The sequence below is a fragment of the Streptomyces globisporus genome (assembly GCF_003501885.1).
In the GTDB taxonomy this organism is placed as follows: domain Bacteria; phylum Actinomycetota; class Actinomycetes; order Streptomycetales; family Streptomycetaceae; genus Streptomyces; species Streptomyces globisporus_D.
The window spans coordinates 1-44,288 of record NZ_QWFA01000102.1; the positions used below are offsets into that span (position 1 = coordinate 1).

Genomic DNA, 44,288 nt, shown 5'->3' on the forward strand with positions numbered 1-44,288 from the left:
GGGCATGGGGCGGGCCAGCTCCTGGGCGAAGGCGTCGGGGTCCTCGGCGAGGCGGAGCAGCTGGGTGGCGGAGAGGGCGGCGGGGATGACCACTTCGCGCACGGTGGCGCGGGCGCGGCGCAGCTCCCCGGCGAGGGAGTCCAGGTCCCGGTCCCAGGAGGCGAGGGTGCGGGCCTCCTCGGGGGTGAGCCGGTCGGCCGGGCCGGTGGTCTCCGGGGCGTGGCGGGCCGCCGGGATGTGCGGGGTGGCGTCCGCCCTGTCCGGCTCGGGCTCGGGCACACCCGGGGGGCGTTCGGTGGGGAGCGCGTCCCAGTCCCGGTCCTCGTCGGGCGGGGCGTCGCCGAAGGCTTCCTCGTCGGGCGGTACGTCGCCGAACGCGCCCTCGTGAAGCGGTACGTCGTCCTCGTACGCCGGTACGTCACGGGGGCCGGGCCCGTACGCCGGTACCCGCTCGTCCCCCTGGACGGCCATGCGCTCCAGGTGAGCCAGGACCGTGTCCCGGGCGGCGCGGCGGCGGGCCAGGGCGTCGGCGTCGAGCGGGAGCGGCCAGGCCAGGTCGGCGTCGCGCTCCGCGAGGGCCGGGTTCTCCTCGTCCTCGGCGGGCTCGTCCGCCCAGGCCTCGATCTCGCCGTGGCCCGCCGCGCAGTGCTCGTACAGCGCCTCCAGGAAGGCGGACGGGCCGCGCGTCCGCTTCTGGGACGGGCCCCACCAGTGGCCGGAGCCGAGGAGCAGGGAGCGGGGGCGGGTGAAGGTGACGTAGCCGAGGCGCAGTTCCTCCGTGTGCTGGTGCTCCTTCATCTCCTCCTTGAACGCCTTGATCCCCTTGGCGTCGTACGTTTCCAGTCCCGGGAGCGTCGCCGCGTCACCGCGCAGGGCGTGCGGGAGCACCTTGGCCTGGGCGGTCCAGGCGTCCCGGGACTGGCCGCTGGGGAACTGGCCGGTGACCAGTCCGGGGACGGCGACGACGTCCCACTCCAGGCCCTTGGACTTGTGGGCGGTCAGCACCTTGACGGTGTTCTCGCCGCCGGGCAGCGCGTTGTCGAGGCCCTTCTCGTACTGCGCGGCGGTCCGCAGGAAACCGAGGAAGGCAAGCAGCGACGCCTCGCCGTCCAGCGAGGCGAACCGGGCCGCTATGTCCAGGAAGTTGGCCAGGGTCTCGCGGCGGCGGGCGGCCAGCGCCTGCGGGGACGCGGACAGCTCGACCTCCAGACCGGTGGTGGCCAGGACCCGGTGCAGCACGTCCATCAGCGGGTCCGCGAGCGAGCGGCGCAGGTCGCGGAGCTCCCGGGCGAGGCGGGCGAAGCGGACGCGGGCCTCGGCGGAGAACGGCAGCCCGTCGTCGGCCGCGTCCGCCGCGACCAGGAAGGTGTCCAGCGCGTCCGCGAGCGATATCACCTCGGCCGGGTCCGTGCCTTCGACGGCCTCCGCGAGCCGCTGGTCCGCGTCGGCGTCGTCCGCGTGGCCGGCTCGGTGGACGAGGAGGCGGGCGCGGCGGCCGAGGAGCGCGAGGTCGCGGGGGCCGATGCGCCAGCGCGGTCCGGTGAGCAGGCGGACCAGCGAGGCGTTGGCCCCCGGGTCCTGGAGGACCTCGCAGACGGCGACCAGGTCGGCCACCTCGGGCAGATGCAGCAGTCCGGCGAGGCCGACGACCTCGACCGGGATGTCCCGGGCGACCAGGGCGGCCTGGATCTCGGGGAAGTCACCGGCAGTGCGGCACAGGACGGCGATCTCGCCGGGCGGAGTGCCGGTGCGGACGAGGTGGGCGAGGGAGTCGGCGAGCCAGTCGATCTCCTCGGTGTGGGTGCTCAGCAGGGCACAGCGGACCACGCCGTCGCGCTCGGCGCCCGGCGCGGGGCGCAGCGCCTCGACGCCCTCGTGCATCGCGCGCAGCGGTTCGGCGAGGCCGTTGGCGAGCTGCAGGAGGCGGCCGCCGCTGCGCCGGTTCTCGCTGAGGCTGTAGCGGGTGGCGGGGGTGCCGTCGGCGTGCGGGAAGTGCTCGGGGAAGTCGTCGAGGTTGGCGACGGAGGCGCCGCGCCAGCCGTAGATCGCCTGGCAGGGGTCGCCCACGGCGGTCACCGCGTGGCCGGTGGGAGGCGCGTGGCCGGCCGTTCCGGATTCCGTACCGCTGCCGAACAGCGCCGAGAGCAGCAGCCGCTGGGCCACCGACGTGTCCTGGTACTCGTCGAGGAGGACGACCCGGAACTCTTCGCGCAGGATCCTCCCGACCTCCGGCCGGGTCAGGGCCAGCTCGGCGGAGAGCGCGATCTGGTCGCCGAAGTCCAGCAGGTCCCGGCTCCGCTTGGCGGCCCGGTAGCGCTCGGTGAGGCCGAGGAGCGAGCGGCGGGCCTCGGCGGCCTCGGGGATCTTGCGCAGGTCGGCGTTGCTGAGCTTGGCGGTGGCCAGGTCCCGCAGCAGTTCGGTGTCGTACGTCTCCAGCGTCCCCGGCCGTACCAGGTGTTCGGACAGCTCCCCGTCGAGCGCGAGCAGATCGCTGACCAGGGTGGAGAAGGAGCGGGTGAGCGCCGGATACGGGCCCGGGGCCTCGCGCAGCACCTTCGCCGCCAGTTGGTAGCGGGTGGCGTCGGCGAGGAGGCGGGTGGAGGGCTCCAGACCGAGGCGGAGGCCGTGCTCGGTGAGGAGGCGGCCTGCGAACGCGTGGTAGGTGGAGATGGTGGGCTCGCCCGGGGGGTTGTCCGGGTCGATGACGTCGGGGTCGGTGACGCCAGCCGCGATCAGCGCCTTGCGGACGCGTTCGGCCAGCTCGCCCGCCGCCTTGTTGGTGAAGGTGAGGCCGAGGACCTGCTCGGGCGCGACCTGTCCGGTGCCCACCAGCCAGACCACGCGGGCGGCCATCACCGTGGTCTTGCCCGACCCGGCGCCGGCCACGATCACCTGCGGGGCGGGCGGCGCGACGATGCAGGCCGTCTGCTCCGGAGTGAACGGAATCCCGAGAAGCTCCTTGAGCTGCTCGGGATCGGTGATGCGTGGGGACACCCGGACAACGGTAACCGGGACCACCGACAACCCGGCACGAACCGGATGCGGCGACTGATCCACAACCCGGCACTGACCGAGGCGGCGGCTACTCCACCACCTGCCGCCCCTCCGGCTGTGCGCTGCACGAGGCCCGGAAGGTGCAGTGGGAGCAGTGGGTTCCGGTGGTGGGCGTGAACCGTTCGTCCAGGACCTTTCCGGCGGCCGTGGCGAGCAGGTCGGAGACCCACTCCCCCGCCAGCGGTTCCTGGGCCTGGACCTTGGGGAAGGCCTCGCCGCCCTCCTTCTTGGGGGCGGGCTGGCGGAGCTGGACCAGTTCGGCGCCGCCCGGTTCGGGGCGGTTGCCGTCGAAGACCTCGTCGACCGCGCCCTCGCGGACGGCGAGCTGGTAGACGGCGAGCTGGGGGTGGGCGGCGACCTCGTCCTTGGTGGGGGCACCCTTGCCGGTCTTGAAGTCGACGACGTACGCCCTGCCCTCGGCGTCCTGTTCGACCCGGTCCATGGAGCCCCGGATGCGGACGGCGTACTCCCCCGCCTCCAGCGTCACGTCGAAGTCGTGCTCGCTCGCGGTGGGGGTCCGGCCGCCCCGGTCCAGGACGTGCCACTGCAGGAAGCGTTCCAGGGCGGCGCGGGCCTGGTCCTTCTCCTGCTCGGACTTCCAGGGGGCGTCGAAGGCGAGACCGTTCCAGACGGAGTCCAGCCGCTCCATGAGGACGTCCAGGTCGGCGGGGGTCCGGCCGGAGGCGACCTCGTCGGCGAGGACGTGGACGACGTTGCCGAACCCCTGGGCGGCGGTGGCCGGGGCGTCGGCCTTCACCTCGCGGCCCAGGAACCACTGGAGGGCGCAGGTGTTGGCGAGCTGGTCCAGGGCGGAGCCGGAGAGGGTGACGGGCTGGTCGCGGTCGCGCAGCGGGACGGCGGACCGGGTCGGCTCCTCCAGCCCCCACCAGCGGTACGGGTGGGCCGCGGGCACCAGCGGCTGCCCCTCGTCGTCGGTGAGCGCGGCGAGCCGGGCGAGGCGGTGGGCGGCTGCCTCGCGCAGCGCGTCGGACGCGGCCGGGTCGACGGTGGTGGCGCGCAGTTCGGCGACGAGCGCGGCGACGGCGAGGGGGCGGCGCGGCCGGCCGGTGACGTCGCGGGGTTCGACGCCCAGCTCGGTGAGGAAGCGGGAGGGCTGGTCGCCGTCGTCGGCGGGGGCCTTCACGGCGGTGACGATCAGACGCTCGCGGGCGCGGGTGGCGGCGACGTAGAAGAGCCGGCGTTCCTCGGCGAGGAGGGCGCCCGGCGTGAGGGGTTCGGCGAGCCCGTCGCGGCCGATGCGGTCCGCCTCCAGCAGGGAGCCCCGGCGGCGGAGGTCGGGCCAGAGCCCTTCCTGGACCCCGGCGACGACGACGAGCCGCCACTCCAGGCCCTTGGAGCGGTGGGCGGTCATCAGGCGTACGGCGTCGGGGCGGGCGGTCCGCCGGGAGAGGGTGTCGGCGGCGATGTCCTGGGCCTCGACCTCTTCCAGGAAGTTGAGGGCCCCGCGCCCGCCGGTGCGCTCCTCGGCGCGGGCGGCCGTGTCGAACAGGGCGCACACCGCGTCGAGATCACGGTCGGCGTTGCGGCCGCCCGCCCCGCCGCGCAGCGCGGCCCGCTCCAGCCTGCCGGGCCAGGGCGTGCCGTTCCACAGGGTCCAGAGGGCCTCCTCGGCGGTGCCGCCGCCTTCGAGGAGTTCGCGGGCCTTGCGCAGGAGCGCGCCAAGGCGTTGCGCGCCGTGAGCGTACGCCGGGTCGTGGGTGACGAGGCGTTCGGGCTCGGCGAGGGCGCGGGCCAGCAGTTCGTCGGAGGGGGCGGGGACCCTGATCCCGGCTGCGCGCTCCTCGTCGCGCAGGGCGCGGCCGAGGCGGCGCAGGTCGGCGGCGTCCATGGAGCCGAGCGGGGAGGTGAGGAGGGTGAGGGCGGTCTCGGTGTCGAGCCAGGAGGGCGTTCGGGTCCCGGCACGGCCCGCCCCGCCGGTCTCGCCCGGGTCCGCTCCGTCCGCCTCGTCCTGTTCCGTTCTGTCCGCCTCGTCCCGGCCCCCCTCGGGGAGGCCTCGCAGCGCTGCCGTCGCCACCGCACGCAGGGCCGTCAGCAGCGGGGCGACGGCCGGTTCGTGGCGCAGCGGGAGGTCGTCGCCGTCGACCTCCAGGGGGACGCCGGCGGAGGTGAGGGCGCGGCGGACGGCGGGCAGCGAGCGGCCTCCGGCCCGTACCAGCACGGCCATCTCCTGCCACGGAACCCCGTCCTCCAGGTGGGCGCGGCGCAGCAGGTCCGCGATGTTCTCCAGCTCCGTGGACGCGGTCGGGTAGGTGTACGTCTCGACGCGGCCGCCGTCCCGGACGGCGTGCAGCTCACGGTGGGCGCGGACCGTGTCGGCGGGCAGCCGGGTCAGCGGCATCCGGCGGGTGAGCAGCCGGGTCGCCGCCAGCAGTCCGGCCCCGGAGCGGCGCGATGTGGTGAGCACGCCCACGGGCGCGGGGGTCCCGTCCGCCCGGCGGAAGGTGTCCGGGAAGTCGAGGATGCCGTTCACATCGGCGCCCCGGAACGTGTAGATCGACTGGTCGGGGTCGCCGAAAGCGATCAGCGTCCGCCCGGCGCGCGCATGCTCGCTTCGGACACCCCCGGCGCGCGCTCCCTCGCCGCGCGCGTCCTCGCCGTCCGCGTCTTGTCCGCTCCCCTGGGCGTACCCCGGCGCGCGCCCCCGGTTCCCGGCCAGCGCGTGCAGCAGGCGCACCTGGGCGGGGTCGGTGTCCTGGTACTCGTCGACGTACACCGCGTCGTACCGGCCGGCCAGCTCCGCCGCCACCTCGGGGCGCTCGGCGAGCAGGACCGCGCGGTGCACCAGCTCGGCGTAGTCCAGGACGCCCTGGGCATCGAGGATGTCGAGGTACTCGGCGAGGAACTGGGCCGCCGCGCTCCAGTCCGGGCGGCCGGTGCGGCGGGCGAAGTCGGCCAGCGCGTCCGGGCCGAGGCCCAGCTCACGGCTGCGGGCCAGCACGGCGCGCACCTCGTCGGCGAAGCCGCGGGTGGTCAGGCAGGCGCGCAGCTCGTCCGGCCAGCGGACCTGAGCCAGGCCCTCCTTCTCCAGGTCGAGCTGGCCCGCGAGCAGTTCGCGGACCGTGACGTCCTGCTCGGGTCCGGACAGCAGGCGCAGCGGATCGGCGAACAGGTCGGCGTCCTGGTGGGCCCGGACCAGGGCGTAGCAGTACGAGTGGAACGTGGTGGCCTGCGGACCCCTGGCCGCGCCGAGCCGGGCTGCCATCCGGTCGCGCAGTTCGACGGCGGCCTTGCGGCTGAAGGTGAGGACGAGGATGCGGGCGGGGTCGCCGCCCCGGTTCACCCGGGCGGCGACGGATTCGACGAGGGTGGTGGTCTTGCCGGTGCCCGGTCCGGCGAGGACAAGCAGCGGGCCGCCGGGGTGATCAACCACCGCGCGCTGCCCTGCGTCCAGGAGGGGGGGCTCCACGGATCCCGGCGGAGTACGCACCAGTCGGTACGCACCCGTGGTCCGCGGCCGTGACTCACGGCGCGGACTGTGCCGGGTGGAGGAGGAACTCACGTGGATCGCCGGTCCTGGTGGGTGTACAGGTGATGGGGAACAGGTTCGGGGCAGTCGGGACGGCCCGAGGAGAGGGGCGGAGCGTGCCGCGCGATGACGACGCTACGCCAGCGGTGGCGCGGGAGGCGGCGGCTCGGCTGCGTCCCTCGTCACGTACGCGGCCGCGTCGGGCCGCCCGTGCCGGGGGCGCATGGCGGAAGCTGTCAGGTGTGAGCTTCCTCGCCCGGGCCGCCGTCTCCCGGACCGCCGTCTCCCGGACCCCCTGGACCGCCCGCGCCGCCGCTGCCCGGGCCGTCGGAGCCTCCGGTGCTTCCGGCCCCGCCGTCCCACCGGGCGCGCCGCATGTCGATGCGCGGGATGTGCCCCTCCGCCTGGCGGGACGCCTCGCGCAGCGGGGTGGACTCCGCGCGGTAGTGCTCCAGCGCCCGCAGTTCGTGGGCGGGGAGCAGGGTCCCGTCGGCGCGGACGACGCGCCACCACGGCACGGCCGACCCGTACAACGCCATGACCCGGCCGACCTGGCGGGGACCGCCCTCGCCCAGCCACTCCGCGATGTCGCCGTACGTCATCACCCGGCCGGGCGGGATCAGCTCGGCCACGTCGAGGACGCGCTCCGCGTACTCCGGCAGCTCCGGGTACTCCGGCGGTCCGGTCCCCGGTGGGGCGGTGCCGGAGCCGCCCCCGTCCGTCTGGTCCTGGCTCATCCGCCCCATCCTGCCGTACGCCACCGACAGTCCGGCCGAGACGGTGTCCGTCCGGGTACGCAGCGTGCACGCGGGGGCAAAGGAGCGTATGTTGCGCTTCCCGCGCCCGTGCAATGCACCCTGATGCCCCCCTCTGTCTACGGGCCGTGCCACCATCATGCGGGCGGTGACCGGTGATACCAGAACACGAAGACGAACCAGAGGCGACGAAGGAGCAGGGCGTGCAGCCACCGAAGGCGGCGGACGCCTCCGATGCCGGGGAGCGCCCGCAGGGTGCTCCCGATGCCTCCGCGCGGCCCGGCGCCGCCGCCGGGCCGTCCCGTGCCGACGGCCCCACGGCGTCCACCACCGGACATCTGGCAGGCTCGACACTGGCCTCCGCCGAGGCCGCGCTGACCGACCGCGTCTCCGGGGACGAGCCGCTGCTCCCCGCCCGGGTGCACCGCCCCTCCGACCTGATGCGGCTGCTCGTCGGGGTGCTCGCGATCGCGGTGCTGTTCTCGATCGCCGCGTTCGCCCAGGGCACCACCACCGGCCTTGAGGACGACATCTCCAAGGGCACCGAGCAGGCGCCCGATCTGCTGATCAAGCTCGCCGGTCTGGTGTCCAGCATCGCCGTGCTGCTGGTGCCGGTCGCCTTCGCCATCGAACGCCTCATCAAACGCGACGGGCTGCGCATCGCGGACGGGGTGCTCGCCGCCGTGCTCGCCCACGGGGTGACGCTCGCGACCGACCTGTGGGTCTCTCGGACCGCGCCCGGCACCATCCAGGACGCGCTGACCCAGCCGCAGACGGCGGGCGGTCTGACCGACCCGGTGCACGGCTATCTCGCACCGGTCATCGCGTACATGACGGCCGTCGGGATGGCCCGGCGGCCGCGCTGGCGCGTGGTGCTGTGGGTGGTGCTGCTGCTCGACGCGTTCGCGATGCTGGTCGGCGGGTACACCACCCCGTTCTCGATCATCCTCACCGTGCTGATCGGCTGGACGGTGGCGTACGGGACGCTGTACGCGGTCGGCTCGCCGAACGTCCGCCCCACCGGCCAGCACCTGATGGCGGGTCTGCGGCACGTGGGCTTCCGCCCGGTCGCGGCGATGCGCACCGAGGACACCCCCGACAAGGACAACACCGACCAGGGCGACCGGGGACGGCGCTATCTGGTCACGCTGGAGGACGGGCCACCGCTGGACGTCACCGTCGTCGACCGGGAACAGCAGGCCCAGGGGTTCTTCTACCGGGCCTGGCGGCGGATCACGCTGCGTACGCTCACCCAGCGGCGCTCGATCCAGTCGTTGCGCCAGGCGCTGGAACAGGAGGCGCTGCTCGCGTACGCGGCCATCGCCGCCGGGGCGAACGCGCCCAAGCTGATCGCCACGTCGGAGCTGGGCCCCGACGCGGTGATGCTGGTCTACGAGCACATCGGCGGCCGGTCGCTGGACCAGATGGAGGACGAGGAGATCACCGACGATCTGGTGCGCAGCGCCTGGCGTCAGGTGAAGGCCCTCCAGTCGCGGCGGATCGCGCACCGCAGGCTGACCGGAGACGCGCTCCTGGTGGATCGTTCCGGCAGGGCGTTCGTGACGGATCTGCGCGGCGGCGAGATCGCCGCGGGCGATCTGGTGCTGCGGATGGACGTGGCCCAGCTGCTGACCACGCTGGGGCTGCGGGTGGGGGCCGAGCGGTCGGTCGCCGGGGCGCTGGCCGTGCTCGGCCCGGACGCGGTGGCGGACTGTCTGCCGCTGCTCCAGCCGATCGCGCTGAGCCGCTCCACGCGGGCGACGCTGCGCCGGATCGCCCGCGAGCGTTCGCAGCGCGAGCGGGAGGCGGTGGTGGAGGCCTCGCAGGCGGCCAAGCAGGCGCGGGCGGAGCAGACGAAGGCCGAGCAGACGGCGGACAGCCCCGCGGCCGGGTCCAAAGCCGGATCCAAGGCGGAGTCCAAGGCCGAGCGGAAGTCGCTGCGCACCGAGAAGCAGGCCGAGAAGCGCGCCATCGACGATGCGCTGGAGGAGGCCCGCGAGGAGGATCTGCTGGCCCAGATCCGCCGTCAGGTGCTGCTGATCCGCCCGCAGGCCCCGGTCGAACCGGTCCGCCTGGAGCGGATCAAGCCGCGCACCCTGTTCAGCTTCATCGCCGGGGCCATCGCCGCGTACTTCCTGATCTCGCAGGTCACCCAGGCCGACTTCGGGACGGTCGTGGAGCAGGCGGAGTGGGGCTGGGTGGCGGCCGCCCTCGGCTTCTCCGCGCTGAGCTATGTGGCGGCGGCGATGAGCCTGCTGGGCTTCGTGCCCGAGCGGGTGTCGTTCCTGAAGACCGTGCAGGCGCAGGTGGCCGGCTCGTTCGTGAAGATCGTGGCGCCTGCGGCGGTCGGGGGCGTGGCGCTGAACACCCGCTTCCTCCAGCGGGCCGGGGTGCGCCCCGGTCTCGCCGTGGCGAGCGTCGGGGCGTCGCAGCTCTTCGGGCTCGGCGCCCACATCATGCTGCTGGCGCTGTTCGGCTATCTCACGGGTACGGAGAAGACGCCGGACTCGCTGACCCCGTCCCGGACCGTGATCGCGGGTCTGCTGACGGTCGCGGTGCTGGTGCTGGTGGTGACGGCGATCCCGTTCCTGCGGAAGTTCGTGGTGACCCGGGTGCGCTCGCTGTTCGCCGGGGTCGTGCCGCGCATGCTGGACGTGGTGCAGCGGCCGCAGAAGCTGCTCACCGGCATCGGCGGCATGCTGCTGCTGACCGGCCTGTTCGTGCTCTGCCTGGACGCCTCGATCCGGGCGTTCAGCGGCCCTGACGTCCCCCAGCTGAGCTACGCGAGCATCGCGGTGGTCTTTCTCGCCGGGAACGCGCTCGGCTCGGCCGCCCCGACGCCGGGCGGTATGGGCGCCGTCGAGGGGGCCCTGACGCTGGGCCTGATCGCGGTCGGGCTGCCGAAGGAGGTCGCGGCGCCCGCGGTGCTGCTGTACCGCGTGATGACGCTGTGGCTGCCCGTGCTGCCGGGGTGGCTCGCCTTCAACCAGCTCACCCGCAAGGGCGAGCTGTGATCCGGCCGGGCGGGCGGGGGCGGTAGCGGCCCGGCCGCCGTCCACCGGTCGCGGCCCCGACGCCACCCGCATGGACCGCGCCCGGCCGCGCTCCCCTGCGGCCCGCAGCACGATGGGGGCATGAGGACTTCCCCCGCTCTGCGTGCCGCTGCCCTCGCCGCCACCGCCGCCGTGCTGCTGCCGCTGGCGGCCTGTTCGGACGACGGCGGCGGTGAGGGGTCCTCGACGCCCACCGGGGCCTCGACCGCCTCGCCGACCGCCACCGCCGACGACCTGTCCTCGCAGAAGCTGGAATGGTCCCCCTGCCCGCCCCCGAACACGGCCCAGGGCGGCGGCGAGTCACCGTCCCCGCTGCCCGGCGGTGTGGTGTGGGAGTGCTCGTTCATGGACGTACCCCTCGACTACGCGAAGCCGGACGGCCGCACGATCGAACTGGCGCTGGTCCGGGCCAAGGCGAAGGACCAGCAGCGGCGGATCGGCTCGCTGGTGTTCAACTTCGGGGGGCCGGGCGCGTCCGGCGTCGCGACGCTGCCCGCGTTCGGCACCGAGTACGACAGGCTCCGCACCCGCTACGACCTGGTGAGCTTCGACCCGCGCGGGGTCGGCCGCAGCGAGGGCGTCCAGTGCGCGGACGACGCCCAGCTGGACGCCTTCTACCAGGAGGACTCCACCCCGGACGACGCGGCCGAGGAGAAGCAGTTCGTCCAGGGGCAGAAGGACTTCATCGCGGACTGTGAGGAGAACTCCGGCCCCGAACTCCCCTTCGTGGGCACGACGAACGCCGCCCGCGACATGGACCTGCTGCGTACGGTGCTGGGCGACGACGAGCTGCACTACTTCGGCATCTCGTACGGCACCGAACTGGGCGGCGTGTACGCCCACCTCTTCCCGGACAAGGTCGGCCGGGCGGTCTTCGACGCGGTGGTCGACCCCACGAAGAACGCCGAGCAGTCCTCCCTCGGCCAGGCCGAGGGGTTCCAGCTCGCCCTGGACAACTTCACGAAGGACTGCGCGGAGCGCGACGACTGCGCCCTGCCCGGAGCCAGCCCGCAGGAGGTCGAGCAGGGCATCGCCGATCTCCTGGGCGAGCTGGAGGAGGAGCCCATCGACGGGCTCGGCGACCGGACGCTGACGCAGACGCTGGCCACCACCGGAATCGCGTCCGCGCTCTACTCCCAGGAGACCTGGCCGCTGCTGGAACAGGGTCTGGACGAGGCGGGCGGCGGGAACGGCGGGCTGCTGCTCGCCCTGGCCGACTCCCTCAACGGCCGCTCGGAGGACGGGCGGTACGACAACTCCAACGCCGCCAACATCGCCATCAACTGCGCCGACTCCAAGCAGCGGTTCACCCTGGAGCAGACGAAGGCGGCGCTGCCCGAGTTCCGCAAGGCGTCCCCGCTGTTCGGCGAGTACCTGGGCTGGGGGCTGATGAGCTGCACCGGCTGGCCGGTGGCGGGCGCCTGGGAGACCCCGGACGTCAGCGCCTCCGGGGCCGCGCCGATCCTGGTCATCGGCAACACCGGTGACCCGGCGACCCCGTACGCCGGCGCGAAAGCGATGGTGCAGCAGCTCGGCAAGGGCGTCGGCGTGGAGCTGACGTACAAGGGCGAGGGCCACGGGGCGTACAACAGCAAGGACACCTGCGTGCAACGGGCCGTGGACGGATACCTGTTGAACGGCCGGGTGCCGAAGTCCGGCACGGTCTGCGGTTGACCCTCCGCCCCGACTCCCATGCCCCACACGGTGGTTAGCATGACCGCACATCGCCCGAGGGAGGGAGGCCGGACCATGCGTGCGCACCGCCGTACGGGACGGGCCGCCATACGGACGGGAGCGGCCCTTCTCGCGGCCGCACTCCTCGCCGGTTGCGGCCTGTCGAGCAACGAGCCGGAGCCCTCCGGGACCACGGACGACCGCCCCGCCGACGCCTCCGCCGCGCCCGCGCCGACAGATCTCCAGGACTCCCCCAGGCCTCCGCGGCTCCCCTCCTCTCTCACCTCCCAGCGTCCCGACTGGAAGCGCTGCCCGGCCCCGCGCGGCGGCAACGCCCCCGCTTCGCACTGGCGTTGCGCGAACGTGGACGTACCGCTGGACTACGGGGAGCCGGCCGGAAAGACGCTCTCCATCGCGCTGATCCGCAAGCAGGCCCGCGACCGGGGGCGGCGGATCGGTTCGCTGCTGTTCAACTTCGGCGGCCCGGGCGGGTCCGGCGTCGACACGCTGCCGCGCGCCGCCGGGCAGTACGAGAAGCTCAACTCCCGCTATGACCTGGTCGGTTTCGATCCCCGCGGGGTCGCCGCCAGCTCCGGGGTGCGCTGCCGCTCCGACAAGGAGCAGGAGCAGGCCCACCGGACCGTCGACCTGACCCCCGACACGGCGGCGGAGGAGCGGGCGTTCATCGCGGACGCCGCGGACTTCGGCGCGGGCTGCGAACGCGGCTCGGGCGAGCTCCTGCCGCACGTCGGTACGTCGAGCGCCGCCCGCGACCTGGACCTGATCCGCCAGGTCCTGGGCGACGACAAGCTGTCCTACTTCGGCTTCTCCTACGGTACGGAGCTGGGCGGGACGTACGCGCACCTCTTCCCGCACCACGTCGGACGCACCGTGCTGGACGCGGTCGCCGACCCGACGGCCGACGCCATCGGGCACGCCCGCAACCAGACCACGGGCTTCCAACGCGCCCTGGAGAACTACCTCAAGGACCGCGGCCAGGACCCGCGCACGGGCTCCGAGCGCATCGGCCGGCTGCTGGCCCGGATCGACCGGAATCCCCTGCCGACCGGCTCGGGCCGGGAGCTGACCGAATCGCTCGCCATCACCGGCATCGTCACCCCGCTGTACTCCCGGTCGAGCTGGCCCGAGCTGACGGCCGCGCTCGACGAGGCCGAGAACAACGGCACGGGCGATGAACTGCTCCGGCTCGCCGACGCGTACAACGGCCGTGACGCGCAGGGCCGTTACGACACCCAGAGCCACTCCCAGCGGGCGATCTCCTGCGCCGACTCGGCCTCTCGGCCCACCCTGGACGAGGCACGTGCGCTGGTGCCGGAGTTCCGCGGGCTGTCACCGGTCTTCGGCCCGTTCCTGGCCTGGGACACCGCGGGCTGGTGTGCCGAGTGGCCGGTCGAGGGGGAGCACGAGACGCCGGAGACCAGTGCGCCGGGCGCGGGCCCGGTCCTGGTCGTCGGGACCACCGGCGACCCGGCGACCCCGTACGAGGGGGCGCGGCGGATGGCGGACGAGCTGGGCCGGGGCGTCGGCGTCCTGGTCACCAATAGGGGCGAGGGGCACGGGGCGTACGGCTCCAACGACTGCGTGACGTCGACGATCGACGACTACTTCCTGGCCGGGAAGGTCCCGGCGGACGGGAAGGCCTGCGGATAGCCTCCGGCACGGAGAAACGGAGAGGGGCCGGTCCGCACCGCGCGGACCGGCCCCCTCGACAGTCGTCCGTGTACTAGTACACCGGCTTCTCGGGCTCGATCTGGTTGACCCAGCCGATCACGCCGCCGCCGACGTGCACCGCGTCGGCGAAGCCCGCGGACTTGAGGACCGCGAGTACCTCGGCGCTGCGGACACCGGTCTTGCAGTGCAGGACGATGCGCTTGTCCTGCGGGAGGTCCTGAAGAGCGGTGCCCATGAGGAACTCGTTCTTCGGGATCAGCTTCGCGCCGGGGATCGAGACGATCTCGTACTCGTTCGGCTCGCGGACGTCGATGATCTCGATCTTCTCGTCGCCGTCGATCCACTCCTTGAGCTGCTTGGGAGTGATCGTCGCGCCGAGCGCCGCCTCCTGCGCCTCCTCGGACACGACGCCGCAGAAGGCCTCGTAGTCGATGAGTTCGGTGACGGTGGGGTTCTCGCCGCAGACCGCGCAGTCGGGGTCCTTGCGGACCTTGACCTGGCGGTACTGCATCTCCAGGGCGTCGTAGATCATCAGCCGGCCGACCAGCGGGTCGCCGACCCCGGCGAGCAGCTTGATGGCCTCGGTGACCTGGATGGAGCCGACGGACGCGCAGAGCACGCCCAGCACGCCGCCCTCGGCGCAGGAGGGGACCATGCCCGGCGGCGGGGGCTCCGGGTAGAGGCAGCGGTAGCAGGGGCCGTGCTCGGACCAGAACACGGAGGCCTGGCCGTCGAAGCGGTAGATCGAGCCCCACACGTACGGCTTGTTCAGCAGCACCGCGGCGTCGTTGACGAGATAGCGGGTGGCGAAGTTGTCCGTGCCGTCCACGATCAGGTCGTACTGCGCGAAGATCTCCATCACGTTCTCGGCTTCGAGCCGCTCTTCGTGAAGGACCACGTTGACATACGGGTTGATGCCCAGCACCGAGTCCTTGGCGGACTCCGCCTTGGAGCGGCCGATGTCGGACTGGCTGTGGATGATCTGGCGCTGCAGGTTCGACTCGTCGACCTCGTCGAACTCCACGATGCCGAGCGTGCCGACACCGGCCGCCGCGAGATACATCAGGGCCGGCGAGCCGAGACCGCCGGCGCCGACACACAGCACCTTGGCGTTCTTCAGGCGCTTCTGTCCGTCCATCCCGACATCCGGGATGATCAGGTGGCGGGAGTACCTGCGGACCTCGTCGACGGTGAGCTCAGCAGCTGGCTCGACCAGGGGTGGCAGCGACACAGGAACCTCAACAATGCAGGTGGTCGGATTCTACGTAGACCGGCTTCTTACGGTCGACTACGTACGGTTGTTCTCCTCGTAACACTGCCACGCCCCTTCTCATTCCGAGATACCAGGTCCGATCCGCGAGACGATTTCGTCCCAGTACCTGGGCAGCGCCGCGAATGGATCGCTTTGTCCGCTTCGGCCGTCGCGGTCGTTCCGGTCGGTGAAAAAGATCGTCCCGGCCCCCTGCCAGCGGGCGACCCGCATGGCCTCCTCCAGGTGGGTACGCGGGACCCCGTGGACGAAGTGGGCGAACCGCTCCGGCGGGTGGTCGGCCGTCCACTCGGCCGCCTGGGACCAGCGGTAGTCGGTCCACGGCCCCTGGAAGGTGACCAGTTGGTCGGCGGCCTCCGCGTACCCGGGGCACGGGTGCGTGCCGTGGCCCAGCACCAGGCGGCCCCCGTCGTCCGCGCTGTCGCTCTCCGCCAGCAGGGCGTGCAGGGTGCCGGTGAGCCGCCGGACGGCGGCCAGACGGGCGCGGTCGGCGGGGCAGCGGGCGAGGTAGAAGCCGCCGATGCGGTACCAGTCGATGAAGGACCGGGCGTCCGCGATCAGCTCGTCGAAGGGCCGCGCGCCGTGGGCCAGGTCGAGGTGGCCGAGCAGCCGCCCGCCGGAGGCCCGGACGGTGTCGTCCGGGGCCTCGCCGTGCAGGGCGCGTTCGCGGGCGTTGCGCAGCCGGCCCGCCGCCTCCAGGCAGTGCGGGTCGGGCCGGGAGCCGGGGCCGTTCGCGATGTTGAGGACGGCCCAGTGCAGCGGGGTGCCGGGGCGGGCCAGTTCGGCCCATTCGGCGGGGGCGAGCAGCGGGTGGGCGTAGCCCGGGACGCCGAAGCCGAGCTGTTCGCCGCCCGCGGTCCTACGGGCGTCGGCGGGGGCGGTCAGATACGGCACGCCGCCTCCATCCAGATGTCCGCGAGGGACTCCTCCAGGTTGATCCGGGGCCGCCAGCCGAGCCGGTCGCGCGCGGTGCGGACGTCGGCCTGCTGCCAGGCGCCGCAGCCGTCCGGGTACGGGGACGGGGTGGCGGAGAGGTGTTCCATGACGGACTCTGCGGAGGTGCGCGGGGCCCCGATGGGCAGCCGCGGAGGGGGCGAGTCCAGCTCGTGGAGCGCGCCCGCGTACCCGGCGACGCGGGCGAGCACGGCGGCGGCGTCGCGGAGCCGGACGGCGCGGCCGGTGCCGATGTTGACGACGCCCTGGGCGGCCGAGAGCGAGGCGGCGTGGACGGCCCGCGCCACGTCCCGTACGTCGACGAAGTCCCGCTGCACGCCGAGCCCGCTGAGCTTGAGTTCGCCGTCGCCCGCCTGCATGGCCCGGCGCATGGCCTCGGCGAGCCGGCCGAGCGGGGAGCCGGCCGGGGTGCCGGGGCCGACCGGTGAGAAGACCCGCAGGACGACGGCGTCGAGGCCGGAGCCGAGGACCAGTTCGGTGGCGGCGAGCTTGCTGACGCCGTACGGGCCGCCGGGGCGCGGGACCGCGTCCTCGGCGGTGGAGGACCCGGGCTGCGAGGGCCCGTACTCCGAGGCGCAGCCGACCTGGACGAGCCGGGCCCCGCAGCCGCTGCGGCGCAGCGCCTCGCAGACGGTGGCGACGGCGACGGTGTTGTGCCGGGTGAGGTCCCGGGCGCCGCCGCGGGTGGCGCCCGCGCAGTTGACGACGACCCCGGGGTGGACGGCGTCGAGGAAACGGGTGAGGGCCCCGGGGCTGCCGCCCGCGAGGTCGAACCGGACGTCGGCGTCGTCACCGCGCCCGAGGGCCGTGAGGTGTACGGCGGGGTCGGCGAGGAGACGGTCGGCGACGAAGCGGCCGAGGAAACCGTTGGCTCCGAGCAGCAGCACCCTCATCGCGCACCGCCTCGGTGCCGACGGCTCACTGCCGGTGCGGGGGATTGGGGCGTCATGGCGGGTTTCTCCTAGGTCAGTCAGTCGGTCGTACGGTGCCGGGCGGTGCCCGCGGCGTCGGCTCCGCGGGAGTGGTGCGGGGTGGGGCGGTGGTACGTCGGCGGGGCGGCTCGGGCCCGGGCCTCTCAGGGCCGGGTGTGGGCGGAGGCCCGGGAGAGCGCGAGGGCGGCGTGCAGCAGCAGTCCGAGCGCGGCCCCGCCGCAGGCGAGGGCGGACACGGCTCCCGTCCCGCCTGCCGAGACGAGGGCGTCCACAGGCCGGGCGAGAGGTTCGAGGCCGGGAAGCCGGGCGGCGAGGACGAGGGCCGGGGCGGCCGCCTCGACGGCACAGGCGGCGGCGAGTGCGACGGTGCCCGGCTCGGGCAGCCCGTGCACGGCGAGCAGCCGGGCCACGAAGAACAGCACCCCGAGGGCGACGGCCGCCACGGTCACTCCTCCCCCGCCGAGGCCGAGGTCGGCCACGTACAGCAGAGGCAGCAGCGCGGCGAGGAAGAGGGAGACGGCCGCCAGGAGCAGGGGGCGTACGCCCGCGCCGAACTCCTCCAGGGCGCGGCTGCCGGACAGTTTGCGGTGGGCGCGGACGGTGAAGAGGTGGGCGCACCAGGCGGCCGGGGCGATGACGGCGGCGAGACCGAGCAGCGGGGCGGGGCTGCCGTCCCACGGACCGTCCGGGCCGCCGGTCATGACCTGGGCGAGCAGTTCCTCGCCGTACACCGAGTAGCTGAGGAGCCAGCAGGCGTACATCCCGGCGCGGCCCGCTCCTTCGGGGGCGCGCAGGGGGCCGCGGGCCAGGCACGCCCGGAGCGCCAGGCAGGCGAGCAGCGCGCCGACGACGGTGACGAGGGCCCGCGTCCCGTCGCCGAGGACGCCCTCGGTGACCCGGAGCACCCCGGCGGTCGCCAGGCAGGCGGCCCCGGGGAGGAGGGCGAGGAGCGTCCAGGCGGCCCGCGCGTCGGTGTCGGGGCCGGGGGGCCCGCCGGCGGCGGGATCGTGGGCCCGGGGCGGCATGCGGGCGTACAGCTCCTCGGCGAGGGCGAAGACGTCACGGTGGCGGTAGCGGGCGGCGGTGCGGTCGGTGAGGCCGTGGGCCTCCAGGCCGGCGGCGATCTCCAGCGGGTCCACGGCCCGTTCGCACAGGTCGCGGTGGTCGTGCAGCAGGGATTTCACCGGGTCGGCCGGACCTCGCCGGGCGGGGGCGCCCGACGGCCGGCGGGCCGAGGCGCGGGGCGGGATCTCCGCGGGGCGTTCCGGGGCGGCAGCGGGGGTCGTCGCCGGGTCGTCCGGACGGGTCATCGGGAGGTCTCCGTGGTCGTGAAGCGTCGGGTCGTGGGGGGCCGGGCGGTGAAGCGCCGGGGCATCAAGGGCCGGGTGGTCACGCATCGCCGTCCCCCGCCGGTCCTGCCGCGACCGCGCAGACGCCCTCGGGCTCCGGCTCCCGCGTGTGCTCCGGCTCGGGCTCGCCGGGCCGGTCCGGCAGACGGGCTCCGGCCGGGGCGGCCCAGCTGGGTACTCCGGCCGCGGGGGCTTCCGGCTGCCGGAGGTGGGAGCCGGGCTGGGTCCAGTGGCCGAGGAGGTGGGCTTCCGGCGCGGTGGCGAACGGCAGCGGGTCGCCGTGGGCGTCCACCGTGTCGGCCTCCCGGCGCACCGGGGTGTGCGACATCAGCTCCAGGTAAATGCCGCGAAATGCCGCAAGGTTCTGTTCGACGGTGAAGAGTTCGAGCGCGCGGGCCCGGGCGGCGGCGCCCAGCCGGGCCCGGCGCTCGGGGTCGCGCAGCAGCGCGACACAGGCGTCCGCGAGCGCCTTGGGGTTGCGCGGGGGCACCACCAGACCGGTGCCGCCGATGACCTCGACCACCGCGCCCACGTCGGTGGAGACAGTGGCCCGGCCGCAGAACATCGCTTCGACGAGGCTGACCGGGAAGCCCTCGACGGTGCTGGAGAGGACGATCACGCCCCCCGCCCCGTACGCCTCGGCGAGGTCGGGGATCTCGGGGCCGCCGATCTCCTCGAAGGTGACCGGGCTGCTGCCCTCGGCGTGGGCGCCGGTGGCCTCGTCAGGGAAGAGCTGGGCGGCCAGGGCCGTGCAGTGCGCGAGGTAGGCGGTGGCCTCGTCGCCCTCCGCCGGGGCGCCGAAGATCCGCAGCCGGGCGGCGGGCCGGGCGCGGCGGACCTCGGCGAAGGCGTGGAGGAGGGCGATCAGGTCCTTGGCGGGCTCGATCCGGCCGACCCAGACCAGCGTGTCGGGGCCGTCCGCTGCGGCGTCCTCGCCCGCCGCGCCGAGCCGTTCGGCGTCCTCGCCGACCGGGCCGAAGCGCTCCGCCGCCATGCCCGGGTAGACGGTGCGCTGCTTGGCGGGGTCGGCTCCGCAGCGCTGCTGCCAGCGGCGGACGTGGGTGTTGCCGGGGGTGACGAGCGCGGCCTGCCGGTAGATCTCGGTGGCGAGGCGGCCGTGGAACGCGGCGAGGAGGGCGCGTACGGGGGCTCCGTACGGGGTGCCGGACGCGGCGGCCAGGTAGTGCGCGCGCAGCGGGACGCCGTGCTCGGTGACCAGCAGCGGCACCCCGAAGAAGCGTTTGGCCAGGAGTCCTGGGAGGGCGGCCGCCCCGCCGGAGGCCGCATGGCAGAGGTCGACCGCGCCGAGGCTCTCCTGGTCGTACCAGTCGAGCGAGAGCGGGCGCAGGGCGCGTTCCAGCTCGGCGGCGAAGGCGAGGTGGTCGGGGACGGTGGCGCTCCGCACGGTCCGGCCGGTGCCGTGGGCGCGGGTGGCCGCCTCCAGGATCCGCACGGTGGTCTCGGAGCGCAGGGCGAGATGGAGTCCGCCGCGCTCGCGGGCCAGCTCGGCCAGCCCGTAGAGCCCTGCGGTGAAGAGCTCGGCGCCGGGGCCCTCGCCCGCTTCCGTGCCCGCCCGGTCGGGGGTGCAGACGGCGGTGGCGAGGGCGGTGAAGTGCTCGGTGAAGCGTTTGCGGTCGCGCCGCCCGTAGGACCGCTCGCCGCCGGTCACCAGCCGGGCCAGCAGGCCGCGTTCGCCGCTGCCGCGCAGGGTGCCGTCCTCGGGGGTCCACAGCGGCGCGGTGCGCACCCGGCTGACCTGGTACGGCAGTTGGACCCAGCCCTGGGCCTCCTGGTGGGCGGAGCGGCTCAGCGCGAACAGGTCGAACTCGTGCTGCGGCAGCCCGCGCACCAGTCGGTCGCACCAGAGTCTGGACTCACCGGTCGCATACGGATAACCACCGTCGGTGAGCAGTCCGATCCGCACGAGTACACCCCCGATCTCCCTTGTGGGCCGCCGCCGTTGAACCGGCGACTCGCAGCGGGACGACCGTAAGCGGATACGCCGGTGGCGCGACGGACGGTTGTCCGTCGCGCCACCGAAAGGGGTGAACCGTCGTAACTTTCCCGCGCCGGTCGCGTTCCGTCGCGATACGGCGATCGGCTGTCACGGAGGGTCAGGCCCGGGCCAACCCCTGCCGGGTGTCAGGCCCGGGGGATCAACCCTTGGGGTGCACCCAGGGGTTGGGCTTGCACTTGATGCCTTCGAGTTCGAGGGTCTTGGTCTGCTGCTGCATGACCGGGGCCAGGGCGCCGGGCGTGCGGCAGCTCACGTGGTTGTACCCGAGCCGGTGGCCGACCTCGTGGTTGATGAGCATCTGACGGTAGGGCAGCAGCTTGTCCGGGCCGAAGGTGGCGGCGCCCTGCGCCCAGCGGTAGGCGTTGATCATGATGCGGTCGGTCGATGCGGAGTCGCAGGAGACGTTGTCGACCGTGGTGTCCAGACCGGACTTGGCACACCAGTCGCCGGTCGTCCCGGGGCTGGCGAGCGTGATCACGAAGTCCGGCTGCCCCGACGAGATGCGCTCGAAGGTCATCGCGCCGTTGTGCGCCCAGCTCCGGTCGTCGTTGAGCGTCTTCTGCACGGCTTCGGCGAACAGACCGGCGTCGAGGCCGAGTCCCTTCTCCACGTCGATCCGGTAGCGGTGCTTCTGCCCCTTGCCGGGGGCCTTCGCCAGACCGGGCACGGCCTCGAAATCGCCGGTCGCCTTCAGGTCGGCGGCGAGCGGATACGGCTGCGCCATCTTGGCCGCGTACGAGAGGGGCTTGACCTCGGGCTTCGGCGCGGGCTGCTCCGGGGTCGGGCGGGCGTCGGAGCGGGAGGCCTCGTCGCCGAGGCCCTGCCGCTCCACCTCTGCGGCGCGCGCGGCCGCGGCACGGCCGCCGGAGTCCTCGGCGACCTGTCCGGCCACCACGACCGCGAGCACGGTGGTCACCGCGGCGGCGGCGATCCCGGTGAACGTCCGCCCCTTGGAGCCCCGGGGCGCGGCCTGCTCGTCGGGCTCCGCGGCCTCGGTGTCGTCCGGGCCGTCCGGACTCCCGGCCGACGGCGTGGACGCGGTCCCGGGGGCCTCGGCGTCGAAGGCCTCCAGGAACTCCTGGCGCGGGCCCGGCACCGGGGGGCCGGCGGGCCGCTGCTGTGCTGCCCGGCCGTCCGCGGCGCGCTGGGCCGCCCGCTGGGCGGAGACCTGGCGGGCCACGGCCTGCTGCCGGGCGGCGCCGTCCTGGGCGCCGAAGGACCCGGCGGACCCGCCCGGCCCGCCGGGATACGGCCGGGCGTCGCCGGGGCGGCCGTCCGGGCCGGGGTAGGGGCGGGGCTCCTGCGGATGGGGGGCGCCCTGTGATGCGGGTACACCGGGCCCCTGCCCGTGGCGGGGCTGCGGCCGGGTGCTCCAGGCACCGCCCCAACCGCCGCCCTCCAGGCACCGCCCCAACCGCCGCCCTTCTCATGCTGTTCGGGGTGGCCTCCGCGCACCTGCGGGGCGTCGGGCGAGAACGGGCCCTGCCCGTCACCGGTCAACGGGGAGAAGAGGTTCCGCCCGTCCGAGGCCGGCGCGGGCGCGGTCCGCCTGCGGCGTCCGGTGCCGGACGCGGGATGTGCCGCGGCGCGCTCGCCGCCCGGCTCCGCCGCTGTCGCGTCGGGGCGGATCGCCCCGGAGCCCTTTCGACTGTGTCGTCCCACGCCCCGGATCAGCTCCCGCCGCTATCGTCCAGCAGTTCCCGGAACGCCTGGGCGACCGCCTCCGGGTACTCCATCATCGCCACGTGCCCCGCGTCGGGCAGGGTCAGCAGCCGGGCGTCGCGGAAGGCCGCGGACGCCCTGCGTGCCATCCGGTACGAGACGAGCTGGTCCCGTCCGCCGTACACGAGCTGGGTCGGTGCGAGCACCCGCTCGGCCTGGCGCCACAGTCCGTGCTGGCCGCCCAGGGTGTACGCATCGACGATGCCCCGGGCCGAACGCGTCATCGCGTCCCAGAAGTACGGCAGCTCCAGCCGGCGCTCCATCTCGGCCACCGCATGGCGGAAGGCTTCCTCGGAGACCCGTGCCGGATCGCCGTAACAGAGTGCCATGACTCCACGCGTCCGCTGCTCCGCCGTCCAGTCCTTCGTGAGCCGGGCGAACAGGGAAGCGACCCCCGGCACCGCCAGCAGACCGGTCGGGACGGCCGGCCGTTGCACCCGCCACTCCGGCAGGGCGGGCGAGACCAGGGTGAGGGTGCGCACGAGATCGGGGCGGACGGCGGCGACCCGGGTGGCGACCGCGCCGCCCAGCGAATTGCCGAACAGATGGACGGGGCCCCGCTCCTCCGCGTCCAGCAGCCGGATCACCGCACGGGCGTGTCCGGTCACCGAGTAGTTGCCGTCGTCCGGCGGCGGCGAATCCCCGAATCCCGGCAGGTCGACCGCTTCGCCGTCGACCAGGCCGGACAGCAGCGGCATCAGCGCGGACCAGTTCTGCGACGACCCGCCGAGCCCGTGCACGTACAGCGCGGGGGGCAGCCCGGCCCGGTCTCCCGGCCGGCAGCGGATGTTCAGACCGATCCCCGGCAGGGACACGGAGCGCAGCCGTTCGCCGTCGGCGACGCGGACGGCACTGACCGTGGGAGCCACCGCTGCGGCGGCGGCCTGGACACCCGGCAGCTCGGTCGAAGACATGCGCCAATGTTACGAGACGATCACGCACTGATTCATGTGTTCGCCGTCACAGGGCCGCATCGCGGGGTAGACGGGTAGCTCCTAGGCTTCATGGGGAACCTCAGAAAGGGAGCTGCACATGACGGTCGACCCGAGCGACCCGGACACCTTCGAGAGCGCGGAGCCGGACGAGCCGGGGCCGGAGGCTCCGGAGGCCGATGCCGCCGAGCAGCGCGCGGACGTCCGGCCGGAGCACGACGAGCGGGCGGAGAGCGTCGACCCGGCCGCCGCCAACGAGGCCGACGTCGCGGAACAACGCAGGGTAATCCCCCTCGACGAGGACGATTACCGCTGAAACGCCCCAGTTTTACTCACGACCGCAAAGAACTGTGGCTTCCACAGCCGTCCGGTCCATGAAATTCTGCGTCCGCGCCGCGCACACCCGGGTTACCCAAAAGTACGATGGCTGTGCGGCGCAGCGTGCACGGACCGGCTGTGCTGGAACACATATTTGGGAGGCGGCGTGACAGCCATCGAGCAGACAGAGGCGGCGCGCCCGCGGGGCACCCGCCTGCCCCGCCGCGCCCGACGGAATCAGCTGCTGGGCGCCGCACAGGAGGTCTTCGTCGCGCAGGGCTACCACTCCGCCGCGATGGACGACATCGCCGAGCGGGCCGGGGTCAGCAAGCCGGTGCTCTACCAGCACTTCCCCGGGAAGCTGGAGCTCTATCTGGCCCTGCTCGACCAGCACTGCGAGTCGCTGCTCCAGGCCGTCCGCACGGCGCTGGCCTCGACGACGGACAACAAGCTGCGCGTCGAGGCGACGATGGACGCCTACTTCGCGTACGTGGAGGACGAGGGCGGCGCGTTCCGCCTGGTCTTCGAGTCGGACCTGACCAACGAGCCCGCCGTGCGCGAGCGGGTGGACCGGGTGTCCCTCCAGTGCGCCGAGGCCATCTCGGACGTGATCGCCGGGGACACGGGCCTGTCCAAGGACGAGTCCATGCTGCTGGCGGTCGGGCTAGGCGGCGTCTCCCAGGTGGTGGCCCGCTACTGGCTCTCCAGCCGGTCCTCCATCCCCCGCGACACCGCCGTGCAGCTCCTCACCTCGCTGGCCTGGCGGGGCATCGCGGGCTTCCCGCTGCACGGCGTCGAGCAGCACTGACCCCTCGGTGACGGGACGCCGGACACCGTGTTCGCTGCGGGCGTTGCCGGTCGGGCCCTGAGCGCCGCTTCCGCCGGGCTAATGTGGCTGCGTACGGCGCGGTTCGCCGCGCAGGGACTGACCGTCGGAGGGACATAGCCGTGGAGGTCAAGATCGGGGTGCAGCACACGCCCCGCGAGATCGTTCTGGAGAGCGGGCTTTCCGCCGAGGACGTCGAGAGCGCGGTCGCCGCGGCACTGGGCGGCAAGGCGGAGCTGCTCAGCCTCACGGACGACAAGGGCCGCAAGGTCCTCGTGCCGGCCGACCGGATCGCGTATGTGGAGATCGGTGAGCCGACCACCCGGCGGGTGGGGTTCGGGGCGCTGTAGTCCACGGACGCGTTGATCACAGGAGCGGCCCGGCGGGATCTTCCCGCCGGGCCGCTCCTGTTTCGCGTACGGAGCCGTCGTGCGCGGGGACCTCTCCTCCCGTTCCCGTACGGGTCGGAAGGGGCCGTCGGAGGGTTGCTCGCCGCGGCCGGGGGGTAGTACCGCCTACGACCGATTTGCCCGCCCCGCACACCCCCGCGAGGTGATCTTCTGTGATCTGGGAATCCTTCGGCGCCGCCGTGCTCGGACTGGCCCTCTCCTGGGTGGCGCTCCGATCACTGGCCGACCGTCTGCCGGCCGGCCGTGCGGTTTATCTCACCGGCACGCTGGGCGCCCTGTTCGGCGCGTATCTGACGCATGCCGCGCTGGGTCCCGGCCATGTCCTGGCGACGCTGATCGGAGCCGTGTCGGTCGGAGCGGTAACGCTCTCGCTCCTGATCCGACCACGCGGCCGCCGCCTCACCCGGTCGGCGGCGGCCCAGTAGCCCTGCCCGCGGCGTTACGCCGCCAGGCCGAGAGCGGCCATCCGCTTGGTGTGGGCCTCCGTGATCCGGGAGAACATCCGGCCCACCTCGGCCAGGTCGAAGCCGTCCGCGACGCCGCCCACCAGCATCGTCGAGAGGGCGTCGCGGTCGGCGACCACCCGCTGGGCCTGCGAGAGCGCCTCGCCCATCAGCCGGCGGGCCCACAGCGCGAGCCGCCCGCCGACCCGCGGGTCGGCCTCGATGGCGGCGCGCACCTTCTCCACCGCGAAGTTCCCATGGCCGGTGTCGTCGAGCACGGACAGCACGAGGGACCGGGTGTCGGTGTCGAGCCGGGCCGCGACCTCGCGGTAGAAGTCGCTCGCGATCGAGTCGCCGACGTACGCCTTGACCAGGCCCTCCAGCCAGTCGGACGGGGCGGTCTGGCGGTGGAAGTCGTCGAGCGCCTTGGCGAACGGCTCCATCGCGGCGGTCGGCTCCTCGTCGACCGCGGTGAGCCGCTCGGTCAGCTGCTCGAAGTGGTGGAACTCGGCGGCGGCCATCTTCGCCAGCTCCGCCTTGTCCCCGAGGGTCGGCGCGAGCTTCGCGTCCTCGGCCAGCCGCTCGAAGGCCGCCAGCTCTCCGTAGGCGAGGGCGCCGAGCAGGTCCACGACCGCGGCGCGGTACTGCGGGTCGGCGGCCGCGGTGGCCCAGTCCTGGGTGGCGATGCCGGTGGCTCCGGAAGAGTCGGCGGGGGTGTCGGTGGCGTGGTCTGGCGTCTCCATGAAACGGAACGATAGCCCTCCCGGCGCAGGGCGGAAGGGCCTGGTCAGCCGGGGCCGCCATACCGTTCCGATGAATTCGTCCAACACACATGCGCGAATCCGAGGTACAGTGGTATTGCGCTTACTGAGCACTGTGCTGTGCCAGGGGCGCGCCCTTTGAATGAGGATGCCCGGTCGGAGGCCCGATCGGCTCCGACCCGACAGCCCTCCACGCGGTGCGTACGACACGTACGACTGCAGATGAGGGGCCCCCTCAGCGGCACGAGCGCTCGAGCGACGGCAGTGGTCCCGCGCCACCCGGCCCCACCACGGCCGGATGACCAACCCCGGCACGGTACGACCCCCAGCGTTCGCCTCGGACCGCGTCTCACAGAAGAGGCAGCACCCTGACTACGTTCCGCGACCTCGGTATTTTTCCCGAGACGGCCGAAGCCCTTGAGGCGGTCGGCATCACGTCCCCCTTCCCCATCCAGGAGCTGACGCTCCCCGTAGCCCTCTCCGGCTCCGACGTCATCGGCCAGGCCAAGACCGGCACCGGAAAGACGCTCGGCTTCGGTCTCCCGCTCCTGGAGCGCGTGACCGTCCCCGCCGACGTCGAGGCCGGGCGGGCCAAGCCCGAGCAGCTGACCGACGCGCCGCAGGCGCTCGTCGTCGTCCCCACCCGCGAGCTGTGCCAGCAGGTCACCAACGACCTGCTCACGGCCGGCAAGGTCCGTAACGTCCGCGTTCTCGCGATCTACGGCGGCCGGGCGTACGAGCCCCAGGTCGAGGCCCTCAAGAAGGGCGTCGACGTGATCGTCGGCACCCCGGGCCGTCTCCTGGACCTGGCGGGCCAGCGCAAGCTCGACCTGTCCCACATCCGCGGGCTCGTCCTCGACGAGGCCGACGAGATGCTGGACCTGGGCTTCCTGCCCGACGTCGAGCGCATCATCACGATGCTGCCCGCCAAGCGCCAGACGATGCTGTTCTCGGCCACCATGCCCGGTGCCGTCATCAGCCTCGCCCGCCGCTACATGTCGCAGCCGACCCACATCAACGCCACGTCGCCCGACGACGAGGGCACGACCGTGAAGAACACGGTCCAGCACGTCTACCGCGCCCACAACATGGACAAGCCGGAGATGCTCGCCCGCATCCTCCAGGCCGAGGGCCGCGGGCTCGCGATGATCTTCTGCCGGACGAAGCGTACGGCCGCCGACATCGCCGAGCAGCTGGAGAAGCGCGGCTTCGCCTCCGGCGCCGTTCACGGCGACCTCGGCCAGGGCGCCCGCGAGCAGGCGCTGCGCGCCTTCCGCAACGGCAAGGTCGACGTCCTGGTCTGCACCGATGTCGCCGCGCGCGGTATCGACGTCGAGGGTGTGACCCACGTCGTCAACTACCAGTCGCCGGAGGACGAGAAGACCTACCTCCACCGCATCGGCCGGACCGGCCGCGCGGGCGCCAAGGGCATCGCGATCACGCTCGTCGACTGGGACGACATCCCGCGCTGGCAGCTGATCAACAAGGCCCTGGACCTGAAGTTCCCGGACCCGCCGGAGACGTACTCCACCTCTCCGCACCTGTTCGAGGAGCTGGGCATCCCGGCGGGCACCAAGGGTGTGCTGCCGCGTGCCGAGCGGACCCGTGCGGGGCTGCGCGCCGAAGAGGTCGAGGACCTCGGCGAGACCGGCGGCCGCGGCCGCAAGGCCGCCGCTGCGGCCCCGGCCCGTGAGGAGCGCGAGCCGCGCACCCGTACGCCGCGCCAGCGCCGCCGCACCCGTGGCGGGGCTGACACGGAGGCGGGCGCCGCGACGGTGCCCGCACCCGCCAAGGAGGCCACCCCTGCCGCCGCCCCGGCCGGTGACGAGGCCGCCGCGGCGCCGCGTACGCCGCGCCGTCGCCGCCGTACGCGGGTCGGCGCCCCCGAGGCCGTCGCCGAGGCGGCCGTGGCGGTCGCCGAAGCCCCGGCGGTTCCCGCCCCGGTGGCCGAGGCCGCACCCGTGGTCGAGGCGGCTCCCGTGGCCGAGCCGGTCGCGGAGCCGGTGGCGGAGACCAAGCCGCGCCGTCGTCGCAGCCGCGCCGTTGCGAAGCCGGTGGCCGAGGAGACGGCCGCGCCCGTCGCCGCGGCTCCGGCCGCCCCTGCCCCGGTCGATTTCCAGACCGTGGCCGTCGCGGCGGGTGTGGTCGAGCCGGTCGCCGAGCCGAAGGCCGTCAAGCCGCGCCGCCAGCCCGTGGCCGTCGCGGCGGGTGTGGTCGAGCCGGTCGCCGAGCCGAAGGCCGTCAAGCCGCGCCGCCGCACCCGGGTCGTGAAGCCGGCCGACGAGGTCGACTTCCAGATCGCCCCGGCCGCCGAGCCGGAGCCCGAGGTCAAGACGCGTCGCCGCCCGGCCCGCGCCACGAAGACGGAGTCGAAGGCGAAGGCGAAGGCCGAGCCGAAGACCGAGTCCAAGGCCACCGAGTCCGCGCCGCCCGCCGAGCCGAAGGCCCGGGCGACCAGGGCGACGAAGTCCCGCGCGAAGGCGGAGACGGCGGAGCCCGCGGAGAAGAAGGCCACGGCGAAGGCGACCAAGGCAGCGTCGAAGGCCGTCGCCACCGAGCAGTCCGCCGTCGAGACTCCGGCCGACGCGGCGGAGGCCAAGCCGCGCCGCCGCCGGGCCACCCGCAGCGTCACCTCGACCACGACGCAGGAGGCCGCCGTGGTCTCCGCCGCCGAGGCCGTGGTGAGCGAGGCCGCCGCCGAGCCGAAGCCGCGCCGCCGCCGGGCCACCCGTCCTGCGGGCGCCGCCTCGGTCACGACGACGGAGAGCTGACGCTTCCGGCGACATCGCACGACAACGGCCCCGGCCCCCGCACCGCGCGGGGGCCGGGGCCGTTCGTCGTCCGGAAGGCCGCCCGGTGGCGGCGGGTCCGGGGCGGCGGGGATAGCCTCGCCGTATGAGCCGCCCGCCCACCTTCACCCCGCCGCCCTGCGCCCGCGCCCGTGTCCTGGCCACCGGGCGCGGCGACTTCGCCGTCCTGGACGCCGTGCCGCGTACCCCGGCCCGGGCCACCGCCCTGCTGCTGCCCGGGTACACCGGCAGCAAGGAGGACTTCATCGCGCTGCTGGAACCGCTGACCGGGGCGGGCTACCGGGTGGTCGCCGTGGACGGCCGGGGGCAGTTCGAGTCGAAGGGGGCGGACCGTCAGGAGAGTTACGCCCGGGGCGAGTTGGCCCGGGACGTGCTGGCCCAGGCGGCGGCTCTGGCCGAGGGCCCCGGGGAGCTGCATCTGCTCGGGCACTCGCTCGGCGGCCAGATCGCCCGCGCCGCCGTCCTGTTGGACGCCGCTCCGTTCCGCTCGCTGACGCTGATGTCCTCGGGCCCCGCCGAGGTCGTCGCGGCCCAGCGGGACAAGGTGAAGATGCTGAGCGACGCACTGTCCGTGCTGTCCATGGACGAGGTGTGGCAGGCGATGCAGGCGATGGACCCCCCGCAGGACGCGGACACCGGCGACGGCGCGGACATGCGCCGCCGCTGGCTGGCCCACAACCCGGCCCAGCTGATCGCCACCGGGGCCCAGTTGGCGGCCGAGCCGGACCGGGTGGACGAGCTGGCCGCCGTCGGGCTGCCCGTCCATGTGCTGTCCGGAGAGCGCGACGACGTATGGCCGGTGGAGCTGTTCGACGCCATGGCGCGGCGTCTCGGCGCCCGCCGCACGACGATCGCCGGCGCCGAGCACTCCCCCAACACCGCCCGCCCGCAGGAGACCGCGAAGGCTCTGGCCGCGTTCTGGGACGGCCTGCCGGACGCCTGACGGGCTCCCCGCCGGGCCCGGCCCCCCGGCGTCAGTACTGCGCCTGCAGGTGCTGCCAGAAGCCGTCGCGGAGCGCCCGCCGCAGATGGGCGTGGCCGCGCAGCGAGTGCTGGAGCAGCCGTTCGGCCTCCACCAGGAGGTCCTGGTCGACGGAGCCCGGCAGGTAGGGGTGGCCCGGCAGCAGGTCGGCGAGAGATTCCCGGCCCCGGGCGGCGAGCCAGGCCGCCGCGATCTGCGCGCCGACGAAGCGGACGTCCTCCCGGGAGGGGGCCGGGGTGTCGTCCTCGTACATGGTGACGGGCCGCCGGGTGACGTAGGGGCGGCAGAAGTCCAGGTCGAAGGTGCGCTGGCTGTCGACCTCCCAGAGCAGGGGTTCGGCCTGGTTGCGGCCCTCGCCGGCCTCGATGCCCCAGAGGTGGACGCGGGCCCCGTACCCCTGGGCGGCCTCGACCGCCGAGACCAGGTCCTCGTCGCCGCCGACGAGCGCCGCGTCGCTGATGGCGCGGTGCCGGGCGAGGGATTCGAGGTCGGTACGGATGAGCGAGTCGACGCCCTTCTGCTGGTTGTTGGCGTTGAGGTTGCCGAGCCGCACCTTGACGTCGGGAAGTTCGGCGATGGCTTGCTGCTCGGTGGTGTGGATACGGCGCCGGGCCCCGTCGTACCAGTAGACGCGCAGCAGCCTGCTGTCCGCGAAGATCGTGCGGGCCTTGTCGATGAAGGCCTCGATCAGCCCTTCGGCGTCGAGGTCGAAGGAGCGCCGGTCCTCGGTGCCGGTGACGAGCAGGCCGGCCGCGGCGTAGACATAGCCGGCGTCCACGAAGATGGCGTGTGTCGAGGGGGTCTTCGCCACTTCGACGAGCATCCGCTGGAGCAGCTCGTTGGTGCGGTCCAGGCGGGCGGCGAGGCCGGCACCCGCGGTGACCTCGATGAGCTGCGGGTCCGCCTCGTTCATGCGAACCTCATGGTCTGTGGTGGTGTGACTACCAACGGGTATTTAGACATCCAAAAAATTTCCTTAGCGTAGGGAATGTTTGCCAGGGGCAACTCGTTGTCACCCTTGTGGAACGCGAGGGAAACCTCGCGTTCCTAGTCTTGCCGGTGGGACGCCCCATCGGCGCCAGTAGTTCTCCAGCAGGAGGATCAGACGAAGGGAAGCCCTATGCGCTTCGAGATCATGCGACTCGACGACGTCGACGGTACCGCCGTGGACAGCACCGTCGTGGACGCCGCCTCCGTCAACCGGATCGTGCAGCAGGCCGCGGCGACGGGCCAGCGCATCTACATCCGGCCGGCCGACAGTACGGCCTCGTAACACCTGACGTTGTGAAGACGAGGCACCCCCGCACGGAACGTCCGTGGGGGGGTGCTGTGGTGTGCGGGGCCCTTCGAGGAGCCGGCTCAGGAGTTCTGGATGACCTGGGTGACGCCGTTGATGATCTGCTGGACGGCGATGGCGGAGAGCATCATGCCCGCGAGCCGGGTCACCAGCACCACTCCGCCGTCCTTGATCACGCGAATGATGACCAGCGAGTAGCGCATGGTCAGCCAGAGCACGACGTGCATGGCGACGATCGCGGACCACACCGAGAGCTGGCCGCCCACTCCGTCGGCGTGCTGCACCGCGAGGATGACCGAGACGATGGCGCCGGGCCCGGCGAGCAGCGGCATGCCCAGCGGTACGAGCGCCACGTTGACGTCCTTCGTCTGCGTCGGCTCGTCCGTCTTGCCGGTCAGCAGGTCGAGCGCGATGAGCAGCAGCAGGAGCCCGCCCGCGATCATCAGCGCGGGCACGGAGACATGCAGGTAGTCGAGGATCTGCTGGCCGAGCAGACCGAAGACGGCAATCACGCCGAACGCGACCGTGACCGCCTGGAGCGCCATCTTGCGCTGCACCTTGGCGGGGCGGCCCGCGGTGAGGGCGAGGAAGATCGGCGTGATCCCGGGCGGGTCCATGATCACAAATAGGGTGAGAAAAAGGGATCCGAAGACAGCGACGTCGAACACAGTGAGCCTTGCGAGAGATGAGCGGGCGGTACGGAGGGGGCGCGGGTCCGGGCAGCGGGCGTCGGGCACGCGACGGTACGCACGGGGGCGCGGGAGGAGAACGGGGTACGGCGAAGGTGCTGCGGGCCTCAGCGGCGGACGGCTCCACCGGCGCCCGGCACCGGGAAGGCTCCGGTCGCGCGCCGGGTGATCTCGCCGTAGATCTCGGGATCGGTGGTGCACGCGCCGAGCTCGACGGTCTTCCGGCTGCCGTGGTAGTCGCTGGAGCCGGTCGTGAGCAGCCCCAGTTCGCGGGCGAGGCCGCGCAGCCGGGCCCGGGTGGGCTCGTCGTGGTCCATGTGGTCGACCTCGATGCCGTCGAGGCCGGCCTCGGCGAGGGCGGCGATCGTGGACTCGGGGACGACCGCGCCGCGTTTCACCGCGCCCGGGTGGGCGAAGACGGCGACCCCGCCCGCCGCCTTCACCAGGCGGACGGCCTCGAAGGGGTCGAACTCGTGCTTCTCGGCGTACGCCCGGCCGCCGTTGCCCAGCCAGTCGGGTGTGAAGGCGTCGGAGACGGTGGGGACGACGCCGAGTTCGACGAGGGCGGCGGCCACGTGCGGGCGGCCGACCGAGCCGTCCCCGGCGATGCGGGCGACCTGCTCCCAGGTGATGGGGACGTCGAGGGCGCGGAGCTTGCGGACCATCTCCTGGGCGCGCGGCACCCGGTCGTCGCGGACGAGCTCCCGGGCGCGCTCCAGCTCGGCGTCGGCCGGGTCGAAGAGGTAGGCGAGCAGATGCATGCCCACGCCGTCGACTCGGCAGGAGAGTTCGGCGCCGGTGACGAGGGTGAGCCCCTCGGGCAGCGCGTCGATGGCCTGCTTGTGGCCGCCCACGGTGTCGTGGTCGGTGAGCGCGACGACGTCCAGGCCCGCGGCGGCGGCGTTGGCGACCAGCTCGGCGGGGGTGTCCGTGCCGTCCGACGCGGTGGAGTGGGTGTGCAGGTCGATACGCACGACGGCTGACTCCGGGGCTCGCGGGCGGACGGGGGACCGCTCAAGGATAACCGTCTCAGACCAGGCCTCAGGCCGCGAAAGCCCCCGGCCCCACGTGATCTAGCGCTCGCCCTTCCCCTGCCGGGGCGGCGCGTCCGGGGCGGTGAGCAGGCGGGGGGTGAGCGCGCCGCAGGGGACGAGGTCCACCTCTCCCCCGGCGTCGCGCAGATCGGTCAGGACCAGCTCGTCGTACATCAGGAGTCCCGACTGCTCGGGCCACAGGATCGCCCAGAGCCACAGCCCCCGCGCCTCGCCCGCGAACACGGCACGGTCCTCCGGGGCGTTCCTGACGTGCCAGAGCGGGGTGGGGCGGCCGGCGGCGTGGACCTTGGCGTCGGGGGCGGAGTCGACGTTCAGGTGGTGGCCGGGGTCGAGGCCCTCGATGCCGGCGTACCGGGCGCCGAGTCCGACGCCGAGCTCCTCGGCGACGAGGAGCAGCTCGCCCATCCCGCCCAGCGGACCGGGTCCGGAGCAGGCCACGGCGCTCGCGCGTCCGCCGCTGCGGTCGTCGCCGGCGCTGGCGACACCGGTGAACAGCCAGCCCACGGGGAGCGGCCAGGGCATCCAGACGGGGACCTGGGTGCGGTGCACCACGACGCCGAGCGCCTCGACGCTGGGTGGGACGACCGGCTGCATCGGGTGGACCTGGCCGTGCGCGGCGCACTGCCAGGCGTCGGCGAAGAGACCGGGCGCCCTGACCCGGCCACCGCACTTCGGGCAACTGGGTTCGCCCCTCATAAGGACCAACCGTCCTCCCCGCCGGTCCTCCCGTCAAGGACGATCACCCGTCCGCAGCGTGGCTCCGAACCCGGAAAATAGATGTAGTTTGCATTTATTAGATTGGCTAACTTATTCTGTGCATAACGCATCGACCTTCCGGGGCCGGAGAAGTGAGGAGAGAACCCATGCGGGAAGAGGATCCGTTCGACGGAGGAGCGACGGGAGGCGGCATCCTGCGTCAACCGAAGGCCGTCTGGGCCACGGCGGGCGCCTCGGTCGTGGCCTTCATGGGGATCGGCCTGGTGGACCCGATCCTGCCGTCCATCGCCCAGGGGCTGAACGCCTCGGCGAGCCAGGTGTCGCTGCTGTTCACCTCGTACTTCCTGATCACCGCCTTCGCGATGCTGGTCACCGGCTTCGTCTCCAGCCGCGTCGGCGGCCGCAAGACCCTGCTGGCCGGTCTCGCGCTCGTGATCGTCTTCGCCGCGCTCTCCGGCACCTCGTCCTCCGTCGCCGAACTGGTCGGCTTCCGGGCCGGCTGGGGCCTGGGCAACGCCCTCTTCGTCTCGACCGCCCTCGCGGTGATCGTCGGAGCGGCGGCGGGCGGCAGCGCGGCGGCGATCCTGCTGTACGAGTCGGCGCTCGGACTCGGCATGGCGTGCGGGCCGCTGCTCGGCGCGCTGCTCGGGGACGCCAGCTGGCGCTACCCGTTCTTCGGCACGGCGGCGCTGATGGCGATCGGCTTCCTCTGCATCGCCGCGTTCCTCAAGGAGCAGCCGAAGCCCGCCGTCAAGACCTCACTGCTCGACCCGGTGAAGGCACTGGGCCACGGCGGGCTGGCCTCGGTGGCGGCCTCGGCGTTCTTCTACAACTACGCCTTCTTCACGATCCTGGCCTTCACACCGTTCGTGCTGGACATGACCCCGTACAGGTCGGGCGCGGTCTTCTTCGCCTGGGGTCTGCTGCTCGCCGTCTTCTCCGTGCTGGTCGCCCCGCGCCTCCAGCGCCGCTTCGGCTCGCTCAAGGTGCTCGGGGCCTCGCTGGTGCTGCTCGCCGCCGACCTGCTGGTCCTCGGCTACGGCAGCCACACCACGGCGGTCGTCGCCACGATCGTCTCCGGCGCGTTCATCGGCATGAACAACACCGTCTACACCGAACTGGCCCTCGGGGTCTCCGACGCCCCGCGCCCGGTGGCCAGCGCCGGATACAACTTCGTCCGCTGGTTCGCCGCGGCGGCCGCCCCCTTCCTCGCCCCGAAGATCGAGGAGTGGACCGACCTCCATGTCCCGTTCGTGGTGGCCGCGCTCGCCGCCCTCGTCGGAGCAGTCGTCGTGGGGGTACGGCGTACGGCGCTGACCCTAGAGGCCGAGGAGCTGGAGCCGGTCCACGCGATGGAGGACGGTGTGACGGTCTTCGCCGACTGACAGCCCCTCAGAAGGACTGGTCAGTCCAGCGGTACGGACGTGCGCAGCGGGTCGCGCAGGTCCGTACCGTGCGTCAGCCAACGCTCCTGGAGCTCCTGCGCGCCGCGCACCCGCTTCCAGGCGGCCTCGTTGTGCGTCATCGGCAGCAGCGGCAGGAAGCGCACCGGGTCCATCGGCTCGTCCAGCTCCAGGTCCTCCACCAGGCCGCCGGACTCCGCGACCAGCACCGAGGTGAACGGCGCCCCGGTCCACAGCGGCTCGCCCAGGTCCAGCGAGGCGCCCGGGGCCACGATCAGCCCCTCGACCTGCGGGGAGGCGGCCAGCACGGCGAGCGGGCGCAGCACCTGGTCGGTGTCGGCGATTCCGCCCCGTACGGAGAGGATCAGTTCGGCGCGAGGACCCTTCACCGGGTCGGCGAGCGGCGAGGTGGGGTCGGCCATCGGCGCGCCCGACATGCCGAGCGTCGCGTAGCGCACGATGTCGCCGTCGAGGAAGCGCAGCACCTGGATGCGCTCCGTGCCGAGGAACGTCACATCGGCGCGGGCGTCCGGTTCCCCGAGGGCGGAACGGAGCCGGGCCTCGACCAGCGGAAGAATTTCTGCCATGCGGCGAGCATAGATCGCGTAGCGAATGGGCAAAGTACGGGATTGGGCCTTGAGCGGCTGATAGCCTGGCCGCCGGTCGGGACAGCACGCAGAAGCGTCGCTCTTCTTCGTCCCGACGACACGTCGTCCCCCACGGGGGACCGGCCGGAGGAGGTGGGGACTGCTATGGATCCAAGTCGACCGTGCAGTACCGACCGCTCTTCCGAGCCTCGCCTTTCCCGTTGATCCGACACCTCTCGTCGGTCGTCCGGGACCGCCATCGCCGTCGTGTCCGAACGACTTCCCGACAGCGGATCGCGTGACGGAAGAGCCCTTCGTTCCTGCCTGCCTGTAGCGCATTTTGCCTGTCTGTAGCGAACGCCGTCATCGCGCCCGCGCGGTGGAGCCCGCTTTGCGGACGTGAGCCCACGTCCCCATTCCGGGCTGTTCCACGCCCTCGCCGACGGCCCTCCGTGAAGGAGCCAGCCATGTCGATGATCCGTGACCTGCGCGCCGCCGTGCGCCCGTCCCTGCGCCCGTCCCTCCGCAAGAACAGCGCCCCTTACAGCGCGTACGACACCACCCGCGACCCGTCCGCCTCCAGCGCCGTCGTCGACTGCGCGGTCTACCGCGGCGGCCGCCGACTGGTGACGCCCGCCACCCCGACCCCGCACGAGGCGATGCTCCAGGTGCGGGAGGAGGGCGGTTTCGCGTGGATCGGTCTGCACGAGCCGACGGAGGCCGAATTCGCGGGTATCGCCCGGGAGTTCGGGCTGCACCCGCTGGCGGTGGAGGATGCCGTCCACGCCCACCAGCGGCCCAAGCTGGAGCGGTACGACGACACGCTGTTCACCGTCTTCAAGACGATCCACTACGTGGAGCACGCCGAACTGACGGCGACCAGCGAGGTCGTGGAGACCGGTGAGGTGATGTGCTTCACCGGCCGGGACTTCGTCATCACCGTCCGGCACGGCGGCCAGGGCTCCCTGCGCGCCCTGCGCCACCGCCTCCAGGACGATCCGGAGCTGCTCGCCAAGGGCCCGTCCGCCGTGCTGCACGCCATCGCCGACCATGTGGTCGACGGGTACATCGCGGTGGCCGAGGCCGTGCAGGACGACATCGACGAGGTGGAGATCGATGTCTTCTCCACCCCGGCGAAGGGCTCCGCACGCGGCTCGGACGCGGGCCGGATCTATCAACTCAAGCGCGAAGTGCTGGAGTTCAAGCGGGCGGTGTCCCCGCTGCTGCGGCCCATGCAGCTGCTGAGCGAGCGTCCGATGCGGCTGATCGACCCCGACATCCAGAAGTACTTCCGCGATGTCGCCGACCACCTCGCCCGGGTCCAGGAAAAGGTCCTCGGCTTCGACGAGCTGCTGAACTCGATCCTCCAGGCCAATCTGGCGCAGGCGACGGTCACGCAGAACGAGGACATGCGCAAGATCACCTCGTGGGCGGCGATCATCGCCGTGCCGACGATGATCTGCGGGGTCTACGGCATGAACTTCGACTACATGCCGGAGCTGGAGTGGAAGTACGGCTATCCGCTGGTGCTCGGCGTCATCGGGGTGGTCTGTTTCTCGATCCACCGCATCCTGAAGCGCAACGGCTGGCTGTGAGCTCGGGCCGATCCGGACGAGGGCCCGTCTAAGCTCGCCCCATGACTGACGCCGCCGCGACCGACACCGCCGCCGGCCTGCTGGAGCGGGCCCTCGCCGAGGAGGCCACCAAGAAGTCGGGCCTGGTCTGGATCCGGGCCTCCGGGCCCGCCCGTGCCGTGTGGCACGTCTGGCACGAGGGCACGGCGCTCCTGGTCGGCGGCGGCCCCGGCGAGCAGCCGCTGCCGGAGGGCCTGGCCGACGGGGGCCGCGCCGAGGTGACCGTACGCAGCAAGGACAAGGGCGGCCGGATCGTCGCCTGGAGTGCGGCGGTGCGCTTCCTGGCGCCGCACTCCGAGGAGTGGGAGGCGGCGGTCACCGAGCTGAAGGGCAAGCGGCTGAACGCGCCGGACGCCGAGGCGATGCCCGAGCGGTGGGCACGCACGTGCACGGTGGTGCGGCTGACGCCCGAGGCCGTGAGCACCGCGCTGCCGGACACCTCGCTGGCGGCCGTTCCGCTGCCGACCGCGGCCACCACCCGGGAGCCCGTCCCGGCGGCGGTCCCCCGGCTGCTGCTGAAGCGCCGCCGGAAGGGCTGAGCGGGAGCCGGGCGGGATCAGCCGGAGGACTTGGGGAGCTGGCCGCCGTAGTCGACGGTGTCGTCCTCCTCGGGGGCCTCCAGCGGGAAGGCCTGCCCCCAGTCGGCCAGCGAGACCGTGCCCCCGCCGCCGCCGCGGGCCACCCGTACCGGATACGGCTCCTTCTCCAGCGAGACGTCGAAGGCCCCGCCCTCCCCCTTGCCGCCGAGGATCTGGATGGTGCGCTGCCCGGCGACCGTGTCCCGGCCACCCTTGTTCAGCGTGCCGTGGAGCGCGAGGAGCCCGTCGAGCAGGACCTTCTTGTCGGTGAAACCGCGCAGCTGGCGGTAGCTGGGGTCGCCCTCGGGGACTTTCACGTACTTACCGCCCAGCTTGTCGGCGGCCGCCGCGTCGGCGGTCTCGCTCTCGCCGCCGCTGCCCTCGTGGGTCCAGAACTCGGCGGGCGCCTTGAGGAACAGCTCGTCCTCGACCCGCAGCAGGGCGAAGCTCTGCTTCTTCGAGGTCACCGAGCCCATGCCGCCCTTCGCGGTGAGCTTCATGTCCAGCCGGTAGGTGCCGCCCTTGCTGACGAGCGTGCCCGACAGGCGTACGGCGCTCGCCGCGTCCGCCGCCGCTCTGGCCTTCTTGTCGATCTCGGCGGCGGAGAGTTTGGCGACGCCGTTGGTCCCCTTGTCCGGGTCCTCCTCCGTGCCGCAGGCGGCCAGGACCACGGTGAGCCCTCCGCACAGCACGAGAGCGAGGGCGGTCCGGCGATGGTTCCGCACGGCCGGGGCAAAAGAGGTCACGGGCGCACTGCCTCTCCACTGCGATCGGGGGTAGCAGACGGCAGCGTACCCGGGGAGCTCGCGCCGTCCGGCAGCCAGCCGTACGGACGGGTCCGCCGGGGCGCGGCACGGCGGTACGGGCTAGCCTGATCCCGGCGTACCGGCGAAATCCGCTGGTCGGCGACGGCGGGCCGGAACGGTCGGGGACGCGCGGCCACGGACCGGACGAAACGGTTCCGGCCGGATCACGGATCGGTTCCGGCCGGATACGGGACCACACGGACACGGACGGACGAAGGAGGCGGCGGATGGCGGCGGTCACCCCCAGGGTCTACGTCTCCCACCTGTCCGGGGTGCCCGTCTTCGACCCCAACGGCGACCAGGTCGGCCGGGTCCGCGACCTGGTGGCGATGTTGCGGGTCGGCGGGCGTCCGCCGCGCATCCTCGGCCTGGTGGTCGAGGTGATCAGCCGCCGCCGGATCTTCCTGCCGATGACCCGGGTGACGGGCGTCGAGTCCGGCCAGGTCATCACCACCGGCGTCGTCAACATGCGGCGGTTCGAGCAGCGGCCCACCGAACGGCTCGTCCTCGGCGAGTTCCTGGACCGGCGGGTCCGGCTGGTGGAGGACGACCAGGAGGTCACCGTCCTGGACGTGGCCATCCAGCAGCTGCCGGCCCGCCGCGACTGGGAGATCGACAAGTACTTCGTTCGCAAGGGGCGCGGCGGTGCGCTGCGCCGCAAGGGCGAGACGCTGACGGTGGAGTGGTCGGCGGTCAGCGGCTTCTCGCTGGAGGAGCACGGGCAGGGCGCGGAGAACCTGGTCGCCACGTTCGAGCGGCTGCGGCCCACCGACGTGGCCAACGCCCTGCACCACCTCTCGCCCAAGCGCCGGGCGGAGGTGGCCGCCGCCCTGGACGACGACCGCCTCGCCGACGTCCTGGAGGAGCTGCCCGAGGACGACCAGGTGGAGATCATCGGCAAGCTCGCCGAGGAGCGGGCCGCCGACGTCCTGGAGGCGATGGACCCCGACGACGCGGCGGACCTGCTCTCCGAGCTGCCGGAGGACGACAAGGAACGGCTGCTGGCGCTGATGCGGCCGGACGACGCCGCCGACGTACGCCGCCTGATGTCGTACGAGGAGCGGACGGCGGGCGGTCTGATGACGACCGAGCCGATCGTGCTGCGCCCGGACGCCACGGTGGCGGACGCGCTGGCCCGCGTACGGCAGGCGGACCTGTCGCCCGCGCTGGCGGCGCAGGTGTACGTCTGCCGCTCGCCCGACGAGACCCCCACGGGCAAGTACCTGGGCACGGTGCACTTCCAGCGGCTGCTGCGCGACCCGCCGTTCACCCTGGTCAGCTCGATCGTCGACAGCGATCTGGTGCCGCTGCCGCCGGACACCCCGCTGCCGCTGGTCACCAGCTATCTGGCCGCGTACAACATGGTCTCGGCCCCCGTCGTGGACGAGAGTGGTTCGCTGCTGGGCGCGGTGACCGTGGACGACGTCCTGGACCATCTGCTGCCGGACGACTGGCGCGAGACGGACCTGACGGATCTGCACGGCGAGACGGGCCTGCACGGGGGGGTCGGCCATGGCGGGCGATGAGCGGGCGAAGGCGTCCTCGACCGGTTCCTCCGGGCTGATGCGGCCCCCGCGCACCCGGCTGGACCAGCCGAAGGCGCCGCGCCGGCGGCTGCTGCCGGAGTACGACCCGGAGGCGTTCGGCCGGTTCTCGGAGCGGATCGCGCGGTTCCTGGGGACCGGGCGGTTCATCGTCTGGATGACGCTGATCATCATCGTCTGGGTGCTGTGGAACATCTTCGCGCCCAAGGACCTGCGGTTCGACCAGTACCCGTTCATCTTCCTGACGCTGATGCTCTCGCTCCAGGCCTCGTACGCCGCGCCGCTGATCCTCCTCGCGCAGAACCGGCAGGATGACCGCGACCGGGTCACGCACGAGCAGGACCGCAAGCAGAACGAGCGCTCCATCGCCGACACCGAATACCTGACCAGGGAGATCGCGGCCCTGCGGATGGGCCTCGGTGAGGTCGCCACCCGGGACTGGATCCGCTCGGAGCTCCAGGACATGGTGAAGGACATGGAGGAGCGGCAGGTGCTGTTCCCGGCCGAGAGTGACGAAGGCGACCGCTGACGGGCTACCCGTCCGTAGCCCCGCGCGCCGTAACATCGTCTGTATGGCTACGGAAGACGCGGTGCTTGAGGCACTGTCGACAGTGAACGACCCCGAGATCCACCGCCCGATCACCGAGCTGGGCATGGTGAAATCGGTCGAGATCGATCCTGACGGTGTAGTCGCTGTCACCGTGTATCTCACGGTCTCCGGCTGCCCGATGCGCGACACGATCACCCGGAACGTGACCGAGGCGGTCGCCCGGGTCGAGGGCGTCTCGCGTGTCGAGGTGACCCTCGACGTCATGAGCGACGAACAGCGCAAGGAGCTGGCGAGCGCGCTGCGCGGCAGCAACGCCGAGCGCGAGGTGCCCTTCGCCCAGCCCGGCTCGCTGACCCGGGTGTACGCGGTCGCCTCCGGCAAGGGCGGCGTCGGCAAGTCCTCGGTGACGGTGAACCTCGCCGCGGCGATGGCGGCCGACGGGCTGAAGGTCGGTGTCGTGGACGCCGACATCTACGGGCACAGCGTGCCTCGGATGCTGGGCGCGGACGGCAAGCCCACCCAGGTCGAGAACATGATCATGCCGCCGTCGTCGCACGGCGTGAAGGTCATCTCCATCGGCATGTTCACCCCGGGCAACGCGCCCGTGGTCTGGCGCGGTCCGATGCTGCACCGGGCGCTCCAGCAGTTCCTCGCCGATGTGTACTGGGGCGACCTGGACGTCCTGCTGCTGGACCTGCCGCCGGGCACCGGCGACATCGCGATCTCGGTGGCGCAGCTCGTGCCGAACGCGGAGATCCTGGTCGTCACGACCCCGCAGCAGGCGGCGGCCGAGGTGGCCGAGCGGGCCGGTTCGATCGCCGTGCAGACCCACCAGAAGATCGTCGGCGTCGTGGAGAACATGTCGGGCATGCCGTGCCCGCACTGCGACGAGATGGTCGACGTGTTCGGCTCGGGCGGCGGCGCGCGGGTCGCCGAGGGGCTGACGCGGACGGTCGGCGCCGAGGTTCCGGTGCTGGGCGCGATCCCGATCGACGTACGGCTGCGCGAGGGCGGCGACGAGGGCAAGCCGGTTGTCCTGTCCGACCCCGACTCCCCCGCCGGCAGTGCGCTGCGGGCGATCGCGCAGAAGCTGGGCGGCCGTCAGCGCGGTCTGTCGGGCATGTCGCTGGGGATCACCCCGCGCAACAAGTTCTGACGCGCACACCCACCCCGCCCGTGCAGACGGGCGACAGGGCGGGCCGGTGGTCATCCGGCCCGCCCTGTCGCTTGCTTGGCGCGCTTCTTGCTCCCGCTGTCGTTACGCGTACGTCTCGATGTCCTTGATGACCGCGAAGCCGAGGCCGTACGCGCTCATCCCCCGGCCGTACGCCCCGATGTGCACGCCCTCGTGGGCGGACCCGGCCAGCACCCAGCCGAACTCGGACTCGCGGTAGTGGAACTCCACCGGAACGCCGTCCACCGGCAGGGACAGCGTCGTCCAGGGCGCGCTGCCGAGGTCGTCGGCGAGGGTGAACGCGGTCTCGGTCTGCTGGTCCAGCCAGTCGTCGCGCAGGGTGTGGTCCATCTGCGGCGGCCAGGTGTACGCCAGCAGGCCGGAGCCCGCGAGCCAGGCCGCCGAGGACACCGTGGTGGCGTCCAGCACGCCCGTACCGTCACCGCTGCGCCGCACGGGGCTCGCGGCCACCGTGATCACCGCGGCGAACCGCTCCTTGTCGGCGGAGCCGTCCGACTTCACCGACGGCTCGTCACCGTGCCCCGTCGCACCGTGCTGAACGGTGCCGTCGGCCGCGGTGCCGACCTGCATCAGCCAGCGCGGGCCCGTGAAGGCCTCGTCCAGGCCGTACCAGGGGAAGGTCGCCGCCCGGTAGCCGTCGACGGCCCGCCGGGCTGCCCGGGCCTCCTGCGGCTCCTCCTCCGCCGTGGCCGTGCCCGGGACACCGTCCGTGTCAATCCGACTCGTCGTCTCCATGTGCGCGGCCGCTCCTCGATCGGTCAGGATCCGGAGCGGCCCGCCCCCCGCGGGCTTGGGCGTCCTCGCAACCGGACAGATGGAGAATAGCGATACCGTCCGGACGAGTCGGGATTGACCGGGGCTCAGGTGGCGTCGGAGTCGTACGGCGGGCGCTCGGGCCGATCCGGCGAGGGAGCCTTCTTCAGCAGGTCAGGCGCGGTGTCACCGGTCTTGGTCAGGCTGGTGGAGGGGGCGCCGGCCGACGCGCCCGCAGAGCCGTTCGCCGCACTGTTGGCGGTATCGGACGCGGCCGGGGTACGGCCGTTGACCGCGTCGGTGACGTCGGCCAGGTCCTTGCGGAGGTCGAGGCTCTCGCGGATCTCCTTCAGCCCCAGGTCGTCGTTGCCGTCCATCAGCTGCTTGCGGACGAACGTCTTGGGGTTGAGGTCCTCGAACTCGAAGTCCTTGAACTGCGGGCCCAGCTCGGAACGGATGTCTTCCTTGGCGCTGTCCGAGAACTCGCGGATCTTGCGGATGGTACGCGTGACGTCCTGGATCAGCTTGGGCAGCTTGTCGGGGCCGAAGACCAGCACGGCCAGCACCCCGAGCGTCAGCAGCTCCAGTGCGCCTATGTCATTGAACACCTTGTTGCTCCTCGTGTTCTCCGCGTGTTCTCCGTGCGATCGCGGCCCGGCTCCGCCTGCTGCCCGGACCGGTCAAAGGTACCTGTCGAAGGTGTCCGGGCGGTACCTCGCGGTGGCGCGCACGTGCCGGATCGTGCACCTGATCACGTGCCGCTCGCCGAGCCGAGCTTCAGGGTCACGGTCCGTTCCTCGCCGCCGCGGGTCAGCTTGAGGTCGAGGTCGTCGCCGGGGCGGTGGGCCCGGATCTTCACGATCAGCTCCTCGCCGCTGTGCACGCGCTGGCCCTCGACGTGAGTGATGACGTCGCCGGACGTGATGCCCGCCTTGTCCGCGGGGCCGTCCTTGGCGACGGCGGGCCCGCCGTCGGCGTCCTTCGTGCCGACCTTGGCCCCGTCGCCGGTGTACTTCATGTCCAGCGTGACGCCGATCACCGGGTGGGTGGCCTTGCCGGTGCTGATCAGCTCCTCGGCGACGCGTTTGCCCTGGTTGATGGGTATCGCGAAGCCGAGGCCGATGGAGCCGGACTGGCCGCCGGACTCGGGGCCGCCGCCGCTGTCGGCCGCGCGGATGGCGCTGTTGATGCCGATGACGTGGGCCTTGGAGTCGACGAGGGGGCCGCCGGAGTTGCCCGGGTTGATCGGGGCGTCGGTCTGGAGGGCGTCGACGTAGCTGATGTCGCTGCCGTCGCCCTTCTCGCCGCCCGCAGTGATCGGCCGCTGCTTGGCGCTGATGATGCCCGAGGTCACCGTGTTGGACAGGTCGAAGGGGGCGCCGATGGCCACCACGGGGTCGCCGACCTGGACGTTGTCGGAGTTGCCCAGGGGCAGGGGCTTGAGGCCGGAGACCCCGCGGACCCGGACGACCGCGAGGTCGTAGCCGCTGTCCTTGCCGACGAGTTCGGCGGAGGCCGTCTCGCCGGTGCTGAACGTGACGGTGATGTCGCCGCTGGATCCGGCCGGGGCGACGACGTGGTTGTTGGTGAGGATGTGGCCCTGGCCGTCGAGGACGAAGCCGGTGCCGGTGCCGGACTCGGCGGTGCCGTTGACATGCAGGGTGACCACGCTGGGCAGGGCGCTGGCGGCGATGCCCGCGACGCTGTCGGGGGCCCGGTCGCCGTTGTCGCGGCCGGCCTGGGGCAGTTCGACGGTGGTCAGCCCGCCGTTGCGCTCGATGTACGCGCCGACTCCGCCGCCGATGCCGCTGGCGACCAGGGCCAGCAGGAGCACCCCGACGAAGGCCCCGCCGCGCCGCTTCTTCTTCCGCCCGGGCTCGGCGCCGTCGGGCGGACCGGGCCGGGTCAGCGGCTGCCCCGGAGCGCCCCAGGGGTCGTACTGGAGCCACTGCGTCTGCTGGTGCTGCTGCCCGGGGACCGGGTGGCCGGGCTGCTGGGCGTGCGGGGCGTTCGCGGGGGACTGGGGCTGCGGGTGCGGG

At 73.0% G+C, this 44,288-nt stretch carries 36 protein-coding genes; 16 read left to right on the forward strand and 20 right to left on the reverse strand.

The annotated features are described in order from the left end of the window. From D3105_RS19510 to D3105_RS19520, 3 genes are all read right to left on the reverse strand, one after another. The coding region (locus D3105_RS19510; protein WP_133305693.1) for an ATP-dependent helicase at positions 1-2,994 on the reverse strand (2,994 nt) is incomplete at its 3' end. A gap of 88 nt (positions 2,995-3,082) precedes the next feature. After that, the gene (locus tag D3105_RS19515) at positions 3,083-6,574 is read right to left on the reverse strand and encodes an ATP-dependent helicase (RefSeq protein ID WP_118904408.1); all 3,492 of its coding nucleotides are present in this window, start codon (positions 6,572-6,574) and stop codon (positions 3,083-3,085) included. A gap of 203 nt (positions 6,575-6,777) precedes the next feature. After that, entirely contained in the window at positions 6,778-7,278 is a 501-nt protein-coding gene (locus D3105_RS19520; protein ID WP_118904409.1) for an MGMT family protein, read from the reverse strand. Positions 7,279-7,499: 221 nt separating this feature from the next. On the opposite strand from D3105_RS19520, the gene D3105_RS19525 reads away from it, so the two are divergent. From D3105_RS19525 to D3105_RS19535, 3 genes are all read left to right on the forward strand, one after another. Then, positions 7,500-10,310 (forward strand): lysylphosphatidylglycerol synthase transmembrane domain-containing protein, encoded by a 2,811-nt coding sequence (locus D3105_RS19525; RefSeq protein WP_118904410.1) that lies wholly within the window; start codon positions 7,500-7,502, stop codon positions 10,308-10,310. Positions 10,311-10,430: 120 nt separating this feature from the next. Then, positions 10,431-12,023, forward strand: a complete 1,593-nt coding sequence (locus D3105_RS19530) for an alpha/beta hydrolase (RefSeq protein WP_118904411.1) — start codon at positions 10,431-10,433, stop codon at positions 12,021-12,023. Between the two features lie 75 nt (positions 12,024-12,098). Then, positions 12,099-13,694 carry an alpha/beta hydrolase gene (locus tag D3105_RS19535; RefSeq protein ID WP_118904412.1) on the forward strand — a complete coding sequence of 532 codons (1,596 nt, stop codon included), beginning with the start codon at positions 12,099-12,101 and terminating at the stop codon, positions 13,692-13,694. Between the two features lie 73 nt (positions 13,695-13,767). Here the strand turns inward: D3105_RS19535 and moeZ are convergent, their stop codons facing one another. The 7 genes from moeZ to D3105_RS19570 form a co-directional block, all read right to left on the reverse strand. Further along, positions 13,768-14,946 carry an adenylyltransferase/sulfurtransferase MoeZ gene (gene moeZ / locus D3105_RS19540; RefSeq protein WP_010061592.1) on the reverse strand — a complete coding sequence of 393 codons (1,179 nt, stop codon included), beginning with the start codon at positions 14,944-14,946 and terminating at the stop codon, positions 13,768-13,770. Between the two features lie 99 nt (positions 14,947-15,045). Further along, positions 15,046-15,879 carry a spherulation-specific family 4 protein gene (locus tag D3105_RS19545; RefSeq protein WP_118904413.1) on the reverse strand — a complete coding sequence of 278 codons (834 nt, stop codon included), beginning with the start codon at positions 15,877-15,879 and terminating at the stop codon, positions 15,046-15,048. Then, positions 15,867-16,832, reverse strand: coding sequence for an NAD-dependent epimerase/dehydratase family protein (locus D3105_RS19550; RefSeq protein WP_010061594.1), 966 nt, complete (start codon positions 16,830-16,832; stop codon positions 15,867-15,869). The genes D3105_RS19545 and D3105_RS19550 overlap by 13 nt, the downstream gene beginning before the upstream one ends. A gap of 182 nt (positions 16,833-17,014) precedes the next feature. Continuing rightward, positions 17,015-18,181 (reverse strand): hypothetical protein, encoded by a 1,167-nt coding sequence (locus D3105_RS19555; protein WP_240646959.1) that lies wholly within the window; start codon positions 18,179-18,181, stop codon positions 17,015-17,017. A gap of 79 nt (positions 18,182-18,260) precedes the next feature. After that, positions 18,261-20,144 carry a DUF3492 domain-containing protein gene (locus tag D3105_RS19560; protein WP_118904414.1) on the reverse strand — a complete coding sequence of 628 codons (1,884 nt, stop codon included), beginning with the start codon at positions 20,142-20,144 and terminating at the stop codon, positions 18,261-18,263. A 232-nt stretch (positions 20,145-20,376) separates the two neighbouring features. Then, positions 20,377-21,651 carry a DUF3152 domain-containing protein gene (locus D3105_RS35745; RefSeq protein ID WP_276311849.1) on the reverse strand — a complete coding sequence of 425 codons (1,275 nt, stop codon included), beginning with the start codon at positions 21,649-21,651 and terminating at the stop codon, positions 20,377-20,379. 256 nt (positions 21,652-21,907) lie between these two features. Further along, complete coding sequence (locus D3105_RS19570; protein ID WP_118904415.1) at positions 21,908-22,873, reverse strand: alpha/beta fold hydrolase; 966 nt, start codon at positions 22,871-22,873, stop codon at positions 21,908-21,910. Positions 22,874-22,991: 118 nt separating this feature from the next. On the opposite strand from D3105_RS19570, the gene D3105_RS19575 reads away from it, so the two are divergent. The 4 genes from D3105_RS19575 to D3105_RS19590 all read left to right on the forward strand — a co-directional run bounded on the left by D3105_RS19575 (position 22,992) and on the right by D3105_RS19590 (position 24,870). Next, positions 22,992-23,207 (forward strand): hypothetical protein, encoded by a 216-nt coding sequence (locus D3105_RS19575; protein WP_030716799.1) that lies wholly within the window; start codon positions 22,992-22,994, stop codon positions 23,205-23,207. A gap of 168 nt (positions 23,208-23,375) precedes the next feature. Further along, entirely contained in the window at positions 23,376-24,017 is a 642-nt protein-coding gene (locus D3105_RS19580; protein ID WP_098899267.1) for a TetR/AcrR family transcriptional regulator, read from the forward strand. A gap of 140 nt (positions 24,018-24,157) precedes the next feature. Then, positions 24,158-24,385, forward strand: a complete 228-nt coding sequence (locus D3105_RS19585; RefSeq protein WP_010061602.1) for a DUF3107 domain-containing protein — start codon at positions 24,158-24,160, stop codon at positions 24,383-24,385. Between the two features lie 212 nt (positions 24,386-24,597). Continuing rightward, positions 24,598-24,870 (forward strand): hypothetical protein, encoded by a 273-nt coding sequence (locus D3105_RS19590; RefSeq protein WP_010061603.1) that lies wholly within the window; start codon positions 24,598-24,600, stop codon positions 24,868-24,870. Between the two features lie 14 nt (positions 24,871-24,884). On the opposite strand, the gene D3105_RS19595 is transcribed toward D3105_RS19590, so the two are convergent. After that, positions 24,885-25,631: a ferritin-like fold-containing protein gene (locus tag D3105_RS19595; RefSeq protein ID WP_010061604.1), complete on the reverse strand. Its 747-nt coding sequence runs from the start codon at positions 25,629-25,631 to the stop codon at positions 24,885-24,887. Positions 25,632-26,107: 476 nt separating this feature from the next. Here D3105_RS19595 and D3105_RS19600 point away from each other — a divergent pair, with 476 nt between their 5' ends. Together D3105_RS19600 and D3105_RS19605 are read left to right on the forward strand one after the other, a co-directional pair. Next, positions 26,108-28,420: a DEAD/DEAH box helicase gene (locus D3105_RS19600; protein ID WP_118904416.1), complete on the forward strand. Its 2,313-nt coding sequence runs from the start codon at positions 26,108-26,110 to the stop codon at positions 28,418-28,420. Positions 28,421-28,544: 124 nt separating this feature from the next. Further along, a complete protein-coding gene (locus D3105_RS19605) occupies positions 28,545-29,402 on the forward strand; it encodes an alpha/beta fold hydrolase (RefSeq protein ID WP_118904417.1) in 858 nt (285 codons plus the stop codon). A gap of 31 nt (positions 29,403-29,433) precedes the next feature. Here the strand turns inward: D3105_RS19605 and D3105_RS19610 are convergent, their stop codons facing one another. Beyond that, positions 29,434-30,354 carry an NYN domain-containing protein gene (locus D3105_RS19610; protein ID WP_118904418.1) on the reverse strand — a complete coding sequence of 307 codons (921 nt, stop codon included), beginning with the start codon at positions 30,352-30,354 and terminating at the stop codon, positions 29,434-29,436. Between the two features lie 207 nt (positions 30,355-30,561). On the opposite strand from D3105_RS19610, the gene D3105_RS34630 reads away from it, so the two are divergent. Continuing rightward, the gene (locus tag D3105_RS34630; RefSeq protein ID WP_003966472.1) at positions 30,562-30,714 is read left to right on the forward strand and encodes a hypothetical protein; all 153 of its coding nucleotides are present in this window, start codon (positions 30,562-30,564) and stop codon (positions 30,712-30,714) included. Positions 30,715-30,800: 86 nt separating this feature from the next. Here D3105_RS34630 and D3105_RS19615 read toward each other — a convergent pair whose 3' ends face one another. The 3 genes from D3105_RS19615 to D3105_RS19625 form a co-directional block, all read right to left on the reverse strand. Then, positions 30,801-31,406 carry a MarC family protein gene (locus tag D3105_RS19615; RefSeq protein ID WP_010061609.1) on the reverse strand — a complete coding sequence of 202 codons (606 nt, stop codon included), beginning with the start codon at positions 31,404-31,406 and terminating at the stop codon, positions 30,801-30,803. Positions 31,407-31,534: 128 nt separating this feature from the next. Continuing rightward, complete coding sequence (locus D3105_RS19620) at positions 31,535-32,401, reverse strand: PHP domain-containing protein (protein ID WP_118904419.1); 867 nt, start codon at positions 32,399-32,401, stop codon at positions 31,535-31,537. A 99-nt stretch (positions 32,402-32,500) separates the two neighbouring features. Beyond that, on the reverse strand, positions 32,501-33,178 hold the full coding sequence (locus tag D3105_RS19625; RefSeq protein ID WP_118904420.1) for a DUF6758 family protein: 678 nt from the start codon (positions 33,176-33,178) through the stop codon (positions 32,501-32,503). A 167-nt stretch (positions 33,179-33,345) separates the two neighbouring features. Between D3105_RS19625 and D3105_RS19630 the strand changes: the two genes are divergently transcribed. Beyond that, positions 33,346-34,584 carry an MFS transporter gene (locus tag D3105_RS19630; protein WP_118904421.1) on the forward strand — a complete coding sequence of 413 codons (1,239 nt, stop codon included), beginning with the start codon at positions 33,346-33,348 and terminating at the stop codon, positions 34,582-34,584. Between the two features lie 20 nt (positions 34,585-34,604). Here D3105_RS19630 and D3105_RS19635 read toward each other — a convergent pair whose 3' ends face one another. Beyond that, complete coding sequence (locus D3105_RS19635; protein WP_118904422.1) at positions 34,605-35,189, reverse strand: suppressor of fused domain protein; 585 nt, start codon at positions 35,187-35,189, stop codon at positions 34,605-34,607. A gap of 467 nt (positions 35,190-35,656) precedes the next feature. Here D3105_RS19635 and D3105_RS19645 point away from each other — a divergent pair, with 467 nt between their 5' ends. Together D3105_RS19645 and D3105_RS19650 are read left to right on the forward strand one after the other, a co-directional pair. After that, the gene (locus D3105_RS19645; RefSeq protein ID WP_118904430.1) at positions 35,657-36,784 is read left to right on the forward strand and encodes a magnesium and cobalt transport protein CorA; all 1,128 of its coding nucleotides are present in this window, start codon (positions 35,657-35,659) and stop codon (positions 36,782-36,784) included. Positions 36,785-36,825: 41 nt separating this feature from the next. After that, complete coding sequence (locus tag D3105_RS19650; RefSeq protein WP_118904423.1) at positions 36,826-37,362, forward strand: hypothetical protein; 537 nt, start codon at positions 36,826-36,828, stop codon at positions 37,360-37,362. Between the two features lie 17 nt (positions 37,363-37,379). Here the strand turns inward: D3105_RS19650 and D3105_RS19655 are convergent, their stop codons facing one another. Continuing rightward, on the reverse strand, positions 37,380-38,147 hold the full coding sequence (locus D3105_RS19655; protein WP_118904424.1) for a hypothetical protein: 768 nt from the start codon (positions 38,145-38,147) through the stop codon (positions 37,380-37,382). Between the two features lie 287 nt (positions 38,148-38,434). Between D3105_RS19655 and D3105_RS19660 the strand changes: the two genes are divergently transcribed. The 3 genes from D3105_RS19660 to D3105_RS19670 are packed head-to-tail and all read left to right on the forward strand — an operon-like array spanning position 38,435 to position 41,457. Then, positions 38,435-39,733: a magnesium transporter MgtE N-terminal domain-containing protein gene (locus D3105_RS19660; protein WP_118904425.1), complete on the forward strand. Its 1,299-nt coding sequence runs from the start codon at positions 38,435-38,437 to the stop codon at positions 39,731-39,733. Then, positions 39,720-40,280, forward strand: coding sequence for a DUF1003 domain-containing protein (locus D3105_RS19665; RefSeq protein WP_006127385.1), 561 nt, complete (start codon positions 39,720-39,722; stop codon positions 40,278-40,280). Before D3105_RS19660 ends, D3105_RS19665 begins: the two co-directional genes overlap by 14 nt. A gap of 43 nt (positions 40,281-40,323) precedes the next feature. Further along, positions 40,324-41,457 (forward strand): Mrp/NBP35 family ATP-binding protein, encoded by a 1,134-nt coding sequence (locus tag D3105_RS19670; RefSeq protein WP_107413222.1) that lies wholly within the window; start codon positions 40,324-40,326, stop codon positions 41,455-41,457. Positions 41,458-41,559: 102 nt separating this feature from the next. On the opposite strand, the gene D3105_RS19675 is transcribed toward D3105_RS19670, so the two are convergent. From D3105_RS19675 to D3105_RS19685, 3 genes are all read right to left on the reverse strand, one after another. Continuing rightward, positions 41,560-42,231: a hypothetical protein gene (locus D3105_RS19675; RefSeq protein ID WP_118904426.1), complete on the reverse strand. Its 672-nt coding sequence runs from the start codon at positions 42,229-42,231 to the stop codon at positions 41,560-41,562. A 125-nt stretch (positions 42,232-42,356) separates the two neighbouring features. Further along, positions 42,357-42,857 carry a sec-independent translocase gene (locus tag D3105_RS19680; protein ID WP_118904427.1) on the reverse strand — a complete coding sequence of 167 codons (501 nt, stop codon included), beginning with the start codon at positions 42,855-42,857 and terminating at the stop codon, positions 42,357-42,359. A gap of 143 nt (positions 42,858-43,000) precedes the next feature. Further along, positions 43,001-44,288: S1C family serine protease (locus D3105_RS19685; protein ID WP_240646960.1), on the reverse strand; the 1,288-nt coding region annotated here is incomplete at its 5' end.

Bases quoted from the DNA above. Each gene is read 5' to 3' on its own strand.
- D3105_RS19595 (WP_010061604.1), bottom strand. From the start codon at position 25,631: ATGGAGACGCCAGACCACGCCACCGACACCCCCGCCGACTCTTCCGGA.
- D3105_RS19570 (WP_118904415.1), bottom strand. From the start codon at position 22,873: ATGTCTTCGACCGAGCTGCCGGGTGTCCAGGCCGCCGCCGCAGCGGTG.
- D3105_RS19675 (WP_118904426.1), bottom strand. From the start codon at position 42,231: ATGGAGACGACGAGTCGGATTGACACGGACGGTGTCCCGGGCACGGCC.
- D3105_RS19555 (WP_240646959.1), bottom strand. From the start codon at position 18,181: ATGACCCGTCCGGACGACCCGGCGACGACCCCCGCTGCCGCCCCGGAA.
- D3105_RS19660 (WP_118904425.1), top strand. From the start codon at position 38,435: ATGGCGGCGGTCACCCCCAGGGTCTACGTCTCCCACCTGTCCGGGGTG.
- D3105_RS19625 (WP_118904420.1), bottom strand. From the start codon at position 33,178: ATGAGGGGCGAACCCAGTTGCCCGAAGTGCGGTGGCCGGGTCAGGGCG.
- D3105_RS19535 (WP_118904412.1), top strand. From the start codon at position 12,099: ATGCGTGCGCACCGCCGTACGGGACGGGCCGCCATACGGACGGGAGCG.
- D3105_RS19670 (WP_107413222.1), top strand. From the start codon at position 40,324: ATGGCTACGGAAGACGCGGTGCTTGAGGCACTGTCGACAGTGAACGAC.
- D3105_RS34630 (WP_003966472.1), top strand. From the start codon at position 30,562: ATGCGCTTCGAGATCATGCGACTCGACGACGTCGACGGTACCGCCGTG.
- D3105_RS19575 (WP_030716799.1), top strand. From the start codon at position 22,992: ATGACGGTCGACCCGAGCGACCCGGACACCTTCGAGAGCGCGGAGCCG.
- D3105_RS19610 (WP_118904418.1), bottom strand. From the start codon at position 30,354: ATGAACGAGGCGGACCCGCAGCTCATCGAGGTCACCGCGGGTGCCGGC.
- D3105_RS19550 (WP_010061594.1), bottom strand. From the start codon at position 16,832: ATGAGGGTGCTGCTGCTCGGAGCCAACGGTTTCCTCGGCCGCTTCGTC.
- D3105_RS19530 (WP_118904411.1), top strand. From the start codon at position 10,431: ATGAGGACTTCCCCCGCTCTGCGTGCCGCTGCCCTCGCCGCCACCGCC.
- D3105_RS19645 (WP_118904430.1), top strand. From the start codon at position 35,657: ATGTCGATGATCCGTGACCTGCGCGCCGCCGTGCGCCCGTCCCTGCGC.
- D3105_RS19665 (WP_006127385.1), top strand. From the start codon at position 39,720: ATGGCGGGCGATGAGCGGGCGAAGGCGTCCTCGACCGGTTCCTCCGGG.
- D3105_RS19635 (WP_118904422.1), bottom strand. From the start codon at position 35,189: ATGGCAGAAATTCTTCCGCTGGTCGAGGCCCGGCTCCGTTCCGCCCTC.
- D3105_RS19605 (WP_118904417.1), top strand. From the start codon at position 28,545: ATGAGCCGCCCGCCCACCTTCACCCCGCCGCCCTGCGCCCGCGCCCGT.
- D3105_RS19650 (WP_118904423.1), top strand. From the start codon at position 36,826: ATGACTGACGCCGCCGCGACCGACACCGCCGCCGGCCTGCTGGAGCGG.
- D3105_RS19520 (WP_118904409.1), bottom strand. From the start codon at position 7,278: ATGAGCCAGGACCAGACGGACGGGGGCGGCTCCGGCACCGCCCCACCG.
- D3105_RS19630 (WP_118904421.1), top strand. From the start codon at position 33,346: ATGCGGGAAGAGGATCCGTTCGACGGAGGAGCGACGGGAGGCGGCATC.